The sequence below is a fragment of the Methanobrevibacter sp. genome (genome assembly GCF_017410345.1).
In the GTDB taxonomy this organism is placed as follows: domain Archaea; phylum Methanobacteriota; class Methanobacteria; order Methanobacteriales; family Methanobacteriaceae; genus Methanobrevibacter.
Genome location: NZ_JAFQQZ010000041.1, coordinates 1 through 57671 on the forward strand (window position 1 = coordinate 1; position 57671 = coordinate 57671).

Below are 57671 nucleotides of genomic sequence, written 5' to 3' on the forward strand. Positions count from 1 at the left end.
AAAAAATAAAAAAAGAGAAATAAGAAGATTTATAATTCAGCTAAATCTTCTTTGGATAGGATGTTTGCGTTTCCATTTTGGAGTGCTTTCAATCCATCCTCATAGTTTTCTATCTTGACAACAACAATGGCCTCATCGGTCTTGGAGCTGACGAATGCATAAAGGTATTCCACATTGATGCTTTCCTTCTCTAAGATTTCAAGCATTGTGTTGAGTCCATTTGGTTCGTCCTTTACCCCTACAACGATTACATCGGTTTCCTTGACTGTGAACTTCTCTTCCCTCAATGCATTTATTGCTGTTTCATTGTCGGAAACTATCAATCTTAAGATTCCATATTTTGAACTGTCTGCAATGGAAAGGGCTCTGATGTTAACCCCTGCCTGTGACATTGCATTAACAGCCTTTTTCAGTTTTCCCTCTTTGTTTTCAAGAAATACGGAAAGTTGTTTTACACTCATAATATCATCTCGTAATATCATCAATCAATATTTAATCAACTTTAAATCAATATTAATCATTGTTCATCTAATCAAAGTTCCTCTCATCAATTACCCTAATGGCCTTTCCCTCACTTCTTGGCAAGGATTCAGGTTCCACTAATGTTACATCCACACTGATTCCTATTGCACTTTGGATTTTTCTGGCAATCATTCTTTCAAATTCCTCAATCTTCTTCATTTCGTCAGAGAAGACTTCAGGTGAAGTTTCCACTTTCACTTCGATTTCATCAAGAGTGTGAGGTCTTGAAACATGAATTTGATAGTTTGCTGTCAATCCTTCAATTTGCAAGATGGCTGCTTCAATTTGAGATGGGTAAACCATAACTCCTTTGATCTTAAGCATGTCATCGCTTCTTCCAGTGATTCTATCCATTCTTACGGTAGTTCTGCCGCAAGGACATTCATCTCTTCTAAGTGTGGTTATGTCCTTGGTTCTGAATCTTATGACAGGCATTCCCTCTCTTGTGAGGTTGGTCAAGACCAATTCTCCTTTCTGTCCGTCTTCAAGGATTTCTCCGGTTTCAGAGTTGATGATTTCCGGATAGAAATGGTCTTCCTGAATATGCAAACCGGTTTGATATTTGCATTCTGCAGACACTCCCGGTCCCATGAGTTCAGTCAATCCATAAATGTTATGTGCGGTGATTCCGAGCTTTTCCTCAAGTGAGTTTCTCATTTCTTCAGTCCACATTTCAGCTCCGAAGATTCCTCCCCTTAGGCTGATGTCATCTGCTTTGTATCCTTCCTTTTCAAGGGATTCCGCCAAGTACATTGCATATGATGGTGTGCATGTCAATATGTCGCTTTGGAAATCTTCCATGATCTTCAATTGCCTTGCTGTATTTCCTGCTGACATTGGTATGACAGTCGCTCCCATGGTCTTTGCGCCGTGGTCTATACCGAATCCTCCAGTGAATAATCCGTATCCGTAAGAGTTTTGGATCTTGGAGTTCTTATCTCCTCCAGCCATTGCAATGGCTCTTGCAGTACATTCTCCCCAAATGTCAATGTCCTTCTGTGTGTATCCGGACACTACGGGGGTTCCAGTGGTACCGGAGGTACTGTGGATTTCAATTATTTCATCTTCAGGCACTGCAAATAATCCAAATGGATAGGCTTCTCTCAAATCCGCTTTGGTTGTAAATGGGATTTTGCTAATGTCATCAAGGGTTTTCAAATCATCTGGATGGAATCCAGCATCATCGAATTTCTTCTTGTAGAATGGCACGTTTTCATAAACTCTCTTCACTTGCTTTTGGAGTAAGGCAAGTTGCATCTCTTCCTTCTCTTGCCTTCCCATACATTCTGCATTTTCATTCCAAATCATATAATTTCTCCATGATTTTCAATATGTCTTTTGAGTAATTGTAATCATAATCTTATAATTGTTTCATAAAGTTATAATTTTATAACATTATTTAATTTATTTCTAATCATTAATAAACATAATAGTTTAAAAGTTCTTTTTAATGTCTAAAATGCATATTTTTTATTCATTTCTGCATAATTTAGTTTTTATTTTTTAAATAATTCCATTTGATTAATTATTTAACCTTATTAAGACTTAATTAAGTTTTTTAAGATATTTTTAAGAATTCCAAAAAAATTTATATATAATATTAATTAAAAATTAATGTGTAAAATTGTTTTTATTTATATTTTACTATATTTTATAATATTTTTAATTAAATTTTACCAATTTTATTTAAAAAATTTTTAAAATTAATTAATATTGTAATATTTATTCATTACTTGATTTTTTTAAATTTAAACTTTTATTTAGAGGTCTTTAAATGGATTATTTTTTATTAGGAATTGTTTTTATTGTTTACTTCCTTATGGTAGGGTATGTCGGATACCTTGCTTGGAAAAGAACCAATTCTTCCGAAGACTTTATGGTTGCAGGTAGGCAGACTCACCCATACATCATGGCATTGAGTTATGGGGCTACCTTTATCTCTACAGCAGCTATTGTAGGTTTTGGAGGAGTGGCAGGTAAATATGGTATGGGTATACTATGGCTTGCATTCCTGAATATTCTCATAGGTATATTCATTGCATTCGTATTCTTCGGTAAAAGAACTCGTAGAATGGGTAAGAACCTTGGTTCTCTCACATTCCCAGAGTTTTTAGGCCGTAGATTCAATAGTAAATTCATACAGTACTTCAGTGGAATTTTAATCTTCTGTGCCATGCCTATTTACGCAGCGGTAGTGCTCATCGGTGCAGCAAGATTTATGGAATCTTCCTTAATGCTTGATTTCAATGTGGCTCTTTTGGTTCTAGCAATCGTAATCTGCGGATACGTATTGTTCGGTGGATTGAAAGGGGTTATGTATACCGATGCATTGCAGGGAAGTATCATGTTTATCGGAATGTTGATCTTGCTCGTATTCATTTACTGGGTATTAGGTGGAGTTACTGAAGCAAACACTGCACTTACCAATATGGCTCACCTTTATCCTGCAGATGCCATTGCAGAGGGAGGTACCGGTTGGACAAGCTTCCCAAGATTTGGAAGCCCATTCTGGTGGTCTCTTGTAACCACAACCATCATGGGAGTAGGTATCGGTGCTTTGGCTCAACCGCAATTGGCTGTAAGATTCATGACTGTAAAATCTGACAAGGAATTGCACAGATCCCTTTTAATCGGTGCGGTATTCATCTTTGTCATGACCGGTAGTGCTTATGTTGTAGGTTCCTTATGTAACGTTTACTTCTATCAGAACTTCGGACAGATAGCCATTGACTATGTTGGAGGAAACATGGACTCAATCATTCCAACATTCATCTCAACTGCACTTCCTGAATGGTTTGTATATATCTTCCTGCTTTCATTGCTTGCAGCGGCCATGTCTACCTTGTCTTCCCAGTACCATACTCAGGGTACTGCTCTTGGACACGATATTGTGGACGCACTTAAGAACAAGGGAGACAGTGACGGATACAGTGATTTGGAAATCAAGACCAAATCAATCAAGGAGACTAAAATCGGATTCATTTCAGTTAGCCAATTAGGTATTCTGATTGCAGTTGTATTATCATTGGTAATCGGATTGTCCTTGCCTGGAAGCATTGTTGCATTAGGTACTTCATTGTTTATGGGATTATGTGCGGCAGCATTCCTTCCTGTTTACTGTGCAGCATTATTCTGGAAACGCGCTACAAAAGAGGGAGCCATTGCAGGACTTTTATCAGGTACTTTCACAAGCCTGTTCCTCCTTGTATTCGTATTCAAGAAGACTGCAACAGGTCTTGGTATCTGCAAGTTCATATTTGGAGTAGATATGCTTATCAATACAATGCCATGGTACACCATTGATGTGATGATATTTGCCATTCCGGTTTCTGTAATATTCACTGTTGTTGTAAGCTTGCTTACACAGCCAATGGAAAAGGAGATTCTTGACAGATCCTTCAAAGGTCTTGACAGCGGAGCCAAATAGGTGATATCATGATGGTTTTAGGAATAGAGGATCCATGGATTTGGAGTGTTTACATTCTTATGGTTGCAATCACTCTTGTTTGCGTCATTTATGGTGCAGTCAATTGGAATAAGGGAGATTAATTCTCTTTTATTTTATTTTTTCTTTTTTTTATCTATTTTTTATATTTTTCATATCTTTTTTTAAATTCATTATTTCATTATTTTCAGTATTTTTCTATTTTTTACAAAAATTTTATTAATCGTTTAAAATAAAAAGAATATTAATTAAAAAATAAAAAACTTTTATTAATTTAATTTACTTATCAAACTTATTTGGAGAACTATTTATGAGAATTGTAAAAGAATTGGTCGGTAAAGAAGTATTGGGCAATGATGTAATGAGTATGGGAAAAGTTGTTGATGTGGATATTGACTTGGAAGACAATAACATTGAATCAATCATAGTCTCTAAGGGAGGAATTCAGGAAACCTTGAACATCAGCAACAGTGAATTGGTCATTCCTTTTGACATGATTAGCAAGATTGGAGATAAGATCATTCTAAAGGATGTTTTTGATGAGGACTTTGCTCAAATGGAAGAGGAAATCGAAGACTTGAAGAGTCAATTATAATTCTGTTTTTACATAGTGTGAGTTCAATGGTTACTAAAGAGTATTTGATTGAAATATTAAAGGAAAACAAGGTTTTTGAAGAAGGTGAGTTCACCCTTGCTTCAGGAAAGAAAAGCAATTATTATGTCAATATGAAGAGGGCAATCACCGAACCTGAAATATTGTCCACCATAGCTAAACTGATCAATGAGAAAATCGATGATGACATTGATAAGATTGCAGGTCCGGCTTTAGGTGCCGTTCCTATAGCGACCGCCGTTTCACTTGAATCCAAAAAACCTCTTTTAATGATTAGAAAAGAGAAAAAGGGGTACGGAACTTCAAAATTGATTGAAGGGGATTTGAATGAAGGTGACAATGTAATTCTTGTTGAGGATGTTACCACCACTGGAGGTTCACTCTTAAAGGCAATAAATGCAATAGTTGATAATCATGGAATAGTTAAAAAAGCATTTGTTGTTGTGGACAGGGAAGAAGGTGCAATGGAGACCTTTGCAAATGAAGGAATTGTGCTTGAACCATTAATTTCCGTAAGCGAATTTTTTGAATAATTGATTTTATTTTTTAATTCATTTTTTATTCTATTTTTCACCCTATTTTTCCCATATTTTTTATTTATTTTTAATTATTTTCTATTTTTTTATTTTAATTTTTTAAAGTCTTCATTGGAATTAATTCAATTAAGTTTATATTTTAAAATTTACAGATATATTGATAGAAACTTATTCTATTTAGGTGTCAATATGAAAAAAATTAATTGTGCATTTATTATTGCATCATTGATTATTCTTTTGATTGCCATTGGAAGTGTTTATGCAGTATCTGAAAATGCTGTGATTTCTGATGGTGATGATTTGGATAATGAGGATGGAGATGAAATAGAAGTTGATGATGAAGGCGATTCCGAGGATGATGGGGAAGATGATAATCTAGATGAAGATGATGATGAGGATCTAGACGATGAAGATGACTCTGATGACTCTGATGACTCTGAGGATGATGAGGAAATGGATGAAGATGAAAGTTATGATGGTGAATTTGATGGAGAAGCATCCCCATTATCTGCAGGCGCTAGCTTAGATAGTGCAAAAGGTATGAGCATGAATGTGGAATCCGGTTTGGATAATGGTTCTCAAGATGATGTAAATTCAAATCATCAAGCTGGAAATCCTATCGCTATCTTATTATTGTCTTTATTGTCTTTAATTGTAATTCCATTAAGAAATAGATAATCTATTTCTTAATTTTTATTTTTCTTTTTTTACTTATTTTTAAAATTTATCAAATAATCTTATTTTTATTTGAGTACTAAAAAATTAATTGAAAAACTTATTTTCTTGCATGCTTTTTCAAGTGTCCCAATTCATCGATTATTATTCCGAGACCTGTTTTCACTGCATTTGGAGATCCGGGCATTGCAAATATCATGGTTTTTCTATAGATTCCAGCAGTAGCTCTTGACAAGAGGGATCCTGCTCCCAATTCCTCATATGAGATTGCTCTGAATATTTCTCCAAATCCTTTGATTTCCTTTTCAAAGAGAGGTTCGATTGTTTCAATGGTGATGTCTCTTGATTCAAGGCCTGTTCCCCCGGTTGTAATGATCACTTCCACTCCATTGTCAATCATTTCTTCAATTGTTTTTTTAAGGGTGTCAATTTCATCAGGGATAATTGCGTAGGCGTCCACATCATATTTTTAGCTAATTCCTCTTTCAGATATTGTCCTGACAAGTCCTTTTCCTGTCCTTCTGCATCATTGGAAAATCTGTCGCTAAGGGTGATGACTCCACAGGATACTTTTATCGGTGCTTTCTTTTTATGCAATTCCATAGTTTCGCTTTTCATAGGATTACCTTCATCTTTTATTTTAATTTTTTTATTTATCCATTTTTTTTAAAATATGGTTTATAAGCTTTTTAATATTTTTATTGTTTATATTAAATAAATTTTTTAGATTTTCTTCATTTTTTTTTTATTCGTTTTCATATTCATTTTTTCGATTATTACTAAGATTAATATCATTAAGTTTATTTATATAAAGTATAAATATATTTATCATGAATGATTTATATTATGTCTTAGATGCTTCAGCATTTATTAATGGCTTTGAACCTAAAAGCCAATATAACTTTACAGTGTCTGAAATAACCGCTGAAGTGAAGGACTTGAAGTCTAAGATATTATTGGATCAGGCTATTGAAGAAGGAAAGATTATAATAAAGGAGCCAAGTGATGAATCCATAAAGGAATTGAATGAAACAATCTCAAAATCCGGAGATGATTTGCGATTGTCCGAAGCGGATAAGAAACTCTTGGCTTTGGCTTTAGACTTAAGAAGTGAAAATGAGAACATTAAGGTCTTGACCGATGACTATTCAATGCAGAATGTCTTGAAGATCATTGAAATTCCCTATGACAGCATAATAACTGAAGGAATAAAGGGAGTCTATAATTGGGTTAAGACATGTGAAGGATGCAAGAAGGAGTTCGATGCTGACTATCCTTTTGACGATTGTGAAATATGCGGGTCTAAAGTGTTTAAAAGAAGAATAAAAACATATTAATAAATCTTTAAAAGAAAAATAAAAGTATAAACTATTATTCTTATTCTATAACTATAAAACTCTATTTGGTGTGAATATGGAAATTGGTGTAGTTGTACATGGTCCGGGAATTGTTGATTCCGGTTGGGCTAAGAAGATCATTGACATTTTATCTAATTTCGGTAATGTCCGTTGCCGTTTGGGAGGAACAATGGGCAGGACTGCGGTCATTGATGCCGGTTTGGAGGATGTTATTGACATATCATTGAAATTGTTGCCTAGCCAGTCATTGGAACTTTTCAATAGGGAACATGCTGATGTTATTTTCCTATTGAATTATGGAAAATCCCCTGAAACTGGACGTGTTTTTGGATATAAGGTGTTCACTCACTACTTTAAGCAGATTTCCAATGAGGATTTCCTGGCTACAAATCATAAGCCATTGTATGAATCAAGCATTCCTGTAATTCAAATAGAAAGGCCTGGAGAAGAGGATGGCTCAATCATAAGCTGGAATGTGGTCTTGAATCAGCAATTGGCCAAAAGCAAGAAAAGCAAAAGGGCTATGTTAGGTTTAGGCAAAAAGAACATGCTCGAATCACTTTCATTTAATTTTGAGGAATTGTTCGATGGATTGAAGGAGGCTTTGGACCTGATTGAAGTCACACCTGAAGAGGTCGTTTCAGACTATCTTTCAAATCATCAGGAAGATGAGGATGAAAGGGAGATTGAGAGGATATTGGAAACCTATGAGGACTATGAAACCAGCCATTACACCTACCGTAAGATCCATGGGGTAAGCCCTGATGAAAATATCTTTGTAAATGGCATAGTCATCGGATATTCCAATTCGGATTCCATAGTATTGGTTGCCCGTGATGGGCTGATTGTGGACATTCTCAATGGAACCGTAAAATATCATGGATTGGAAAAACTAGGTCCTGTCGACTTGGAAAGGGTGATTGTAAAGACAGGTTTGCTTAGAAAATCAGAGGATGTGAACCCTCGTGTATTGTCCCATAATGAGATTTCTGTAGCGGACACTGAAAGAAATCTCTATTCTGGTGAGATTTCAGATGACGAGTATTCATTTAAGGTGGCTTATGTTGATCATGCGGCCTATGACATCTTCAAGTTCAAGGACTTTGACTTGGTTGTCACAATCGGTGATGACACTTCCTTGGTTGCTTCCGACATATTGTATAGATTCAATATTCCAATCATCGGTATCACTGATGGAGACTTGGATAAGGTTGTTGAAAGCGGATTTGTAAATGAAAGGTCAACATTCATTGAAGTCTCTTCAGGATTTGATGACATTGTCGGCCAATACATCCATGAAGAGATATTCTCATTAAAGGACATTTTAGAGATTCCATACGATGAGGATGCCAACTCTGTGGAAGAATTCAAGAACGCCATCTTCAAGGTATTCCAAGTTCATGTGATTGAAAAGGTGAAAGAGATCGTTCCAAGCTTTACCCAAAAGGATTGCAATTATGATGTTATTGCTTCCTATCACGAGGTTGTTGATGATAATCCTGAATTGGTTGAGAATTTGGATGAGTTCATTGATGGATTCGAATATGATGATTATGAAGAGGAAGAGGAAGTCTATTTGGATGATGTTTACGATGCCCCTCTTGAAGAGGTCTATGTGGAAGATGATGTAGAAGAGATTTCTGATGCTCAGCTTGAAGAGATTATAGTGGAGCATGGATCCAGCGAATATGATGAAGTTTATTTTGACGATGAGATTTATTCTGATGAAGAGGTCTATCCTGATGAAGAGGATGCCATTTATTACGATGAAGTTCCATATGAAGAGGCGATTGATGAGCCTCTAGTTGAGGAGATTTATGTAGAGCATGATTCAGATGATTCTCCAGTTGAAGAGATTTTTGTAGAACATAGTCCGGAAGAGGAAGTCATCTATGATGATGTTCCTGTTGAAGAGGTCTATCTCGATGAGGATTTGAATGATGTGGCTTCTGAGGAGCTTGTTGCCGATGATGATGTCGCTTCTGAAGAGTCTGCTGAAGAGATATCAGATGAAGATGACGGATGGGCTGAATATATTGAAGAGGAATTTGGAGAATCAGCAGGGGATTCAGAGGATTCAGAAGAACAGGATTAATTTTATCATATTATTTTTTAATCAAAAAGTTTCACAATTATATTTATTTCTAGGAGAAATATTGTTTAAATTATTTTTTTTATTTATACAAGGTGTAATAATGGATTTTAATGAACTTGTAAAATCACTTCAGGAATTTGTAGGAGTCAGCAGAAAGAATTCCATTGAAAAGGTTACAAAGACTTTAGGTGAGGTCTATAATATATCTGGCGAGGTCCTTCTTGATTTTGGAGATGACGCTTCAGCCATTGACATTGGAAACAATCAGGTTATATTGCTTGCTGCCGATGGGATTTGGGGTCAATTGATGAGTGTGAATCCTTATTGGGCAGGCTATTGTTCAGTGCTTGTGAATGTTAACGATATAGCTGCAATGGGAGGAAAGCCAATAGCCATGGTAAATACAATGTCCATTTTTGATGATGAAATCTATGATGATCTCCTTCAGGGAATTGTCGACGGCTGTAAGAAGTTCAATGTTCCTATGGTTGGGGGACACCTTCACCCTGATTCCGAGTTCAATTCATTGGATGTGGCCATTGCAGGTATTGCCAAAAAGGATTCATTGATTACATCTGCAGGTGCAAATGTTGGAGACAAGGTTCTTGTAGCTATTGATACCGATGGCAGGCAACATCCTCAATTTGCTTTAAATTGGGATACAACCTATGAAAAGGACGATAAATTGGTCCAGGATCAGATAAAGGTCATGCAGGAAATTGCAGAGGCGCATCTTCCAACAGCTGGAAAGGATATCAGCAATCCTGGAACTCTTGGTACTTTAGAGATGCTCCTTGAGGCATCTGGTGTTGGGGCTTGTGTTAATCTTGAATCAATTCCAAGAAATCCTGATGTTGAATGGGAGGATTGGCTTAGGGCTTATCCTGGTGCTGCCTTTGTCTTGACAGCAAAGGAAGAGAACTGTCAGGAAATCATAGACACCTTAAGCCCATATTCATTTGAAGTTGCTGTTGTCGGTGATGTAATCGAAGAAAAAGTGCTTTATTTGGAATATGGTGAAGAGAAAGCGGTTTTATTTAGCCAAGAAAAAAATCCTGTTTTAAAGAGGAATGATTAGATTTTTTATTTTTTTAATCATTTTTCCATTATTTTCTACAAATTTTTCAATTTCATTCATTTCACTTTTTCTTAACTAAATTAATATTCTAATTAAAAACTCTTTATTTACTTTTTAGATTACTATTTGCTCTCTATTTTTGTTTTATCCGATTCAAAGTTCTTTAAAATTTTTAATTTTTCAATTTTTTTACTTTGTTCTATTCATATAAAACAATTTATTACTATATTTTCTATTTTTATTGAAAAATTTTATCATATTGTCTTATATTTTTTATTAAAAATTATTCATTTTCCAATTTATTAAAACTTAAACATTATTTATTATTTTTTAGTTTTATTTGCTATAACTTGGTTAATTGATGTAATTTCGTACATTTTTTTGAATAAATAACACTATTTTATATAATATGATTTTCTTAAATAATTATGTAGATTAGATTTTTTTATTTATCTAATTTATAATATATTATAAATTAAAAATATTTGGTGTAAATATGAATAAAAAAATAGGAATTATATTAGGAGTTGTATTCTTAACCTTCTTATTAATCGGAGCATCCAGCGCAGGATGGTTTGATTTCTTAGGTGATGAAGCATCTGCTGATAACGATGACAGCACTTTAGTTGTTGGTTTCGATGCAGAATTCCCTCCATATGGTTACAAAGACGATAACGGGGAATATGTTGGATTTGACTTAGACTTAGCACAAGAGGTTTGTGACAGAAACAACTGGACTTTAGTGAAACAGCCAATAGACTGGGACGCTAAGGACAGTGAATTAGACTCTGGTTCTATCGACTGTATTTGGAACGGATTTACCATCAACGGTAGAGAAGACGACTACACCTGGTCTGAACCTTACATTGACAACAAACAAGTAATTGTTGTAAAAACTGATTCCGGTATCGACGATTTAGATGACTTAGAAGGTAAAATCGTAGAAACCCAAAAAGACTCCTCAGCTTTAGCAGCTCTTGAAGGAGATCAAAAACCATTAGCAGACACCTTTGATTCATTAACTCAAATTGCTGACTATAACACCGCATTCATGGACTTAGAATCCGGTGCATGTGACGCAGTTGCAATCGATATTGGTGTAGCTCAATACCAAATCAGCCAAAAAGGCAGTGACCAATACAAAATATTAGATGAGGAAATTTCCTCTGAACAATATGGTGTAGGTTTCAAAAAAGGTAATGATGAGTTAAAAGACCAAATCCAAGCTACTTTAGACGAAATGTTTGAAGACGGAACCGTTGAAGAAATCGCTAAAAAATACGATGAATTTGGTGTTCCAGGTTCTCTTATTCAAAAATAAGTGATATATTCTTAGTTTATGCATAATTTATTATGTATAAACTTTTTTTTTATTCTTTAACTAATTTTTAAATTTAAATAAATTATTTGAATCATTTAATTTTAAAAAACATTATTTAAATAATTTATTTAAATTTATTTAATTAAAATATTCCATATTTAGAGTTATCTAATTAAAAATATGCAATATTTAGATTTATTTAATTAAATTAAGTTTTTATTTTCATTTTGGAGAATTTTAAATGTTATTAAGTAAAGTTATTGAAGAATTGATGTGGGGTATGGGCACTTCAATTGAAATCTTCTTGCTTACATTGCTCTTTTCCATTCCTTTAGGGCTTGCAGTGGCCGCAGGAAGAATGAGCAGCTTCAAGCCATTGCAATGGTTCATGAAGGCTTATATTTCAATCATGAGAGGTACTCCATTGATGCTGCAATTGATTGTGGTGTTCTTTGGACCATACTATATTTTCGGGATGACCCTTTCAAGGGATTTCAGGATGATTGCAGTTATCATCGCATTCACCATCAACTATGCCGCTTACTTTGCAGAGATTTTCCGTGGAGGAATCGAATCCATTCCAAACGGCCAGTATGAGGCTGCACAGGTCTTAGGCTATAATAGAATAGAGACATTCTTCATAATTATCTTGCCTCAAGTGGTAAAGATAGTGCTTCCTTCCATTACCAATGAGGTAATCACTCTTGTTAAGGACACTTCACTTTCATTTGTGCTCGCAATTCCGGAAATGTTTACTGTTGCAAAGCAGATTGCAGCAGCTGAAGCATCCATTTCAGCATTGCTGATTGCAGGTGCCTTCTATTATGTATTCAATGCGCTGGTTGCAATTCTTATGGAACGCTTTGAAAAGAGGTTGGATTATTACGATACATAGGAGAGATATCGAAAAATTTTAATCAAGAGATGATACTATGAGTTTATTGGAAGTTAAGAATCTTAAGAAAAGTTTTGGCGACAATGTTGTCTTGAAGGATATCTCTTTTAATGTTGAAAAGGGTGAAGTCTTGTCCATCATCGGCCCATCAGGATCCGGTAAATCCACATTGCTTAGATGCATCACTGATTTGGAGACTGAAGACAGCGGAATAATCAATTTTGATGGAACATTCGGTTTGGTGTTCCAGAACTTCAATCTCTTCCCTCACCATTCTGTAATGAAGAACATTGCAAATGCCCCTATAAGAGTTCAAAAGAGGGATAAGGAAGAGGTTTACGCTCATGCAAGGGACTTGCTCAAGAAGATGGGATTGGAGGATAAGGAAGATGCCTATCCTTCCGAATTGTCTGGTGGACAGCAGCAAAGGGTATCCATTGCAAGGGCATTATGCATGAACCCTGACATTCTGTTCTTTGACGAACCTACCTCTGCACTTGACCCTGAGCTTACCGGTGAAATCCTGCAGGTAATCAAGGATTTGGCTGCAGAGCATATGACAATGGTGATTGTAACCCACGAGATGAATTTCGCTAGAAATGTGTCTGATACCATTATCTTTATGGATGGTGGAGTCATTGTAGAGCAAGGATCCCCTGAAGAGGTGTTCTCATCAGACAACCAAAGAATGAAAGAGTTCTTAGGTAAATTCTATGAATGAATAGAATTTACTATTTTTCTATTTTTTTTTATTGATTAATCTATTTTTTTTAAACTATTTTTAAAAATATTTTTTATACTTTTTTTATTTAATTAATCTATTTTTTTAAACTATTTTTAAAAATTTATTTTTATTATTCTTAAGTCTTTTTTTATTATTCAAAATTAATTTAAAAACTATTTTATATTATTAATAATATAAATATACTTAATTTATAAAATAGGGTAATTTTTTAATTTTATATCATTCAATTACTCTTGTTTTATAATTGTATTGATAATTATTGTTTTATTAGAAAAAAGAGGCAAGCCTATGCTAATTAAAATTAATGGAGAAGATGTGGATATTCCTGAAGGTTCTACCATAAGGGATGCTATAGAGCTTTCAAACGCTCCTTATAAGAAAGGTAGTATCGTTTGTCTTATCAAGGGAGAAAGCGAGATACAAAGCAACATTCTCAAGTATAAGATAAAGACACCTAAGGGAAGTATTCTCATTGAATTGGAAGTTTCTGAAAAATCACAGCCTTTAACTGATTTCTTCAAGGAAAACTACTCTCAGTTTGTTTCCAATAATGTTCGTTGGGAAACCTCCAATGAAGTGGCTATCGGCCCTGTCAGTTCCAATTTCGAACCGTCACATGATGAGTTTGCATACTTTGACAATGAGGTTCTTATTAGCCTCTCAGGATTTTCAAATGATGCCACTCACATAATCTTTGTGAAGGATGACCACACAAATGTCTATGGTGTTCCGAAATACAGTGACCGTGGAGTCTTTGCAAGGGTTATAGGTGGAAGGAAAACATTGTTTTCACTCACTGATGATGATGAGATCCTGGCTATCGAACCTATAATAGAGCGCAGTACAGTTAGGGAAAGTACCGGCGGTTCAAACTTGGATGAGGTTTTGGAGGAAGGAAATCAATTGTTCACCTATGTTCTTTTTGAACCAAACTTCAATTCCCCTAAGTCTGTTGAACATCTGTTCTCACTCATTAGAAACGACAGGATTGAAGTCAGCTTTGAATCAAATTCCTTTGTTGGTTTCTATGAACTGACAGGTTTGACCAAGGAGAAAGAGGAGATTGCTGAACGTAAGAGAGGAACAGTCACCTTGAGAAACGATGGATTCGGTAAAGGTAGAGTTTATATTTATAGAGAAGACAGGGTTAGAGCTGAAACCCACACCAGCCTAGCTACAGTGAAGCAGGGAATGGAATTGTTTGACATTGCCAAAAAGGGAGATTTCATCACTGTAAGAAGCAGTCCTGACAGGATTATGCTGCAGATGATGACTCAAAAGGATGCAGAGGAAAAACTGCAGGCCTTAGGTGTCAAGCATATCCGGACTGGAAATGATGATGATGATGCAATCATTGTAACCCAAGAGCCTGAAAGCACTGTTGGAATCCTGGAAGCCGGTGAAGTCACTACCTTTGGTTTGGCTAGCGATGAATTGCTCAAGGTCAAATTGACCGATAAGGCTCCAAGGACCAGATGGTATCTGGAAAAGATCACTGGCCTTGCAGAAAAGCCGGTTGGAACATTGAAGGTTTACTTTGCGGTTCCGGACATGAACATGTTCATGTTCCACGGGGATACCGACGAATCCAAGGGACTTATTCCGGAAAACATTCCAACTGACAAGATGGAAGCGGGAGAGATTGGAGTGACAAACATGTCCCGTAAGAACTTAGGTCTAATTGGTATTAGAACCATTGATACCGATGAGTTCGGACCTACCGGTGAGGCATTCTCCGCTACAAACGTTGTCGGTAAGGTTGTTGAAAACATTGAAGGCTTGAACAAGCTTAAAGATGGGGACACTCTTTATATTTATGAAGTTTACGAGGAGGACGAATAGACTATTTCAAATAGTTGTTTAGGAGGAATTATTATGCCTGCAAATTTATGTATAACTCCAGATTTAGGTAAAGAGGACATGGATCCTGAAGTTTCAACAAGGATGATCATTTTAAGTTCAAAGGCAAATGTTAGTGAAAGCGAGGTTGTAAACTTCCTGCACATGCTTAACTTGCCTATCACAATCAAATGGACTTGTTATGGAGCCATGATTAGTGGTAAGGATGAATATGTGAAACAAGCTATTCGTGAACTCCGTAAATTGGACCCTTATGGAATTTTCACCAAGGAAAGAGGTTTCGCTCCAGGAGACCCAAGAAGATGCAGAGGTCACAGATATGGACCAAGGGAAGGTTTCCACCAGATGGAGAAGGAATTCAGAATTCTTGATTATGTCGGAGAGGCTTTGAAGAATCCGAAGGAAGTTGTAATCGAGAAGAAGGAACCTGTTTCCGTTGATTACTTTAAGGAAATATTGGAAGAAGAAGAAAACAAAAAAGAGGATGATAAATAATAGGAAGTTTATGGGAAAATATTTAAATTGATTAGTTTATTTATTTTATTACTAATAAAAAAACTTTCTATTTATAATTACGAGGATGATATTATGGTAAAAGTAGCTATTTATCCACCAAATTCATTGGTTTTAGCTGACTTGATTGAGAGGAAAGGTCACACTCCTTTGGCTCTTCAAAAACAGATAAGACAAAAGATCAAGGACCCGGAGATTGATTCTCCTCCAATGAACATTACAGAAGAAGACCCGATCAATGGATTGAAGTATGCGGCTATTGAAGTTCCTTCAGGGGTTCGTGGAAGAATGTCTATTATCGGACCTCTTATAGATGCTGCAGAGGCAGCAATCATAGTTGATGGCGCTCCATTCGGTTTTGGTTGCGTAGGTTGTGCAAGAACAAATGAATTATCAATTTTCTGTTTACGTAAAAAGGACATTCCTGTCTTGGAAGTCGTTTATCCTGATGATGAGGATGGAACAAGACTTATGGTAAATCAAATCATGGAATTCCTGGATTCCCTGCCTGGAGGTGGAGGAGACCTGGAAGGAGACAGTGATGTTTTAGGTGAACCAATAGCAAATAAGGGAGGAGAATAAGATGGTACAGATAGCATTGGTTTCCTGCGGTACCGAATACAGTGGTATCCAAAAGGAAATCGAAAAGGCAGCTCTTAAGTTCGGAGCGGAAATCATTCTTCCTGAAATTGATTTGGATTACATCAATGAGGCTTATGAGAAATTCGGTTTCTCCGCTCAAAGCTCAAGCTTGAAGCTTATGATAGCAAGGGCAATGTCCATTGTCGAAGGAAAGTGCAAGCCTGATGCGGTATTCATTGCAACCTGTTTCAGATGTGCGGAAGGAGCATTGGTAAGAAACGAAGTAAGACGTTTCATTCAAAACAATACCCGTATTCCAGTAGTTACCTATTCATTTACTGAAAGAACCAAAGCGGATGAGCTCTTTATCCGTATGGAAGCATTGGCAACTACCGTTACAAGAAGAAGCATTCTTGCCCGTGAAAAGCAAGAGGGTCTTACCCTTGGACTTGACTCAGGTTCAACAACAACAAAAGCGGTGCTTATGGAAAACAACAAGGTTATTGGAACCGGTTGGACCGCTACAAAGGACATCATTGCATCTGCCCAGACTGCAGCTGCAGAGGCATTTGAAGGCACCGGCTACAAATGGGAAGATGTTGACGGAATAGGAACCACCGGTTACGGCAGATTCACAATGGGTCAGGAATTCGGAGCAGAGCTTATCCAAGAGGAATTGTCTGTAAACGCAAAAGGTGCAGTATACTTGGCGGATTGCCAGAAAGGTGAAGCTACCGTATTGGATATCGGTGGTATGGACAACAAGGTAATTACCGTAAACAATGGTATTCCAGATAACTTCACTATGGGAGGTATCTGTGCAGGTGCATCCGGAAGATTCCTGGACATGACTTCCAGAAGGTTGGATGTTGACATTACAGAGCTTGGCCCACTTGCGGTGCAAGGTGACTGGAGAAAGGCTATGCTGAACTCCTACTGTATTGTATTCGGTATTCAAGACTTGGTTACCACTCTTGCTGCTGGAGGTTCAAAGGCAGATGTTGCAGCTGCTGCATGTCACTCCGTATCCGAACAGGTATACGAACAGCAATTGCAGGAAATCGACATTCGTGAACCTTTAATCCAAGTAGGTGGAACAAGTTTGATTTCTGGGCTTGTTGAAGCTGTAAGTGAAACCTTAGGTGGAATTGAAGTCATCGTACCGGAATACTCACAACATATCGGTGCTGTAGGTGCGGCATTGCTTGTATCCGGTATGGGAAATAGACATGAATAATTAATTATTGAAATTAGTTCTAATATTTATTATGAAATATTTTTTCTAATTTTCAATTTTTTTATAAATATTTTTTATAATTAATATTATTTTAATAGAGTGATTATATGTATATAGAATCAAATGACCCGGAAGGAGCAAAAGTCTACGATATGATCATCAGACAAATCCTGCAGGATTTGGTCTTGCCACCTTCCATTGATGACATGAGGGCTTATGTCAATCCAGATGAGGTTTGCTTCATCATAGCCATTAAGATGAGAAAGACTTCCAAGCACATTACCTTAAAGGAAGTGGCTAAAGTTAACTATGAAGCTGAAGATGACACCACAGTTGTCCTGATTGACAATGAGAATTATCTCCCTCATATTCTTAGAAAGCTTTGGGAAACCAATGGCCGGGAAAACGTTCATCAGCCAAGCAGATATGTCATTCACTTGCCTGGACAGCATAATGTTTCAGACTTGGTGGTGGATGATCCTCAACAGAATCTTAAAAGAAGAATCTATGATGCGATATTCAGGATAGTTCCTGAAGGATTTAAGATAATGAAGGACATTTCCCGTGATGATATAGTTTCCGTCATTGCAACTGATGAGCTCATCAAGGACGAATGGGTTGAAAAGGCTGAAGAGTATATTGTAGAATTGAATACTCCAAAGACTTGGGATTAAATCTTTTTTGATTTAATCTTATTTATTTTTTTTCAATCATTAGATTTTCATTTTTTTGGGGTTGTTTTAATTTTTTGTCCAATTTTTAATGGTTTTTTAAGAACAGTTCGGATATTTCAAAAATTTGTTCGTATGTATTAGGAACAAATAGAAAGCTTTAAATACTATACAGTTTATAACGATAGTTATAAGTTTAAGTCTAAACGAATAAAATTTGTAAATTGTAGTGGGATAATAAAATTGGAGAAAAAATTAAGTTAATTAAAATGATGAATAATTAAAATTATTTAAAATTATTTAAAATTAATTAAAATTAATTAAAATATTGTGTTGAGGTATTGCTATGACTAAAAAAGATATAACTTGTGGAGGAAGTCATAAGGGTGCAAAATTTGCACACATTACAAAAGTGCATCCATGTTATAATGAAAAGTTGCATGATAAGGTAGGTAGAGTCCATGTGCCGATTGCTCCTAAATGTAACATTGGATGTAATTTCTGTATAAGATCAATTAATACTGATGAGGACAGGCCTGGTGTTGCAGGTTCAATCATGGATGCGGACGCCGCAGTGGAACATGTATTGAAGGTAACCGAAGACAGTGCAATCACTGTAGTGGGGGTTGCAGGTCCTGGAGATTCCTTGGCTAATGAGGCTACCTTTGAATTCTTTGAAAAGATCAATGAGGTGAAGCCAGACCTAATCAAATGTATGAGTACAAACGGTCTCTTGCTTCCAAAGTATGCGAAAAGGCTTGCAGAGCTTGGTGTAAATACTGTCACTGTCACAGTCAATGCAGTGGACCCGGAGATATTAAAGGAGATCAACGGATTCATAGTCTATGAAGGCAAAGCTTATAAGGGACTTGAAGCAGCTGAAATCCTTTCCAGAAATCAATTGGAAGGAATCAGAAAGGTTTCAGAACTTGGTATTGTAGTGAAAGTCAATATTGTTCTTATCCCTGGATTGAACGATGAGCATATTGTGGAAATCGCTAAAACCGTAAAGGAATGCGGAGCAGATCTGGTGAATGTCTTGCCACTCATTCCATTGAATAAGATGGCTGACTATCCAAGACCTGGATGTGGAGAGATTGAAAAGGCACGTAGTGATGTGGAGGAATACCTTCCTGTATTCAGGGCATGCACTCAATGCAGAGCGGATGCTTATGGAATTCCTGGAAAGAAACATGAGGACCATCACTTAGGAAACGCTCCTCAGTCTCACTATTAAGTGATTATAATTTTTACTTCAAATAGGATCTTTTTCCTATTTTTCTTTTTTTAATTTATTCTTTTTGAATAGTTAAGTCTATAGTTCTTTTCTATTTTTTAATGTATTTTTTTGAATAGTTAATTTTATAGTTTTTTTCTATTTTTTTATTCTTTTATATTATTTTTCATAGTTTTTATCAATGTTTGTTTACTATTTTTCGCTATTTTTATTATTTTATTTTGTTCAGTTTTTAATTTTCATATAATTTTTTTTATAATACTAATAAACTTCTAATTTTAGTATTGCTTATTTGTTTAATAAGTTTAATAAAATAATAAACAAAATAATAAAACATTCTTAAATAATTAAATGTAGTTTAGTCTTTTGTAAAATTATTTGAAAATATTTAAATATTTCAAAATATAAATAATCAATTAAGTTTAATCTGTGCATTAAACGAAAGTTTTTCGAAACTTGATTCATTGAATTGCAATTTGATGAATAAAATTAAAAGGAGATTTAAAAATGGCTGGAACAATGAAAGCTTGGAGAATCAATGAATTAGGAAAACCTCCTGTAATGGAGGAAGTACCTATACCTGAACCTACTTTTGGAGAAATCTTAATTAAAATGAAAGGTGCAGGAATGTGCAGAACTGACCTTGAAGTTATTGATGAAGGTTTCATCACAGTCCCATTTGAAGGACCATTCACATTCGGTCACGAAAATGCAGGGGAAGTTGTAAAACTTGGACCTGGAGTGGACACTGTTGAGGTTGGACAAAACGTTATTGTAGACACATTGCATGCATGCGGTAAATGTCAATACTGTCTTTCCGGTCGTGACAACTTCTGTGAAGTTGCAAGTGCACGTGGTCTTAAGGAAGACGGAGGTATGGCAGAATATATGATTGCCGATGCAAGGGAAGTCGCACCTTTAGGTGACCTTGACCCTACAGAATATGTGGCATTGGCTGATGCAGGTCTATCCCCATATGGTGCTGTTCAAACCGCAAAGCCATTCATCCCAAACAATGGTACTGCAGTTGTTATCGGTGTAGGTGGACTCGGATTCTACTGCTGCCAATACTTGGCATTGACAACTTCCGCTCGTGTAATTGTAGTTAACAGATCAGCTGAAAAAATGGCTAAGATGGTCAACTACGGTGCTGACGAATTGGTTGTATTAGATGACAATGCGTATGACAAGATCATGGAACTCACTGACGGTAAAGGTGTAGACGCTGTATTCGACTTTGTAGGTAGAGACAACACCTTAGAGCTTGCAGCACAAATCACCAAAGGATTAGGTCTCATTTCCATTTTAGGTCTTGGTGGAGGAACACTCCCTGTAAGCTGGACCACCATTAAGCCTGGTGTAATGGTAAGATTGACTCAAGGTGGAACAATCACTGACCTTTACGAAATCATGGACTTGGCAAAGGCCGGCAAGATCAAGGTCGAAGCCCAACAATATCCATTCAGTAAGGTTCTTGACGCTCTTGACGACTTGAGAAACGGAAGAGTTGAAGGAAGAGCTGTTATCACCTTTGAAGAATTCGATGAATAAATTATAAAGGACATATTGTCCTTTTTTTACTTTTTTTTATTTTTAGTTTCTTTTTTTATTATTTTCTCATTTTTTTCAAATATTTTATAATAAGTTATTTATTTAAAAAAGACCAATATTTTATTGTATTTTAACAATTTTTATTAATAAATTCAATTATTCTTATCATGTGATTATTATGAGAACTTTAGAATGGGAAGACAATAAATTAAAGCTTATAGATCAAACCAAATTGCCGGATGAACTGACTTATGTCTATTGTAGCACTTATGAGGAAGTCATAGATGCAATCAAGACCATGGTTGTTCGTGGAGCTCCAGCTATTGGAGTTTCAGCAGCTTTCGGTATGGCGCTTGCCCAATTGGCTGGAGAGGATATGGAAAAAGTTGCAGTTGAGATGAAGAATGCAAGGCCAACTGCTGTCAATCTTATGTGGGCAGTGGATAGGGTCATGAAAGCCGACAACATGTTGAATGAGGCAATGGCAATGGCTGGTGAAGACATCAATACAAACCTTGCCATTGGCGAATATGGTGCAGAGCTTATCGATGATGGAGATACCGTTCTCACTCACTGCAATGCTGGAGCCCTTGCATGTGTGGACTATGGTACTGCATTAGGTGTTTTCCGTTCTGCCTTCAATCAGGGAAAGGATATTCAAGTGATCTGTGATGAAACCCGTCCAAGGGGACAGGGTGCAAGCTTAAGCGTATGGGAGATGCAGCAGGAAGGAATTCCTGTAAAGTTGATTCCAGATGTGGCAAGCGGGTACCTTATGTCAATCGGCAAGATTGATAAGGTTGTAATCGGTGCAGACAGGGTTGCTTATGATGGAATTGCAAATAAGATAGGTTCATTTATGGTTGCTCTTGCAGCTAAAAGATTTGACATTCCGTTCTATATAGCAGCTCCATTCAGTACCTTTGATAAGGAGATTTCCATCTATGATACAGTCATTGAAGAAAGGGACCCAAATGAAGTGATCTATTATGGCGGTGCAAGGATCTGTCCCGAAGGAACTGAAGTTATCAACCCTGCTTTTGATATTGTTCCTAAAGACTTGATTACCGGAATCATTACAGAAAAAGGAGTAATTGACTTAAACAATTTAGAAAAGGACTTTAAGGAACTTTTCTAATATTCTTTCGATAGGGTGAAGAAAATGTTAATTGATTTTAATGAACTTTCAGAAATCACAATTCCAAATATGAATGGTGGGGAAGGAAAGGTAATTGCAAAAATGGATGTGAATGATTGTGGAAGATTTATTAAAACTGTTATTCCACCTAAATCATCAATTGGACCTCATCTTCAGGAAACAAATGATGATATAAATTTCATTGTTTATGGTGAAGGGATTGCAATATGTGATGATTCTGAAGAGATTTTAAAAGCTGGAACTTGTCATGTTTGTCCAAAGGGATCCACTCATTCCATAATAAATGCTGGTGAGGAGGATTTGGTGTTTTATACTGTAGTTCCTCAAAAATAATATTTTATTTTTATTTTTCTTTTTATTATTTTTAATTTCTATTTTTAAAATTTTTTTTAATTAGATAAAATTTCTAATTGCATTATCTATTTTTCATCAGTTACTTTACAATCAATAGCTACATGCCACATTCCGGGACTTGAGGATTTAACTTTACGGGTATTGAGTATTTCAACTTTCTTATTTTGCCTCTCACAAGCTATTTGCGCTCTTTCTATACCTTGTGAAAATCCATCGGAAAATTCGTAGTAGTGGATTACTCCCCCTTCCTTGCATAATGATACTGCCAAATCTAAGAATTCCGGTGCTAATCCTGGAAGATTCATTATGAGCCTATCAAATTTTTTATCCTTCAATTCATTTAATGCAACTTCGTTGGTATTTCCACATATTGCAGTTATGTGGGCATTAGGTGCCAACTTATTTAACTTGATATTCTCATTTAAGTATTTGATCGCATACTCATTAATGTCCACTGCAGTGATGTTGACATTCTTTTCATGAGCTATTACAATTGGAAACGGACCGATTCCTGCAAACATGTCAAGTATTTCCTCTCCATCTTCACAAGCTTCCTGAACCCTTTTCCTTTCAGTTGCAAGTCTTGGAGAGAAGTAAACGTTTTTAACATCCAATTTCAATCTTGTGCCATGCTCCTTATGGATTGTGATAGGATTATCCTCTCCAGCAATAAGCTCAAGTTCTCTAACCCTTGTAACGCCTTTGACTGCACTTTTTTTCATATACACAGTTTTTCGTTTAGTGAATTGGAGAGTGGCTTGGCCTATTTCATTCTTATGAACTTCAAGATCTTCTGGAATCTCTACAATGACAATGTCTCCAATAATGTCAAAGGATTTTTTAAGCTCTTCAATTTCCTCTTCACTTAACTTGTCTTTGAGAAGTTCTGTTATGCTTCTTGGAAATCTCTTTACAGTTTCAAGGTCTTCATTGGCGTTTAAATCCATAATTTCGATTGTATAATTCTCATTTTGCTTAATGATTTCTTCCTTGCACTCTTCCATCACTTTTGAAAGCACTTCCTCATCTGTCCCTTCTTTGATGGGAATATGTCCGAAACCATTTTCGACTTTTATCTTATAGTCATAGTCAATAATCTTATGTTTTAGCACAATTTGTCTTGTTGCCTCTATATTTTGCACTGGAATTTTTATGGTTAACATAGTATCTTTAATTAAATTAGTTTTATGATTAATAATTTTATTATTTACAGTATATGATTTTAATTTAATCAACCGTTATTTTATTTAAACTGATAGTTTTTTCCAAGCTGATTTTTACTATTAATTCTTTGTCTTAATTGATTTTTTCTCTTTTAATAAATATTTAATTTTTATTATTTTTAATATTATCTTAATTTTTTTATTTTTTATTATTTCTTACCATCCATCATTATTTCACCCTCACTTTTTAATTATTTTTCATGATTTAATTTTTATTAGTTCAATTAAGTTCATGATCTTTTTTGTTCATTTTTTGTTTTTTTTCCAAAATATTTATATATGAAAAATTATAAACTATAGTAGGAAGGAAGGTTCCTTCCGACTATGAATTGAATCAAATTCATATGGCCAAAAAAGGGTTTCCACATTCCATTTGTCAAATAAATGGATAATATACTCAAAAAAGGATGTGACAAAATGTCAGAAAAAGACAATAAATTAGACCAAATTATTAAAACAGTCGAAGAAAACGATGTAAAATTTTTGAAATTGCAACTATCAGATATTCATGGATTGCCAAAAAGCATGGCAGTTCCTCTTAAGAAAGCTGATGACATTGAAGATATAGTGAATGACGGATTGTTATTTGACGGTTCATCAATAGCAGGATTAGCTTCAATCAATGACAGTGATTTGCTTGCGAAACCAGATATTAACACTTTCTCAACAATTCCATGGAGACCTGAATCAAAAGGTACTGGTAGATTCATATGTGACGTTTTCACTACAGATGGAAAACCATACGATGGAGACCCAAGAGGAGTGCTTAAAAAAGCATTGGAAAAAGCAGAAAAAAGAGGATACCAATTTAATTTAGGGCCTGAACCAGAATTCTTCATCATAAAAGAGGATGGGGAAGGAAATTACATACCTGCAGACGAAGCTGAATACTTCGATGTTGAACCATTAGACCAAGGTACTGACATAAGAAGGGAAATCGTATTCGGTTTGGAACAATTAGGTTTCGATGTGGAAGTAAGCCACCACGAAGTGGCAGCAGGTCAACACGAAGTCGACTTCAAATATGCAGACGCTTTAAAAACAGCTGATGCTGTTATAACATTCAAGGAAGCTGTAAAAGCAGTGGTTCATAACTTAGGATTCAAGGCAACATTCATGCCAAAACCATTCTTGGGAATCAATGGTAGTGGAATGCATTGTAACCAAAGCCTATTTAAGGATGGGGAAAACATCTTTTATGATCCAAACACTGAAAACCAAATTTCACAGGAAGCATTGTACTTCATTGGAGGATTATTGAAACATGCACAAGCATTATCTGCAATCCTATCCCCAACAGTCAACTCCTATAAACGTTTGGTTCCAGGTTACGAAGCACCATGTTATGTAGCTTACGGTTTTAAAAACAGATCAACATTATTAAGAATTCCTGCATCCCGTGGATTAGGTACAAGAATCGAATGCAGATCACCTGACCCATCATGTAACCCATACTTGGCATTTGCAGTATTGCTTGAAGCAGGTCTTGACGGTTTGGACAATAAGATGGACCCTGGCGAACCAACAGAAGACAACTTGTTCGCATACTCCGAAGATGAGATTGTCCAAAAGGGAATTCAAACCTTGCCTACAAGCTTATGGGAAGCATACCATGCATTGGAGAAGGATGATGTAGTCAAGAACGCTCTTGGTGAAAAAGTCTTCAATCAATTCTATACCATCAAAAGAGCTGAATGGGATGCTTACAGAATCCAAGTGTTCGATTATGAAAGAGATCAGTATTTAGATGTTTAGAATTCTTATCAGACATGAAAGAGAAGAGTTTTGAACGTTTAGACTTTTCCCTTTAGACTATTCCTTTTTTGAATATATTGGTAGTCAAGATTAAGGTTCCTCTTTAACTTGACTGCCAATCAATTTTAAAATTATTATTTTTAGGCATATGTAATTTTAGAATTATTTTTTAAGGGCATATTGTAAAATTATTTTTTATTTTTTTTTTTTAAAAGGCATATTGTAATTTTAGAAGAATTAGTATATATTAGGCATATGTACGTGTATTCACCGATCATTTTATGGAGGTAAGAAAATGTGCGGAATAGCAGGTGTAATATACAAAGATAAAAAAACTCACCCTGTCGGGGAAGCATTGACATCAATGCTTGAATCCTTACAGCATAGAGGTCCGGATTCAGCAGGATATGCTATCTACGGCAGTCTGGATTTTCCTGAAAACTATTATCAGTTAAACATTGAAGTCAAAAGAAAAAGAGGAGCATTAGACAATTTAAAATCACTATTGAATCAAATAAGTCCAATATTCGAAGAGCAATTGATCGAGTCTGTCGGAGACTCAGATGTATATAAATGCAAAATTGCATTGGATGAGTATTCTCTTTTAAAACCTTGCATTGAGGAAATAGATGAATTGAAGAATGTAAGGGTAATCAACGGTTCACACTCATTTGAAATGATTAAGGACACTGGAAAGGTTAAGGACATTGCGGAACGGTTTGATGTCCCAAGCAGAATGGGAACACATGGAATAGGCCATACCCGTTTTGCAACAGAAAGTGGCGTTGACCGTTATCATGCACACCCATATCAAAGCTACATCATACCGGATATCACTGTAGTGCACAATGGCCAGATCACCAATTACTGGAAAATCAGAGACCCATTGGAAAGAAAAGGACACACTTTCGAATCATTCAATGACACAGAGTGCATTGTCCATTACATGGCTGACAAGCTTGACCAAGGATATAAGTTGGAAGAGGCTTTGGAACAGGCAGTAATCGATTTGGACGGTCCATTTTCAATATTGGTCGGAACACCTAACGGCATTGGAATTGCAAAGGACAAGCTTGGTCTCAGACCAGGGGTAATGGTTGAAACCGATGAGATCTTTGCAGTGGCTTCAGAGGAAATGGCATTGCATGACGTTACCGATTCAGACGAAATAGAACAGATAGCTCCTGGGGAAACAAGAGCTTACACCATCTGATAAGGGGGCTTTTCTTTGAATGAATATGTTATAGATGCAAATGATATGGATGAGAAGGAATTTAATCGTACCATAAAGGAACAAGCTCTCAATAATGATAAACTAATCATCAACAATCCGGATTCCAGACACAATATCTGTGCAGGACTGACTGAGGATGTGGAGATAGAGATCAACGGCTCTGCAGGATATTTTGTCGGAACAATGGTTCACGGGCCAAGGATACACATCAACGGAAATGCAGGCTGGTTTGCCGGCGACAACATGACCGATGGAGAGTTGGTCATTGAAGGTACAGCAGGTGACGGTGCAGGACAGGGAATCTATGGAGGCACAGTCATAGTGAAAGGAAACGTTGGCTCAAGAACCGGAGAGATCATGAAAGGTGGAACCGTCATAATCGGTGGAAACAGCGGATTCATGACAGGACTTCTTATGATGGGGGGCAGGCTCATAATACTTGGCGATGTAACCGAGGATGTCGGCGAATCTATCATGAGAGGAACAATATATGTTCTTGGTAATGTGAAAAGCTTGGGGAAAAATGCCATAATGAAGGAAATCACAGCTGAAGATAAGGATGAGCTTAAGGAAATCCTAGAGGAATATGGCTTCGAACTAAGCGACGAGGATTATGGAAATTTCAAAAAAATAGTTAACATGCAATAGGAGCTGAAAGAATGAGTGAAAATAGGATAGCTTTTGTTGGAACACCATGCCAGATCATGGCTGCATCCAAACTACAAGACTATGCAGATAGCCCTATTGATGTTAAACTGGGCTTATTCTGTATGGAGAATTTTTCATATAAGTACTTTGTCAATCTCTTGAAAGAGTATGACTTGAAAATGGAGGACATTGAAAAATTCCAAATTGAGAAAGGGTTCGTATTCTTGCTGTTGAAAACCAAGCAAACAGTGAAGATACCTCTCTCTGTAGCTAAAAGGATAATTAGAAAAAACTGTAACATATGTGTTGAACTGACATCTGAGACCTCTGACATTTCAATAGGTTCCATAGGATCTGAAGATGGATGGTCAACATTGATAATCAGAACTGAAAAAGGTGAGGAAATAGTCAATGGAGCAATAGAACAGAAATTCATTGAAGCCAAAGAGTTCAATGAAGCACAATTTGATTTGCTGAACAAGATTGCTGAAAGCAAAATAAGCAAAAATCTTGAGAGAATTGAAGAAAGGGAATTCCTGGCTAGGCCTGTATTATACCAAAGGGAAAAGGCAGACGATGCAATCGACAAGGACATTTCACAGTCCAATTTCTCAGATTTGAAGTCAAATGTCATTGATGTCGGATCATGTGTGCTCTGTGGGGCATGTGAATATGTCTGTCCTGACAATCTGATAACAATTGACGATACAAAACCAAGAATGAAAGGGGAATGCCCAGAAGACTGCCATGCATGCTTTGCAGTCTGTCCAAGAACCTTCATACATGAGGACTTGAGAAATGACAATTCAAAACCTATCGGCGATTTCATTAAAGTCCTGACAGTCAGATCCCTTAAGCACACCCAAGGTCAGGACGGTTCAATTGTAACAACAATGCTTGACTATCTCTTGACCAATGATATAGTGACAGATGTGCTTGTTGTAGATAAGAAGGATGAGTTGGCTTGGAAACCTTATGCAAAGCTAACAAAAGCAATTGATGAGGTTGTAAGGTCCGGAGGAACAAAATATTCTGTCTGTCCGGTATTTAAGCCATTAATCAATTTGAAAGAGGGGGCAGAATAAATGTCATTCACTGTTGAAAGAAAATTGGAGATATGCAAGCAGAGCAATGATAGGCCTGGCTGCTGCTGGTACTTATGTGACAATCCACACAAATCCTCATGTAAGAACTGTTACAGCTGCTATTCAAACTGTCCTCATGGCGTATATGAAGTGATCAATGACGAACCATTGCCTATACATCAGGAAAACTGTGTAGGGTGCAAGATCTGTGAAGAGATGTGTCCGACACATGCGATATATGTAAGGCCTCTCGTTGATGAGGGAAGAGGAGTCTGGTCAAATTCAACAATGGTTGAAATCAAACGTAAAAGCCAAACCGGAGCATATAAGGTCAGAGGTTGCGGACTCACCAGAAGAATCCCAACATTCGATGACTTAAGCATATTGCCTGCACAGGTATCAAGGCCTCCAATAGACTCATATAGGGAAACATGCAAGACTTCCGTAGTCCTTGGAGACAGGTTTGCGGAAAATCCGATTGAAATTGACACTCCAATCATGATTGGTGCAATGTCCTTCGGTGCTTTAAGCAAGGAAGCAAAGATAGCATTGGCTATTGGAAGCAGCAAGGTAGGCACAATCACCAATACCGGTGAAGGGGGAATGCTTCCTGAGGAAAGGCATTATGCCGACAAATTGATTGCCCAGTATGCATCAGGCCGTTTCGGTGTTTCAGCAAGCTATTTGAACAATGCGGAAGCTGTAGAGATAAAGATAGGTCAAGGTGCGAAATCCGGTATGGGAGGACATTTGCTTTCCCATAAGGTTACTGCAGAAGTTGCCAGGGTTAGAAACATTCCGGAAGGAACCTCCGCATTAAGCCCTGCAAGACATATGGATATTGTCGGGCCTGAGGATTTAGGAATGAAGATCAATCAGTTAAGGGAAATCACCGACTGGAAAATACCAATCATCGTTAAATTCGCATCAGGTAGGGTTGAGCAGGATGTCAAGATCGCTGCAAAGGCTGGTGCGGACATTATTGTAGTCGATGGTATGCAAGGTGGAACAGGTGCAGGGCCTGAGGTAGTCACAGAACATGCAGGTATTCCTACAATCGAGGCAATCGTAAAGGCTGATGATGCCCTTAAGGACATTAACTTAAGAAGTGAAGTGAGCCTTGTGGCTGCTGGAGGAATAAGGTCTGGAGCTGATGTGGCTAAGGCAATAGCTTTAGGTGCAGATGCTGTATATATCGCTACCTCTGCATTGATTTCAATAGGATGCAAGGTCTGCCAATCCTGTTCTGAAGGAATCTGCCCTAAAGGAATTGCTACACAGGATAGGGCACTTAGAAGAAGATTGGACCCTATAAGAAAAGGTCAGCAAGTTGCAAACTATATAGAGGCAATGACTCAGGAAGTGACATCACTGACCCAACAGGCCGGTAACACTGACATTGAAAATCTTGAACGTCAAGACTTGGTTGCATTGACTATGGAAGCTTCACAATTGACAGGAGTTCCAATGGTTAGAGGATAATTTAATTTTAAAAAGATTAGGAGATATTATTATGGCTGCATTCGAAAGAATCAAATCAGGGATTCCTGGGCTTGATGAAGCTTTGGACAATATTCGTTTAGGGGATAATGTAGTATGGAATGTAACAAATCTAAATGAATTTTCTTACTTTGTGGATCCTTATGTAAAGCAGGCAAAAGAGGATGGCCGGAACTTGATATACATTCGCTTCTCTTATCATCCGCCATTGGTGGAAATGACAGATGAGGATTTCAGGCTGCTTGAGATTGAAGAGAACAATCCCGACAGCGAATTCGCTATGATAGAGCGTGATGGGATTAAGATATATAAGGTAAATCCATACAATCAATTTGAAACATTCACTTTGGAAGTTCGCAGAATCATCGAAAAGGAAGGCTTTGATGCTTTCTATGTCTTTGACTGCTTAAGCGACCTTCAGGCCGTTTGGTCAACAGACTTGATGATGGGTAATTTCTTTAGGGTGACATGTCCGTTTCTATTCAAGCTTGACACCGTCGCTTATTTCCCTATTATCCGCGGAAGGCATTCCTATGATGCAATCGCTAAGATTCGTGAAACAACACAGCTCTTCCTGAATGTATACTCAAACAGTCCTGAGGAAGTTTATGTTTCTCCTCTTAAGGTATGGAACAGGTATTCCCAAACCATGTTCCTAGGACATAAGTTCAATCCTAATACCGGTTTTGTCAAGGTCTTGCAGGATGGACAGGAGGTCAGCAAATACTATAAGACCATCAATGATTCAAACAAACATCATAACGAGCAGATCCTGGACAGCTGGGAAAGATATATGCTTCAGGTAAGAATGAAGTATGCCGATGGGGAGAATATCGATGATGAATGCGATAAGATCTGTGAGCTGATGATGACAAAAGATGAGAGGATGCTTTCCAAAATCAAGGAATACTTCACTTTTGAGGACTACATCACAATCTATGACCGCCGTGTTGGAAGTGGATTGGTAGGAGGTAAGACCTGTGGTATGCTTCTATCAAGAAAGATAATCGAAAAGGATCGTCCGGATATATATAATAACTTTGAACCTGACGATTCGTTTTACATAGGTTCAGACCTCTTCTACACTTATATTGTTTCAAATGACCTATGGGATCTTCGTGTAAAGCAAAGAACTCCTGAAGGCTATTATAAATACGGCAAGGAATTGGAGGAAGCTCTCAAGAATGGTACCTTTTCAGATGAGATTAGAAAGGCCTTCATCAACATATTGGACTATTTCGGACAGAATCCTATTATCGTCAGGTCAAGCAGTTTCCTTGAGGACGGATACGGCAATGCGTTTGCAGGAAAGTATGAATCAGTCTTTTGCGTAAACAGAGGCAGTCTTGAAGAGCGATTGGCTGCTTTTGAAGAGGCGGTAAAGATAGTATATTCCAGTACCATGAACATTTCAGCTTTGGAATATAGGAAAATAAACGGCTTGGACGATACCGATGAGCAGATGGCCCTTTTGGTTCAAAGGGTTTCAGGTTCCTATTACGGAGACTATTTCTTCCCGACCGCTGCAGGAGTAGGTTTTTCATACAGCCCATATTCTCCACTCCCTGATATGGACAACAGCAAGGGAATGCTAAGGCTTGTAATGGGTCTTGGTACAAAGGCTGTTGACAGGACAAAAAAGGATTATCCAAGAATCATCAACCTTGACAAGCCTGAAGTGACAATGGCGAAGGACATTAAGGAAAAGCATAGGTATTCCCAGCATTACCTCGATGTGATTGACTTGAAGAACATAAGTTTGCATGATGTTCCAGTTGATGAAGGTTTGGGCATAATCCCAAGGTATGCTAAAAAGGTCCTTGTTGAACATGACCGTGAGGCAGAGAGAATGTTCCGTGACCGGGGACAACGTCGTGAGATAGTCTTTGTCAATTGTGAGGGGCTTGTGAAGAATCAGGAATTCATTGACGAGATGAAGGAAATCCTGAAAACATTGGAGAATGCATATGATTATCCTGTAGACATTGAATATACAGTCAATGTTGGAGAGGACAATTCATTCAATGTGAACCTATTGCAATGCAGACCACTTCAAGTTTCAGTAAACAATGAAGCAATTGAGATGCCTGAGGATAAGGATGTCTTCTTCCATATCAAGGAATCTTCCATGGGAATGTCACGTAAGAGCAAGATAGACACAATCTGTTATGTCGATCCTCATAAGTATTATGAATATCCTTATGCCCAAAAAAGTTCAATACCTAGGGTGATTAGCGATATAAATGCCTATTGCAAGGATAATGGCAAGACTGCAATTCTTATAGTTCCTGGAAGAATCGGAACTTCTTCCCCTGAGTTAGGGATTCCTGTAGTCTTTGCAGACATCAGCCATTTCTCTGCAATTATTGAGGAATCATACAGTGAAGTTGGCTATATGCCTGAACTGTCCTTTGGAAGCCATATGTTCCAGGACTTGGTGGAAGCTGACATTTACTATGGTGCATTGTTTGAAAACGAGAAAAAGCTGGAATTCAATAGGGATAGGGTCTATGATTATCCTAATATCCTGAAGGACATAAATCCTAACTTAAGCGATGAGATTTATGGCATGATACAGGTCATCGACTTTGATGAGGATAAGGCAGAATTCTATCATGACATGAACAAGGACGAGACATTGTGCATTTTCAAATAATCAAATCAAATTCATATGGAAAACATTAATTGTTTTCGGGCAGGCGGGCGGGACATATGCCTTTTTATTTGCAATAGTTCTTTTTCACGAAAAAAGATTTTTCAAATAAAACAAAACATAGGACAATGTGATCAATGACCCTGTTTGAGTTTTTGAGTTTATCTTGAATGGGGTTGTTTTTCACATTTCTTTTAATTCTTCTTTGCTTTCTTTTTTTAACATTAATTTTATATTCATTGAATTTTAGACTAATTAATATATATCTTTTAATCTTTTTATTTTATAAATTCTTAAGATGATTGAATAATATGAACATTTTTGGAAGTTTTTTTGACATTCTAAGTGATAAGACAGCAAATGAAAGAGGATACTTCTTTACAAATAGGCTTTTATGGGCTTTGTTCATCCCCCTTTTCATCGAACAGTCACTGGAATTCTGTGTAGGTCTTGCCGACTCTATGATGGTTGCATCCCTTGGTGAGGTTGCAATTTCTGGTGTTTCATTGGTTGATTTTCTGGTTCAGCTGCTCATATTCAGCTTTTCGGCTTTGGCTACAGGGGGAGCTGTCATTTCCGGACAGTATTTGGGAAACAAGGAGCCAAATAAGGCCTGTGACGCTTCCGATCAATTGGTTTGGTTTACAACAATATTGGCAATTCTAATGACAGTCTTTGTCTTGTTTGCAAAATCCTTTTTAATCAATATCCTATTCGGCCAGATAGATCAGGATGTTTTCGACACTGCAAACATTTATTTGAGCTATATGGCAATCTCCATTCCATTCATCGCATTGTTCAACTGCGGGGCAGCAATATTCAGGACAATGGGCAACGCCAAGGTTCCGATGCTGATAATGTTTGTTTGTGATGTCTTGAACATTATCGGAAATGCAATCCTTCTTTTTGTCTTTGGATTTGGAGTTGAAGGTGTGGCCATTCCAACCGTCATTGCGAGGGCATTGGCTGCAATTGTTATGACAGGCTTTGTGCTTCAGGAAAAGTATGAGATACATATCCATAGGACATTAAGGCATAAGTTTGACTGGTCCTTGCTTAGGAAGGTCTTGGATGTGGGGATTCCATATGGAATTGAAAATGGGCTTTTCCAATTGGGCAGAGTATTGATCTTAAGTTTGGTTTCCACATTCGGAACAATGGCAATCGCTGCAAACTCCGTCGGATATGCGATTGGAGTGTTTTCAGTCCTTCCGGGATTTGCAATAAACCTGGGATTGACTGCAGTCATTTCACGCTGTGTTGGAAGCAATGACTATGAACAGGCCAAATTCTATAATAAGAAAATACTGCTAAATGTCTTCCTGGCCCATTTGGGAATCAATCTGATCATATTCGCATTATTGCCATTCATATTGCAGATATATGATCTGTCCCCAACAACTGCTTCCATGGCTTCTGAAATGATAATTTGGCATGGAATCTTTGCAGTTCTGATTTGGCCGATTGCATTTACACTGCCAACCACATTCAGAGGGGCAGGTGATGCCAAATGGCCTATGGTCGTTAGCTTGTCTGTTATGTTCATCTGCAGGATCGGATTGTCTTATGTCATTGCTGACTTCCTGGGAGTTGGAGTCTTCGGCACATGGATTGCAATGTTCATAGACTGGTATGTAAGGGCAGGATTCTATATTTACAGGTACTTCAGCGGCAAGTGGATGGAATATAGGGCTGTCGGCAATGGGGCTTACTAATAGTTTCATCGTATACGAATTTTCGCTAACCTTTAAATATAACTTATGTATAAAATATTATTAGCTGTTTATAAAACAGCTACGCTTTTTTTTTTAAAATAAAGTGGTGATGTATGGTGTAAAAAGGGTTGCTTTTTAACGTGATGAGCAGGTTTATGGTGGGCCTGTGTTATTAAGCGCCCTTTTTTTTATTAATCTATTTTTATTTCTTATTTGAAAATTACAATTCATTATGGTTTATTTAAGTGATTTTATGTTTTATTTGGTTGGATTAGGATTATTTGATGAGAAGGACATATCCCTAAAAGGAGTGGAAGCATTAAGGAAAGTTGATAAGGTCTATGCCGAGTTTTTCACTTCACGCCTGTTTGGTTCCAATTTTGAAGCTATTGAGGATACCATTGGAAAGGAAATCATTGTTCTTGACAGGACTCAAGTTGAAGAGGAATCTGTTTTTCTAGAGGAAGCGAAGGATATGGATGTTGCACTGATCACCGGGGGAGACCCTTTGATTGCAACCACCCATTCTGATTTCCTTGTTGAATGTGCAAGAAAGGGAATTGATTTTGAAGTGATTCACGGATCATCAATATTGTCTTCAGCACCAGCCATTTCAGGCCTTCAGGCATATAAGTTCGGTAAGGTAACAACCATTCCATTTCCGGATTTGGAGTATAATTATTTCCCTAAATCTCCTTACATGGCGATTGAAGAGAACCTGAAGATGGATATGCATACATTGGTCCTTTTGGATATTCAAGCCCATAAGGACAAATACATGACCATAAATGAGGGATTGGAAAATCTGATGACCATTAAGGAAAATCTTGATTATGAGGGGCTCATTGATGAGGATAGCTTGGCCATTGGAATCGCAAGGGTAGGATCAAAGGACAATCTTGTAAAGGCGGGATATATCAGGGATCTCATTGATTTCGATTTTGGTGGACCTCTCCATTGCATTGTAATTCCTTCCAAATTGCATATTGTTGAAGCTGAATATTTGGTGGAAGTTGCTGGAGCCCCTAAAGAGATATTGGATGATGTCTGATCTTATTAAATTTTTTTTATTGATTTATTTTTTTAATTAATATTATCTTTTTTTTTTAAAAAAATAGTAAATTTGCTGTTTTATTAAGTTTGTATAAATTTTTTAAAAATAGTAAAAAATAGGTTTTAATCGTTGTAAAAATTTTTAAAAAAATGGAAAAAGAGAAAAAAATAGGAAAGAACATAGTAGTTAGTTGTTAGCTTCTAATCTTTTAAAAAATTTTTAAAATTTATTTTTACAATATAAATCATAAAAATTCCGTTTTACTATGTTCTTCTAATGAATTATATTATAAAAAAATTTTATAATACTCTTCATTTCCCAATGGATGTTAATCCTATACATATTTTTATTTTTTTAATTAATAAATATTTCCATATTTTACGAATGAAAATGAGTTATTTTTTAGAACTCTCTAATTTTTAAAAAATATTCATTCTTTTATAAAAATATTATATTATTGTTTAAGAAATTAAAAAAATAATTATTAATTGTATTATAGAGATAATTTCTTAACTTATTTATGTTTAAAAAAATAGTTCTAAAATAAGAGGATATTTTTCATTGCCTTTTTTAAAAATTAATAAGTATTTATAGTATTTAGGTAATTTGTAATAAGGTATTTATACAGGAGTATAAATATCAAGTTTTAAGGTAATTTATATAGGACTTTTTTATAAAAGACAATAATTCAAATATCCTCTTATGTTAATATTATTGATTAATAAATTATTTTTATTGGAGATTATAAATTTATTAAATCATTGATATGTAATTATATACACATCGTATTATATTATGTTGTGAGAGTTTATAAATGTTTCGTTTTATTTTTTAGAGAAATGCTTTTTTGATATGAATATTAGTTTAGTTCAATAATGGTTTGATGAAAAAATAAAAATTATTAAAAAAGATTTTCTCAAAGCTTTAAAGTAAAAAAAGATTATTTTCTTCTCTTATTGGCATTCAATTCATATCTTTTCGGACTGCCAACATCCTCATGAGCCTGATTTAGAATGTAAAGGAAAACCCTCTTGTTGAGATTGTATTTTTTGGAAAACTTCTTATAAAGAGCGTATTTGCTTCTTCTATTTCCAAAATAGTCTATCTTTTCCAAGTACTCCTTTTTGATTTCCTCAATTGGACTTAGATCTTCTGGATTGTTTTGGCTCATAATTTAATTCCTTGTTTTATTTTAAAAATTAGATAAATTGATTTCTACTATTTAATATGTTTATAAATTATTTAAAATTTTCTTAAATTGTAATAATTCTTCCGATTTAATGAATAAGTGTATAATTTATACTAAATGTTTATATTGGATTAAATTAAATATTTAATATGTTGTATGAAATATCTTATTTTTTAAAAATCTCTTTTTAAATTTAATATTTCATTAACTTATAAAATATTTTAATCTGTTATATTTTTATGATTAAGGATTGATTAAATGGATTTAAATTTTGACTTTACAGAAAAAAGGGTAATACTCACAGTATTCTTCTGTATGGCCTTCACCATTGCAAACTTAATTACAGTTAAGATTATCAACATCAATTTCTTAGGTATGGAAACTCCTGCTGGAGTATTGATCTATCCTTTGGTATATATCTTAACCAACGTAATTGCTGATGTATACGGTGAAAGGGTTGCACAAAGAACCCTTATATTAGGTATTGCTGCTGACGTATTATTCGTATTTATGACTACTTTAATATTATTCTTGCCATCCCCAGACTTCTTTACTGGTGATGCAGCATTATCCTTTGTATTTACCCAAACCCCAAGAATTCTTGTAGCTTCATACATCAGTTACTTGATCGGTAACTTGGTAAATGCAAGATTGACTACAATTGTAAACGCAGGCAAGGCTTACTCCTCTGGAATAAACCTCTTGGTTCTTGCTTTCAGTGAATTCATTGATAACTTCGTATTCATTGGACTCGCATTTATTGGTGTTTATTCTGTTGTAGATATCTTAATAATGATTATCACTCACTGGATATTAAGTTTGATTTGGACTGCAATCGCTCAGCCATTCACTACCATGACTGTAAGATGGGCTGAAAAAGGCAAACCAGTTGAAGCTTAATTGTAAGTTCCTTTTATGTAGTGATGTATAATATTAATTAGTTTTTAAAAATTAAAAATCAAAATAAGTTTTAAGATCAAATGTGAATTCAAAATTGGATTTCACATTTTGATATTTCTTTTTTTTTTAAGTGTCTTTTTTGTGATGCCCTATTCTATTTTTGACTATTTTTAACCGGATTATTTTTTTTATGAAATTTAATTTACTATTTTTTTTAAATAATTGCCATCTTTCCGGCATTTGTAAGATAATATTTTTCGTACTGTTTTGTCTGTCCCACCAAGCCGTCTTCCATCAGGCTGTTTATGTGCTTATATACCATAGCTCTTGAGATTCCAACATTCTTTCCAATCAGAATTGCGGTCTGTTCTGACTCTGCAAGGGTTTTGAGGATTTCCAATTTGGTTTTGGATAGGTTTATGCTCAATCTTGGCATTTGTATGGCCTGGTCATTGAAGCAGTAGTAGATGTAATCTACCCCTTCCTTGTTTGCAACAAAATTCAGAATTGATCCTATGAAGTTTCCATCACTTGCCACATAGATTTCGTTTCCATCTTTGGACCTTCTTATGATGTCAGTCAATTGCTTTGCTGCCTCAATCGCATTTGTAGTGCTTATCTTGATGTTTTCCTTGGTCATATACTGGTCAAGCAGGCTGGTTTCATTATAGTTCATATATACGGAGATCAATTTGTCTATCCTGTTTTTCATGGCAATGTCCAGAAGTTCCTTTCCCTTTAGATTAGATATTAGTATTTTCATATGATTTCCTCATTTTTTAAAAATTTTAAGTTTTACTAGCGTTCAAGATTTAAGAATTATGTTTGTATTATTGTTTAGGATATTTTAATTTTTATTATAATTTTGTTCAATTTTAGTTGGCACTTTCTTTTCCGACCGATGCCCTTTCATTAAATTTCAATGATCTATTCTATCATTGAAAAAGTTTTTATAAATATTTTAAACAATGTCTATTATTATCTATAATTTTTAAATATTTTTTAAAAATATTTATCTGAACTTCACATTGTTTAAAATCTATAAACTAATATTTGGATTAGATCATGAATAGTTTTAGAATTTTTTCATTTCTCAAAATATCTTTGGCACTGAAAATATTAGCTTTTTTCTTAATAATTTGCCTATATTTTTTATTATTATGGCTGATTATTATTAAACTTTTTGTTTTTGTCTACCTTTAACATTGACTTGTCTATATTTGAATTATTGCTTATTTTCTTTTTTTAAGCATTTTTTGACAATTTTTATTTTTTTCTTAAAGATTTTCCTAGGTTAACTCTTATTTGTCTACCTTTAATATTGAATTGTAAATAAAAAATTTCTAAAAATAGGTACCTTTATATTGAATATTATTCAATTTATATTTAGACATCAAAAATCGGAAAAGGTTTGCCACTATCATTGTGACTTAGGTTTTTTGATAGCTTGCTATTGGATCTAAATTATGATGGTAGTGAAATCTTATCTGAAAATGTCTTAAGATATTATTTAAATTTTTTAAATAATGTTCTTTTTGCTAATAATTAATTTAACTAATATTTACTTATCTTGGTTGGAAATAGCTGAAAATAGTTAAATGTCTTTTGTAGTTAAGTATAGTTAGTTGAAATATAGTTGAATTTTGTATTGGCTATTTTTAATCAATAATAATTAATTATTAGTTTAATTAATTATTTTTCAAATTTAAAAATATCTTAATTTATTTTTTTTAATTAATTTATGGAGAATAAATTATGTCCTATGTTGATGAAGTAATTGACTTAATTGTTAAAGAAAACCCTGATGAACCTGAGTTTCATCAAGCTGTAAAAGAAGTATTAGAATCTTTAAGAGTCGTAATCGAAGAAAACGAAGAACAATACAGAAAAGATGCACTTTTAGAAAGATTAGTCAACCCAGAAAGACAAATCAAATTCAGAGTCCCTTGGGTAGACGACAACGGACAAGTACAAGTTAACACCGGTTACAGAGTACAGTTCAACAGTGCAATCGGACCTTACAAAGGCGGACTTCGTTTCCACCCTTCCGTAAACATCGGTATTATCAAGTTCTTAGGATTCGAACAAATCTTCAAAAACTCCTTGACCGGCCTTCCAATTGGTGGAGGTAAAGGTGGATCCAACTTTGACCCTAAAGGAAAATCCGACAGAGAAATCATGAAATTCTGTCAAAGCTTCATGACCGAACTCTGCAAATACATTGGTGCTGACACTGACGTTCCTGCTGGAGACATCGGTGTAGGTGGTAGAGAAATCGGTTACTTATTCGGCCAATACAAAAGAATCCAAGGTTTATACGAAGGAGTTCTCACCGGTAAAGGCTTGACCTTCGGTGGATCTTTAGCAAGAACTGAAGCAACTGGATATGGTTTATTATACTTCGCTAATGCAATGTTAAAAGCAAACGGCGAAACCTTAGAAGGCAAAACCGTAATCATGTCTGGTGCAGGTAACGTAGCAATCTACGCAATTGAAAAAGCTATTCAATTAGGTGCAAAACCTGTAACCTGTTCCGATTCAACCGGTTGGATCTACGACCCAGAAGGAATCGATGTTGAATTGTTAAAGGAAATCAAGGAAGTAAGACGTGAAAGATTAACCGCTTATGCTGATGCAAGACCATCTGCTGAATACCACGAAGGAAAAGGCGTATGGACCGTTAAAGCTGATGTTGCATTCCCATGTGCTACCCAAAACGAATTGGATCTTGATGATGCTAAAACCTTAGTTGAAAACGGTGTCATTGCAGTAGCTGAAGGTGCAAACATGCCAACCACCTTAGAAGCAACCAATTACTTGATTGAAAATGGTATTCTCTTCTCACCAGGTAAAGCTTCCAATGCAGGTGGAGTAGCTACTTCCGCTTTAGAAATGTCTCAAAACTCTCAAAGATTATCTTGGACCTTTGAAGAAGTTGACACAAGACTCCAAACCATTATGGAAGACATCTTTGCTAATGTTGATGCAGCAGCTAAAGAATACGGATTTGAGAAAAACTACGTAGTTGGAGCTAACATTGCAGGATTCTTGAAAGTAGTTGACGCAATGAACGCTCAAGGAATCGTCTAGATTCCTTAATTTTTTCTTTTTTTTTAAACTTTTCTATTTTTTCTATTTTTTTCTTATAATTATTTTTTCTATTTTTCTAGTTTTCCAATTTAAGATTAATTTAATATATGTCTTTAAATAAACTTTTATTCATGTTAGAACTCAATGAATTATTGGATATATTCAATGCTGGCGATACATTGGTAATGGATGAAGAGGCATTAGAAGCATGTAACCATTACAGCATTGAAGCTCAAAAGATAACGACTGAATTAAATTACACTTATCATGATTTCGATGAAAGAAGGGAATTGTTCTCTAAACTAATCGGTCAGGAACTTGATGAGGAATTCAGGGTTTTCACTCCATTTTTCACTGATTTCGGAAAGAACATTCATCTTGGAAAAAATGTTTTCATAAATGCAGGATGCAAGTTCCAGGATCAGGGAGGAATCCATATTGGAGATGATGTATTGATTGGCCACAATGTTGTAATGGCTACATTGAATCATGATGAGAATCCGGAAAAAAGGGCCAATCTGATTGCAGCTCCAATAAATATTGGGGATAAGGTTTGGATTGGTTCCAATGCAACAATCTTGCCTGGAGTCACAATAGGTGATGGTGCAATCATTGCTGCTGGGGCAGTTGTTACAAAAGATGTTGGGGAAAAATCAATCGTTGCTGGCGTCCCGGCCAGATTTATTAGAAAAGTTAATACCGAGGAATAATTAGAAGGTGATAATTTGGTAACTTTCCAATCAATAGAAGAGGCAAGAGAGTTTTTTGATGGAGATAGATTTGCAGCAAAATTGGGGATTCAATTGGATGAGCTTGGAGAGGATTATTGCATTTGCAGTGTGGAGATCAAGGATGATTTCAGAAACGGTTTCGGCGCTGTGATGGGTGGAGCAATATTCACTCTAGGTGATTTTGCCTTTGCAGTCATGTCCAACCAACTCCACAAGCTGACAGTAGGTCTTCAAGTGAGCATAAACTATTTGAGTGGAGCAAAAGGGGAAAAGCTCATAGCAAAGGCCACAGTCCGCAAAGACGGAAGGACAACCTCTGTAATAAATGTTGACATTACAGACGATACAGGCAGGGATGTCGCACAGTTTGTCGGTACAGGATATAAGATGCAATGATTTTTCTAATCATTTTTCAAATAATCTAAAAATTTTTTAATTATTTTATAATAAATTAAAAAATTATATAATCAATTAAGTTAAAACTATAATTAACTATTATTAATTTTTTTAAAAAATTTAATATTTTTTATTAAAACTTATGCTGGTGATTGAATGGCAAAAGATCAAAGAAGTAGTTTAAATCCATTTACAGGTAAAAGTCATTTTGATATTGTAAACGATGATAAGTTCTTACAGGATTCCTATAATCAATATTATGCCATGGTCCAAAAGGCCCAGGTATTGGATAATGCTCCTGAAGGACAAGTGGTTAGGGCTGTTGCTGTAAGATTGATCAAGGCAGTTGAAGCCTATCTGACAAAAATTGACAGAATGGATTACATTAAGGATTATTATGACTGGGATGTGCATTTATTGGCTGATAAGACTGTAAATGCATTTTGTATGCCTGGTGGAAAGATAGTTATGTTTTCAGGTATTCTCTCAATAGCTAACACTGAAGAGAGAATAGCTTTCATCTTAGGACACGAAATGGCTCATGCATTGCTTGACCATTCAAGAACCCGTGCGAGCATTGAAAGCGCAAAGAACACTGTTGCAACCGCCACTTATTTCGGAAGTTTCCTTCTCGATATCTTTGGTATGGGAGCAGTGGGAGACATTACAAGAGCATCCATCAATGCTGCAAACATCGGATCTGATTTCCTGTTCGTTAAGCCATTCGGCAGAAATCAGGAATTGGAAGCAGACAGATTAGGTATGCTTATCATTCATTGGGCAGGCTATGACATCAATCAGATTCCCGCATTCTGGGAAAGCATGAGTCAGAAAGGAGGAAACAATTTTGAATTCTTCTCAACTCACCCATCCGATGAAAAAAGGATTGCAAACATGAAGGCATTGATTGCTGAAATCAACAGCGATAAGGATTTCACTAGCGGTCCTGTAATTGGCGATCCTACAGTCACTGACAAGACAAACAATTGGTCAAAACAAGCTCCACAAGCCCCTAAAGCCAATGCTTGCCCTAAATGTGGTGCTGCAATCGCTCCAGAGGATAATTTCTGTACTGGCTGTGGATACAAGCTTAAATGATCTTAATTATTAATTTACTTTTTTTCTTTTTTTTAAAATGATTAAGTTTGGATTTCAATCCAAATCCTTAATCAAAATCTTCTTTTATTCTTATTCAAAATTCTTAATCAAACAATTCCTTTATCAAATACTTGCTTTTCTCTTCACAGTTCATGTTCTGTATCTTATAATAATTCAGGAATCCCTCTTGGATATCATATACAAAGAACATCTTCCCATTCAATATTCCAATATCCATTCCCTTGAAGAAGACGTATTTCAAATAGAAATCAATCAGTTCCTTTGCTTCAAATTCCCCTTCCAGATTTGCAAAGAGATCTGATACGAACATGTCATGTGCAGTGAATGTATCGAATCTATAGTAATTCTGACATGCTCGCTCCGCATTGTTAAGATTGACTTCCAGAATATTAAACAGCTTTTCAAACAGGTCATCATTTATGGTGGAGTATTTTTTCTTCAATTCTCCATTGATTTTTTCCTCTTCCAAAAATTCGATTATTCCCTCATTTTCAATCCTTTCCTTATACTCCATTATCTCTTCATTGATTGTGTAGTAGGAATCCCTGATCTGTTCACAGCTTACATTGATTCCATCAACCTTTCTCTTTTCCTCATACTTCTTGTTTCTGTAGTTCAACTGTCTTGGGCTGCTTTCCCTGGTTGATTTTCTTATCTTTATCGGTGGAATTGTCTTTTTGAAGAAATCCATCTTAAAGCTGTATTCAGTGTAATAGTCATAATGCCTTTCCATATATTCGTCATAATATTTCTTATCCTTTAAGCAGTTGTTCAGTTTGATGATTTTTCCGACTATGATTCCAAACAGTATTCCTTCCTTGAATATCTCATCGTAGGCTTCCTTTATCTTTTCTTGAAGCTCGTCATGCTCATATCTGATTATGTCATTGGATTCCAATAGTATCTCAAGGTCAATGTTCACGTCAATAAGATAATTGTGTATGTTGTCTTCAACTCCCATGCCCTTCAATACAGGTTCTGTTATTTCCAAATGCTTTTCATAAAGCTCATAGATTTCATTGATCAAATAGCTCATCCTTTCACCTCTCATTTTTTAAGCAATAACTGCAGTTTTGTATTTCTTGAAGATGTACTCGCTGTGTTCCTTTTGGATGTACATCATTGTTTCGGTTTCAGATAGATTTCCTAATAGCTCATAAGGCAAGGCATCATTTTGAATGTCTTCAATGACCAGTCTCAAGCCTGTTCTGATTCCTATCTCCAATCCCATGTCTATCATGAATTCAAAATAGTCTTCGATTATCCTTTTGACCTTATATTTTCCGGTCTTTTCCTTGAAGAATCTGGATTTGATCAAAGGCTTCAGATTTTCCCCGTCTATTTTGATTCTCTTGTTGCAGGCGAATCTTGCCTTCTTCCTGTCTATTTGAAATTCATCCAAAAACTGTTCAAATAGAAGCTTCTTCAATTCCTTGTGGTTGTTGTCAATCACTTTTGATATGTAGGATACTGCAGAAATCTCAACCTCAAGTTGGCTTGGCTCATCATTTCTTGACACTATTAGCCTTTCTGTTCCATCTTCATCAATCTTTTCACAGTCAGATTTTGACTCGTCAAATGGGGGGAAGAATTCATTGTATTCCTTCAGATCAATATCAAGCATTTCCCTTTTGCTTATTGGAAATTCCAAGATCTTCTTTATCATATGGGTCTTTCCAAAACCGATTCCCAATAGGATTCCTTCCTTGATGATTTTTTCATAGAACTGATCTAATTGCTTAAATGAGTCCATCTCTTCATTCAAGAGATTCACGCTGTCCAAGATCACTATCAAATCGTTATTTATATTGGGATACAGGAGACATTTGACATCAATGCCGTAGTGTTTTGTCATAAGAAGAATATTTTCCTTTTCCTGTTTTTTATACTCTTCGAAAATCTCATCAATCATATATTTCACCTTAATTCTGTTTAATATTCTTTATTTTTCTATTTATCTTCATTATATAAATTATTATCGATTATAAAAAGTTTTTAGAATATTATAACGAAATTAAAGCAATTTTACAACTTTATTTTAATATTGATGTCATTTCGTAATTTTTCAAGAAAAATGAAAACTGATAAAGTCTTTTTTATAATGCTTTATTTTGAAAAATAGGGTTTGAAAATGGTTTTAGGAGAAAATTTTTTAAAAAAAGAGAATTTGAAAAAATTGAATTTTTTTATAATTTTAATGAAAATTAGAAAATAATATGATGTGATGTTGATGAGGAAGATTCTATTTTCAAATAAAACAATTTAATTTAAAATAATGGGTTTTATTATCAATTAAATCATTACTTTGACAAATAACTATTAAAAATATTAAACGGATTTTTAATTAAATTAATGAATTTTTTCTATGATTTTCACTTTTGTGATATTATGTTTTTATCATAGATTTTTTGAAAACATTCATTCCCTATGCAATCCACAGCCAATGCATTTCTGAATAGGATTTCCATACTCATCAACCTGATTGCAGTCAGCTTCCACTTGAAGCTGGTCTGGCCTCGGATTCTTTTCCTGAACTATGATTGAAAATGAGGAATAGCTTTGCTTGTCAATCACTGGTGAGATTCCTCTGAAGATGCATTCAAAATCTCCAGTTCCTGCAATGTTGAATTGGATGTCCTCTCCCAAGTTGAATTCCTCAAAGTACTGTACTGTTTTGCTTGACTCTTCAACAGGGACAATGATATTGATTATCATGGACTGGTCCTTTTCGTATATCTTCACTCCATTTAAGTTAATGGATAGCTCTTTTACTCTTGGTCGCTTAATGTTTCCGTATTGCTTTTTGAATATTACATAGTTGCTTTCTTCCATATTATCACATCTTGATAGTTATTTATATAAATTTTAATCAATATATAGTTATAAGGAATTAAACTAAAAAAGAATTAAAAACAGTTAATTAATTCAAGTTTTAAAGTATTTTAAGCTATTTTAAGAATTAATTTCAGATATTCAAAGCATTAAAGAATTTGTGATAAAATGAGTGAAAATAATTTAAGCTATGATGGAGTGGATGCAATATTGGGAGATCCGAAGAAGGCATTATGGAAAATGTCCATTCCACTTATCATTTCATTGTTCATCACAAGTCTTTATAGTGTAATCGATGCCATTTGGGTCTCTGGTTTAGGTGCAGATGCTCTTGCAGGTGTCGGTTTTGTAAGCCCTATTTTCATTGCCCTTATGGGAATCGGAAATGGATTGGGAGCAGGTTCCGCTTCTGCATTGTCAAAGTATATTGGTGAGAACAATAAGGAAAAGGCGGATAACGGTGCAATACACACTATTTTTATCACAGTCATTGTTTCCATAATAACCACAATCCTATTGCTGATATTCCTAAAGGACATTCTCCTTGGAATGGGTGCGGGAAGCACAATCGATTATGCAATGGATTATGGGGTGATTATGGTCATCGGTTCCATTCTTGTTATACTGTCAAATGCATTATACGGAGTCCTTAGAGGTGAAGGTGATGCAAACAGGACAATGTATGCAATGCTATTCTCTTCAATATTCAACATGATATTGGATCCTATCTTAATCTATGGCCTAGATTTGGGAGTTAGGGGAGCAGCCATTGCAACATTGATATCATTGCTGCTTGTGAATGCCATTCTGTTTCATTGGTTCTATCTGAAGAAGGATACTTATCTAAAGCCATTTTTATCCAATTATAAGTTTGATAAGGGCATCACTATAGACATTATAAAGGTAGGTTTTCCTGCAAGTCTGGAACTCGTTAACAATGCATTGTTTGCAGCATTGTTCTCCCTTCTTCTTGTTGTTGTGGCAAATACCGATGCCGTTGCGGTCTATTCAACCGGATGGAGAGTTGTGACAATAGCGACAACCCCAATACTTGCAATCGCTACAGCATTGATTTCTGTTGTAGGGGCAAATTATGGTGCAAGGAAGTATGAAGAGATTCTGGTGGCTCATAGGTATTCCATGAAGATAGCTATTATTTTTGGATTCATAGCTGCCATAGTGGTCTATGCATTTGCTCCACAGATAGTTTCAGTATTTGCATATACTGGTACAAGCACAAGATTAAGCCCGCAATTGATTGCATTCCTATCTGTAATTGTCATATATTTCCCAACAATGGGCTATGGATGCACATCCACCTTTGTTTTCCAGGGAACAGGAAATGGAATCACCGCAATGTTCCAGACAATCTTGAGGGAAACAATATTCACTTTAGGATTTGCCATTCTTCTAGCAATTGTCTTAGGCTATGAAGAATATGGTGCTTGGTGGGGAATAATCCTTGGTGAGATAGTGGTGAATACAATAACAATGGTATGGGCAGATTGGCATATTAAAAAGTTGATTAAATTAGATAAAATGATTAAAAAATAAAAAAAGTAAGGTGCTTAATACTCATTTTAGAATTATTTTAATAATTTATATATTGTCTTTTCAAGATTTTCATTAAATGGAATATATCTCTCTTCAATTTCTGGGGATAGATATTCACTTAATTCATTTTCTGGAACCAGATAATAATTTCCGTTCTGTTCTATAGTCATTTCCAAATGGCTTCTATTGAATCTTGCAAGATTTACATTTTCGTGAGATTCCACTAAATTGTCAAATGGGAAACGTATTATTATTGGGGTGTTGAATCCTATTCCAAATTCTAATAGTAGCAATTTTCCATTAACAGCCTTTTCTTTAAAATTTAGGTAATTATTCTTTTGCTTGTGCCATTCATCATCTTCTACAAAGAAGCTGTCTTTTCTAAGATTCAGATCCATCTCCTCTCCACAAACTGGACAAATAGGCACAAGTTCACTAGGCACTTTCAAATCTTTATCTGTTTTTTCAATCATTTCCAAGATCAATTCCTCATCATCATATAATTTGTTATGGCAGGCTTTGGAGCATTGCATTTTAGAATAGGATCCTTGTGTCCTAAAGAATCTTCCTTCATCAAATCCTGATTTCAAGAACTGATCATCGACATTTGTTGTAATTACAAAATAATCTTTATCCTTAACAAGATTGAATAATTTTTTATAAAGTTCTGTTCCTTCCATTCCCACGTTGTTTGTAAAAACATGCTTTGCATAATATGCCCATTTTTCTTCAGAGTTTCCATATGGATAGAACATTGGGGAATACATGTCTTGGAATCCATATTTTTCTATGAATTCCGGAAAGTTCTTTCTAAATCTTTCCCCTCCATATTCAAGTCCTGCAGATGCGGATAATCCTGCCCCTGCTCCGATTATTATGTAATCTGCATCATTTATGAGTTCCTTTAACTTTTCAACCCTTTCATCATAATCATTTTTTTCAATTTTTCCCATTCTTTTACTCCTTTTTAAAAACTAATGTGATTCTAATAAATTTTTCCTATATATTTCTGTAGCATTATTTGAAAATGTATTGAAAATAACCTTTTCAATGCTTGTATCCTTATTGTTTTTCAAATAATCTCTCACAGTTTTTATTGCTAATCTTGAAGCCAAATCCTTTGGGAAATTAAACACTCCTGTTGATATGGAACAAAATGCTATGGATTTCAACCCTTCTTTATCTGCCAGTTCCAAACAGGATCTATAGCAGTTTTCAAGTTCTTCAATTTCCTCTTCATTTGGCTCTTGGCCATATGGTATGGCAGGGCCTACGGTATGTATGACATATTTGGAAGGAAGATTATAGGCTGATGTAATTTTTGCATTTCCATTTGGCTCTTCATGGCCTTGCTTTGTCATGATTTCATAGCAATCCATTCTTAATTGGAATCCTGCAGCGGAATGAATCTGATTGTCAATGCAATTGTGCAGAGGAATGAAGCATCCTAACATCTGGCTGTTTGCTGCATTTACAATCGCATCTACTTGAAGGCAGGTAATGTCCCCTTGCCAATATGCAATTTTAGAATCTATTCCATTAGCTTTATTCATTGTTTCGATATCTTCTGCTGAAACCAAATTTTTGCTTTCAGTCTCTTCAGTGAGGATTCTATCTTGAATTTCATAATATTTATCACTTAATCGGACAGGGATTTGCACATTCATTAAGGCTCTTAGCAATCTTCTCTTATCTTCATACTTATCAGGAATTTCATAATCTTCCTCATAACTGCCATTCACAGACATCAATTCTTTTATTATAATGTCAATTTTCTTGTTCTTATCAAATTCATCCATATTTTACCTCCTTTTTAATTTTTTCTTACAATTTAATATTGTTCGCCATATATAAATCTTTTTTGTAACTTTTATGTAACCTCAAGCATATTTTTAATGCATGAACGGTTCTTCCAATTATCTTCATCTTTTTTCTATTTAAAATACTTAATTTAATTAATTATTGCTTATTTCTTCTTTAATAGAAAAACCTTTATAATTTTACTAATAAATCATAAAATAAAGAGTTCACATCTTATTTAATAATTTTATGGGGTTGTTTTAATGGAATTCAATATTGTAAAGGAACTGAATGGGCAATTTGATCCTATTGTACTGATTAAAACAGATGAAAAGCCGGAGAATGCATTGATGCCTAAAGCAGGAAGAGGAGGCTGTGTAATGTCTTTGGTTGGACAGGCCATTGCAAAGAGGAAATAACCGCATTTGGCCGTGAAAACATCACTTGCGGAGGAGTGTCTGCAGGATTCGGTTGGGGAACCGGCTTTAAGACAGATAAGGATAGGGAGTTTCAGGCAACATTTTTATCTTTAGGTATTGAGTCTGCTAAGGATGAGGAATATTTCCTAGAGCGATTGAGCTATTTGCCGGAACCTACTCAAAAGATGTTTATGAAAGGTGAAAGGATCTTTTCAGATTTTGATACAGCATATGAAAACATTAAGAACAGGCCATTATATGATGAAGGGCACTATGTTGTCTTCAAGCCAATTGAGTTTCTTGAAGAGGATGAAGTTCCTGACTCAGTTGTTTTCACACTGAACACCATGGAATTGTCTGCAGTTCTTCAATTGAACGGTTCATTCAGGGCTGAAAGTGCCCATATCATGACCCCTCAAGCTTCCGCATGTCAAGCTATTGGTGCATTCACCTTTGAGCAAAAGGATAGTGAAAATCCTGTTCCTGTCTTAAGCCCACTTGACTTTGCAGCAAGGGCTCATATGAGGAGGCTGATTCCAGATGAATACATGAACCTGTCCATGCCTTGGAATCTGTTCTTAAGATTAGATGAATTAAGTAAAAATAGCGTTTTTCAAACCCATTTTTGGGAAGATTTCGGAAATAAATAATTAAAAAGTGAAAAATAATCAGTGAAAAAAATAATGAAAATAAATAAGTTTAACTTATTTATATTTCATATACTTTTGGAGGTTCTCCTGAAAAGTCGGCAATGGTTGCTTTGCCTTCTGAAATGGTAAATACTTCAAAGATTGGATTGTCTCCGCTTTCATATAATGCTTTCACTAAATCATTTGCATCAATGACTTTTTGCTTGATTTCCAAATCATCGACAAATTCAACTTTTCCTGCAATTCTAATCCATTGGAATTCAGGAGTTGCTGCAGTCATTTCAAAGTTAGGGTTTGCTTCCAATTCCTTGTACATTGGTTTTTGATTGCTTGTACAGAAATAAGGTTTGTTGTCTTCAGCAAAGTAGAAAAGGATAGGCCTTACTTTTGCATTTCCGTCAAGTCCGAGAGTTGCCAAGTATTGTTGTGGGTTTTCAGTCAAGAATTTGATTACTTCTTCCATTTTTTCATCTCCATAAATTATTTTAAATCTATATTTTTTCTTTATTTCAAACGTTTTGTGTTTAACGTTAATTATAGATTATTTTAGGATTAATATAAAGGTTTTGTAACCAAAAAGTAACAAAATTAGCTTTAATCACCTTTTAGTAACTTATATGTGCTTAGTTACTTTTTGGTAACTAAAATTTTATAAATATTATTAAATAAAATACTTTTATTAGAAGAGGTGATTTGATGGTTATATTGGATGGCAGCATTTGTCCAGTGGATCAGTCCTTGAAATTATTTAGCAAAAAATGGCACATTCAGATTATTAGGGATTTATTCTTTGGAAAAAAGAGATTTAAAGAGTTTAAAGAGGATAAGCCTGATTTAAGCAATAAAGTTTTAACAGACTGCTTAAAGGATTTGGAATCCAATGGCCTAATAGGAAAAAAGACTTTTGAAGACAATTCTAAAGTAACTGAATACTATTTGACAGATGAAGGAAAAAGAATGAATAGAATTATTTATGAATTAGCTATGTTCACTTTAGAAAAAGATGATTCCCCATCAGACAATAAACGTGATGAGATTATAAATTTATTCAAGACCACTTTAAATATTGATAATTAAAAATATTTATAGATAAGAATAAGTATTAGATTAAGTTTTAAAATAAGTTTTAAAAAAATTAATAGTTTTATAAAAAAAGAAAAAAAGAAAGTAAGTTAATTTAGCTTAATTGACTTACTTTAATCAATGATTCGATTGGGACTCCATCCACTTCTTCGAGTCCTGACTTATCGATCAATACAGTCACTACAACCGGATTTCCACCATGGTCCTTGACTACCTTGATTACATCCTTGATTGTGTCACCGCTGGTAGTTACGTCATCTACAATGACTATTTTTTTGCCTTCCACAGTACCGAAGTTGCTGCTTATAGCTCCTTCATCGCTGTTAGCTGCATTGGTTCTGTGTTTCTTAGGGTGGAAAATGGATATGCAAGTGGTTGTTCCAGTCAATTCCTCAATCACATCAGCCATCATGGTTGCAAATGGAATTCCGCTGGTTGCGATTCCCACTACAAGGTCGATGTCCCCATGCTTCAATGCAATGTCACTTAAGGCTGCTGAAACATATCTAAGTCTGGTTGCGCTTCCCCCTAAGCTGTTCCAGTTGATTGCAATGTCAACAGGAGCTTCTGCTGCAGGTGATTCCCTTTGTAAGGTCAACCATTGTGCTGTATCCATTGATACATTAAGCTCATCAGCTATTTCCCCAGTGGTAAATCCATGGTTTCTAAGTTCTTGAGCTCTGTTAATAAGTTCTTGGTTCATAATTTTTCCTCACTTATGATTATAAATTAATTTTATTTTTTTCTTTAATGATTGGATATCTTTGATTTAAATGCGGATTGATATTTTTATCTAAAGTTGATTGGACTGTGTTCCTTAGATGATTTGTTTGCTGCAAGAACCATCTTTAGGGCCTTAAGTCCGTCTTCACCGGTGATTTCCGGTTCCTCATCAGCTTCAATCTTGCATAGGAATGAGTTCAATTCTTCACTTAATGGCTCTACAGGTTTGATTTGAATGTCTTGTGCAAACTTACCATAGACTTCAATGCTTTGGTCGATGTAGTCGATGGTGATTATTCCATCGGTACCTGTAATTTCAATTTGTCTACGTTTGTAAGGAGTCAACCAGTTTACTTCCAAGATACCTGTAATGTCTTCATCAAAGCTTACCATGATTTCCGCATGGTCTTCAAAGTCTGATTGATCCAATATGCTGCTCATGGTAGCGTAGACCTGTTTGACCGGTGCTTCAATAAGGAAGTTCATTACATCCAAATCGTGAATTGCAAGGTCAATGGCCACTCCCACATCCTTAATTCTTGGGGGGAAAGGACCTACCCTTTTAGCTGAAATGGTTACCAAGTCACCGATCACTTCGTTTTCAATAAGCTCTTTAGCCTTTTGCACTGCAGGATTGAACCTTTCCACATGTCCGGTTGCAAGCTTTACGCCTGCTTCCTTTGCAGCATTGATCATCTCTTCCGCTTCTTCAGCAGTGAATGCGATTGGCTTTTCAACTAAAACATGCTTTCCATGTTTTATTGCTTCCATAACGACTTCGTGGTGGAAGGTTGTTGGCACACATACGCTTACAGCTTCAATTTCAGGGTCTTTCAATAAGTCTTCAATTTCAGAGTAGCCTTTTGTCTTGTATTTCTTTACAACTTTGTCTAAGGTTGGTTTTACTACATCCGCCACCGCTACGAGGTTGGCGTTTTCCAATTTCGAATATACACGTGCATGGTTATATCCCATTGCACCTACACCTATAACTCCAACATTTATAGTTCTCAAAGATATTCCTCCAATTAATCAGATATATTTTTGTGGTTTATGACTTATAAATATTATTAAAATTTTATATTTTTTTATATAATTTTTTCTTAATAATTATATTATTAGCTCTTAAATTGGATTAAATTTAAAATAAGGGATAATTAGTGACTAATGTTCTTAAAATACTGTAAAAAATAGGATAAATTAATTTTTAAGAATTTTTAAACTGTTTTTAAATTTTGATAAATTTTTGATTTCATGAAAATTCAAGTTTTTTCATGAAATGCATTTATCAGTTAAAAAAAATTTTAAAAAAGCAAATATTTTCAAAGAAGAAATCAGCTATTTTAGCTATTCTTAAAGGAATTCAAGCATGTTATGGCCGATTTTCCTTCCCATATCTTCAGCTTCCCTAATGCTTCCGCTGATTTTATCCTTATATAGGATCTCCCCATTCTTATCAAGCAATATGGAATTAAGCTCCAGCTGATTGTTCTTTATTCCAGCTATTGCTCCAATAGGCCATTGGCAGCCAACTCCTATCTCTTCAAGTATGGTCTTTTCAGCCAAGACCTCCTGGAATGAGAAATAGTGGTTCAATTTGGCGATTGTTTCCTTGAATTCACTGTCTTTTCTTGTAATTACTGCCAAAGCCCCTTGGCCTGCCGCAGGCATTATGTAATCTGTTGGAAATTTGGTTTTTATGTATTTCTGCAGGCCTAATCTGTTCAAGCCGGCCTCTGCCATGATTGTCGCATCCACTTCTCCATCCATGACCTTCTTGATTCTTGTTTCCACATTTCCTCTGATTGGCTTCAGTTCGAAGTCCTTGTCATGGAGCTTGCAGAATGCTTCCCTTCTTAAGCTGCTTGTTCCAAGTGTTGAGCCTTCCTCAAGCTCGCTCCAGCTGTAGTTTGAAATGAGCACTTCATTTGGACTTTCCCTTGGAGGAACTGCAACAATCTCAAGATCTTCGTTCAATTCGGTTGGCACATCCTTTAGGCTGTGCACTGCAAAGTCCACTTCCTCTTCAAGAAGTGCATTGTCAAGTTCCCTTGTAAAAAGTCCTTTGGAATCCATATTATATAACTGGGAGTTTGTTATCTTGTCTCCCTTGGTCTTTATAATATTCTTTTCCACTTCTTCTCCAGTGATATTGTATAGACAGCTTCTGATGTAGTCTGTCTGTACAAGTGCAAGTTTGCTTCCTCTAGTTCCAACAATCATTTAATTCGCCTTGGCTTTTTATTGAAAAATTTGTGAATTTATAAAAATGAATTTAATGGATTAAATCATTTCCTTTAATCTTTAACATATTAATTTTGTTAATTATTCTTAATAAAATTATTTAAATTTTTAATATTTTTATTCTTTCTCTTATTTTAATTATTATTTTAACGTTTTGACACTTGTGAATAATTTGATCTGTAAATGAATAGAATGTTCTTTTTATCTTTTTTTGCAATTTTTTGAGCTTCTTCATAATCTTCAAAAAACTCTATTTCATACTTATTCTCATTATTCTCTTCATTCAATGAATTTATCTTATCATACAGGCTCTTTCCCACTTCATCAGTTAAGATCAGATTAGTGTTTGGATTTTCAATCAGATATTCATCTAAGAATTGGGACAGTTTATCTTCATCTATCTCTTCACATGTGATTCCATACTTTCCACCAATGATGATATAATAATCGTCAATGTCCTTGATCATGTTTATTGAGCTTTCAATGGCTTTTGTATTGATGCCAGGATTGATTTCCTCAATGATTATCAAGTCATTTTCAGAATCGATTTGTTTCACATTTGTTCGCCCATCGATTCCTTTAAAGTTTGATAAAGCATTCTGAATTGTTTCTCCATCGATGCCTAATGCTAGAGCAGTTGTGAGAGATACTAAAACGTTTAGCACATGATGAGGTCCAGGAGCAAAGCAATGCACTATCAATTTACCATTTATTAATTTTTTATCAATTTTCTTCAAGTCATGATAAACAATTTTGATAGTGGTCTTGTCAATGTCATAATCAATTGATTCACAGTAGACATTTGCATCATGGTCATTTAGTGAAAAGCTATTGATTTTATCTTCATATCCTACCTTTTCCTCTTCATAAAATTCATTCAATGTTTCATGTTCAATGACTACCAATGGGGATTTAAATACTTGCCTTTTGGCTTCTCTTGCATCTGACTGTCCTTTTGCAATGGAATAGTTTTCAACCAGATTGGTCAGAATTCCAATGTCTCCCAAGTCACAGATTCCCAATGAATTTTCAAATATGGCAACATCGTAATTCAAGTCCTTATATGGATTATCATTAAACTCTTCTTGAATGTCACTCTCTTCAATTCTTTCCTCCAAATCCAAATTCTTATCGCAAATCGGAAATGTGCTGCATTTTGGATGTGCTATCTTCTTAGCTAGTTGAATGGTGCTTATGATATTTGCAGGAGTTATGCTGATGTTCTTCTGCAAGATAAGCTTCTGCTCGTTATCATCGCTTTTTCTAAATAGATAGGCACCTAGACTTGATAATAGCAATGTGTTCCTATTGTTTTGTGAGAATATTTCTTTCAAGAGGAATGCTGTGCTTGTCTTTCCTTTTACACCAGTTATTTCAATGGTTTTTATGTTCTGCTTTTCTGTTTCCTCTTTCCAGTCTGATAAAACGAGTTCTGTAGCTTCATGATGGTTGATAATGTCATATTGATTTAGAATAACTTGATTATTTGAATCAATAGAATCGGCTATTTCAATCAATAATTCATTCATATTTAATGAAGAGTGAATAGGATTGATAATCAAGTCTTTTTCATCATCTTTCTTTTCAATCTTATCTATTGAATTTAATCTGAGCTGATTTCTAAATGAATCCAAGTCTTTTATTACATTAACGTTATAAGTGTCTAAAAGACTTTCATCCTCTTCCTTCAATGTATTGTACAAGTCATATGCAAATACATTTTCATAGTTTTCTGATTTGGCAAGTTCAGAGGATATCTTGACTCCCCCATGTGTCAAATCAACTAAAAAGACATTCATTGCTTTCACTCTTGATAATAATTGAATTGTTAAAAAATAGAATTGCTGTTTATAAATAAAAATGATAATTAGAAAACATTTAAGAGTAATTATAATACTCTGTTAATGCTGTCTAATCCTCCTTCGTTAAGCTTATCCTTAACTTTCTTATAGAAGTATTTCTTATTGATTCTCATGAAGTAAACATCTTTCTCTGATTTCTTGATTACGAGCTCTTCCATATAGTTCACTTCTTTCTGGATTTGCCCATCCATTACGAAAATTGCCTTCTTACCTCTTTTAAGGAGTTTGATTCGGATTTCACTTCCATCAGATACTACAAATGGCCTGACTCCCAATTTGTATGGACAGATAGGAACTATGATGAATGCCCCTACTTTAGGGTCTACAATAGGCCCTCCTGCAGACATTGAATAGGCGGTTGAACCACTTGGTGTGGAAATGATCAATCCGTCCGCCCTCAATTCCTCTACAACCTCTCCATCAACTGAGATTTCGTAATGGAGCATCTTAGCAGGCCTTGCAGTCATGATTACAACTTCATTCAATGCACGGAAGGTTTGGTTCTCATGGGAGATGATGATTTGTGTTCTTTTCTCTTTGGACCATTCTCCTTCCAGGATTGCATCAAGGGCTTCAAAGGTGTTTTCCACTTCGATTTCTGTAAGGAATCCTACAGTACCCATATTGATTCCGAAGATTGGAATCTCTTTGGTCAATTGGTTTTGAGTCCTGAGAAGGGTTCCGTCTCCTCCAAGAATGATTGCCATGTCTGTTCTAAGTTCGTTAAGCTCCTTTGCATAGTCCCGGAAGTTGTAATTGAAGTTCAGGCTTTCGATATGCTTTGCAATCTCTGGAGTTTCGTTAACTGTCTTTGCAATGATTTTGTGAAGTTCAGGGTCTTCTTTTATTTCCTCTAGCTTTTCTGCAAGAGAAGATTCTATGACTGTTTCCATATTCCTCTGAAGCAATGTTTCAAAGATCTTAAGTGAGAACAATACTGACTTATATTCGTCAACTCTACTTACTATTGCAACGCTTTGAATCTTTTCCAGTTCGTCATTGTTTATGATCTTGATGATTTGATTGTGCAAGTCTGGATTTCCTGCACTTACAACAACTGCCTTTTCATAGATGCTTAGTCTGCTGTTTAGCTTTTCACCGTATTTGTCGGTTACGATTGCTCCGGCTTCCTCTACGATAAGCTTTGAAGCGGCTATGTCGATGATTCTACTTCCTCTCAAATCAAGGAATGCATCATATTTTCCGCTTGCGACATAGGCAAGCTCCAATACTACAGAACCTAATACTCTCATCCTTCTTGCAGTATCCACCAATTTGGAAACTGAAAGGGTCTTGCTTTTGGTGAATCCTCCAAGGCTTATTTTTGTCAGATCTGTTTCACTGCTTGGAGTCATTGGCTCTCCATTTCTTTTAGCGCCGTTTCCTTTGATTGCTTCGTAGAAGTTTCCGTTTGCATAATTCTTTACAAAACCAAGCTGAACGTCATCCAATGTTGCTTCCCTTCCTTCAGGCACATTGGCAACAGCAATTGACATTCCGTATGCAGGAATGTTCTTTATTGCATTGCTTGTTCCATCAAGGGGATCAATCAGGAATATGAATCTAGGCTTTTCCTGCTCCTCTCTTTCCTTTTTGCTTTTTGGCTCGTTGTTAAGGAGCTCTTCACTTAGGCTGATTGATTCCTGCTTTCCTTTTCCAAGCTTAAGCTCTCCTATTTCTTCGCTGATTAGATAAGACTCAAATTCAGCATCCTTAAGGAGCTTGATTACTTCCTCTTCTGCAATGATGTCGATATAGGATGTAG

At 35.5% G+C, this 57671-nt stretch carries 52 protein-coding genes and 2 pseudogenes (1 of these 54 running past the window's edge); 37 read left to right on the plus strand and 17 right to left on the minus strand.

Annotated elements, in window-relative coordinates; all coding sequences use genetic code 11:
• Nucleotides 1-29: 29 nt before the first annotated feature.
• Nucleotides 30-461 (minus strand): acetolactate synthase, encoded by a 432-nt coding sequence (locus tag IJE13_RS04975; protein WP_292777800.1) that lies wholly within the window; start codon nucleotides 459-461, stop codon nucleotides 30-32.
• Nucleotides 462-528: 67 nt separating this feature from the next.
• Complete coding sequence (locus IJE13_RS04980) at nucleotides 529-1830, minus strand: phenylacetate--CoA ligase (protein WP_292777804.1); 1302 nt, start codon at nucleotides 1828-1830, stop codon at nucleotides 529-531.
• Nucleotides 1831-2296: 466 nt separating this feature from the next.
• On the opposite strand from IJE13_RS04980, the gene IJE13_RS04985 reads away from it, so the two are divergent.
• The 5 genes from IJE13_RS04985 (at nucleotide 2297) to IJE13_RS05000 (ending at nucleotide 5794) form a co-directional block, all read left to right on the plus strand.
• A complete protein-coding gene (locus IJE13_RS04985; protein ID WP_292777806.1) occupies nucleotides 2297-3949 on the plus strand; it encodes a sodium:solute symporter family protein in 1653 nt (550 codons plus the stop codon).
• Between the two features lie 8 nt (nucleotides 3950-3957).
• Nucleotides 3958-4071: a symporter small accessory protein gene (locus tag IJE13_RS08720; RefSeq protein ID WP_366514850.1), complete on the plus strand. Its 114-nt coding sequence runs from the start codon at nucleotides 3958-3960 to the stop codon at nucleotides 4069-4071.
• 206 nt (nucleotides 4072-4277) lie between these two features.
• Nucleotides 4278-4562: a PRC-barrel domain-containing protein gene (locus IJE13_RS04990; RefSeq protein ID WP_292777809.1), complete on the plus strand. Its 285-nt coding sequence runs from the start codon at nucleotides 4278-4280 to the stop codon at nucleotides 4560-4562.
• A 26-nt stretch (nucleotides 4563-4588) separates the two neighbouring features.
• Complete coding sequence (gene pyrE, locus IJE13_RS04995; RefSeq protein ID WP_292777812.1) at nucleotides 4589-5113, plus strand: orotate phosphoribosyltransferase; 525 nt, start codon at nucleotides 4589-4591, stop codon at nucleotides 5111-5113.
• A gap of 192 nt (nucleotides 5114-5305) precedes the next feature.
• Entirely contained in the window at nucleotides 5306-5794 is a 489-nt protein-coding gene (locus IJE13_RS05000) for a hypothetical protein (RefSeq protein ID WP_292777814.1), read from the plus strand.
• A 97-nt stretch (nucleotides 5795-5891) separates the two neighbouring features.
• Here IJE13_RS05000 and IJE13_RS05005 read toward each other — a convergent pair.
• Nucleotides 5892-6409 (minus strand): annotated as a pseudogene (locus tag IJE13_RS05005) (MogA/MoaB family molybdenum cofactor biosynthesis protein).
• Nucleotides 6410-6621: 212 nt separating this feature from the next.
• Between IJE13_RS05005 and IJE13_RS05010 the strand changes: the two are divergent.
• The 15 genes and pseudogenes from IJE13_RS05010 (at nucleotide 6622) to IJE13_RS05080 (ending at nucleotide 22426) form a co-directional block, all read left to right on the plus strand.
• Nucleotides 6622-7128, plus strand: coding sequence for a ribonuclease VapC (locus IJE13_RS05010; protein ID WP_292777816.1), 507 nt, complete (start codon nucleotides 6622-6624; stop codon nucleotides 7126-7128).
• 76 nt (nucleotides 7129-7204) lie between these two features.
• A pseudogene (locus IJE13_RS05015) lies at nucleotides 7205-8515 on the plus strand (DUF2117 domain-containing protein); the annotation flags it as partial.
• Nucleotides 8516-9344: 829 nt separating this feature from the next.
• Nucleotides 9345-10322 carry a methanogenesis marker 2 protein gene (locus IJE13_RS05020; protein WP_292777818.1) on the plus strand — a complete coding sequence of 326 codons (978 nt, stop codon included), beginning with the start codon at nucleotides 9345-9347 and terminating at the stop codon, nucleotides 10320-10322.
• 496 nt (nucleotides 10323-10818) lie between these two features.
• The gene (locus tag IJE13_RS05025; protein WP_292777820.1) at nucleotides 10819-11643 is read left to right on the plus strand and encodes an amino acid ABC transporter substrate-binding protein; all 825 of its coding nucleotides are present in this window, start codon (nucleotides 10819-10821) and stop codon (nucleotides 11641-11643) included.
• Between the two features lie 241 nt (nucleotides 11644-11884).
• Nucleotides 11885-12538: an amino acid ABC transporter permease gene (locus IJE13_RS05030; protein ID WP_292777822.1), complete on the plus strand. Its 654-nt coding sequence runs from the start codon at nucleotides 11885-11887 to the stop codon at nucleotides 12536-12538.
• A gap of 37 nt (nucleotides 12539-12575) precedes the next feature.
• Nucleotides 12576-13259 carry an amino acid ABC transporter ATP-binding protein gene (locus IJE13_RS05035; RefSeq protein ID WP_292777825.1) on the plus strand — a complete coding sequence of 228 codons (684 nt, stop codon included), beginning with the start codon at nucleotides 12576-12578 and terminating at the stop codon, nucleotides 13257-13259.
• 312 nt (nucleotides 13260-13571) lie between these two features.
• The gene (locus IJE13_RS05040; protein ID WP_292777828.1) at nucleotides 13572-15125 is read left to right on the plus strand and encodes a methanogenesis marker 3 protein; all 1554 of its coding nucleotides are present in this window, start codon (nucleotides 13572-13574) and stop codon (nucleotides 15123-15125) included.
• A gap of 33 nt (nucleotides 15126-15158) precedes the next feature.
• On the plus strand, nucleotides 15159-15638 hold the full coding sequence (locus IJE13_RS05045) for a methanogenesis marker 6 protein (RefSeq protein ID WP_292777830.1): 480 nt from the start codon (nucleotides 15159-15161) through the stop codon (nucleotides 15636-15638).
• Nucleotides 15639-15731: 93 nt separating this feature from the next.
• Nucleotides 15732-16238, plus strand: coding sequence for a methanogenesis marker 5 protein (locus IJE13_RS05050; protein ID WP_292777832.1), 507 nt, complete (start codon nucleotides 15732-15734; stop codon nucleotides 16236-16238).
• Between the two features lies 1 nt (nucleotide 16239).
• Nucleotides 16240-17475, plus strand: a complete 1236-nt coding sequence (locus IJE13_RS05055) for a methanogenesis marker 15 protein (RefSeq protein WP_292777834.1) — start codon at nucleotides 16240-16242, stop codon at nucleotides 17473-17475.
• Between the two features lie 107 nt (nucleotides 17476-17582).
• On the plus strand, nucleotides 17583-18149 hold the full coding sequence (locus IJE13_RS05060; RefSeq protein WP_292777836.1) for a methanogenesis marker 17 protein: 567 nt from the start codon (nucleotides 17583-17585) through the stop codon (nucleotides 18147-18149).
• Nucleotides 18150-18492: 343 nt separating this feature from the next.
• Entirely contained in the window at nucleotides 18493-19383 is an 891-nt protein-coding gene (locus IJE13_RS05065) for a radical SAM protein (RefSeq protein WP_292777838.1), read from the plus strand.
• A gap of 507 nt (nucleotides 19384-19890) precedes the next feature.
• Complete coding sequence (locus IJE13_RS05070) at nucleotides 19891-20934, plus strand: NAD(P)-dependent alcohol dehydrogenase (protein WP_292777840.1); 1044 nt, start codon at nucleotides 19891-19893, stop codon at nucleotides 20932-20934.
• A gap of 178 nt (nucleotides 20935-21112) precedes the next feature.
• Nucleotides 21113-22072 (plus strand): S-methyl-5-thioribose-1-phosphate isomerase, encoded by a 960-nt coding sequence (mtnA, locus tag IJE13_RS05075; RefSeq protein WP_292777842.1) that lies wholly within the window; start codon nucleotides 21113-21115, stop codon nucleotides 22070-22072.
• Nucleotides 22073-22096: 24 nt separating this feature from the next.
• Nucleotides 22097-22426, plus strand: a complete 330-nt coding sequence (locus IJE13_RS05080) for a cupin domain-containing protein (protein ID WP_292777844.1) — start codon at nucleotides 22097-22099, stop codon at nucleotides 22424-22426.
• A gap of 86 nt (nucleotides 22427-22512) precedes the next feature.
• On the opposite strand, the gene IJE13_RS05085 is transcribed toward IJE13_RS05080, so the two are convergent.
• Nucleotides 22513-23610 carry a class I SAM-dependent methyltransferase family protein gene (locus IJE13_RS05085; RefSeq protein ID WP_292777847.1) on the minus strand — a complete coding sequence of 366 codons (1098 nt, stop codon included), beginning with the start codon at nucleotides 23608-23610 and terminating at the stop codon, nucleotides 22513-22515.
• A 477-nt stretch (nucleotides 23611-24087) separates the two neighbouring features.
• On the opposite strand from IJE13_RS05085, the gene glnA reads away from it, so the two are divergent.
• From glnA to dph5, 8 genes are all read left to right on the plus strand, one after another.
• Entirely contained in the window at nucleotides 24088-25425 is a 1338-nt protein-coding gene (gene glnA, locus IJE13_RS05090) for a type I glutamate--ammonia ligase (protein WP_292777849.1), read from the plus strand.
• 295 nt (nucleotides 25426-25720) lie between these two features.
• Nucleotides 25721-26638 (plus strand): glutamine amidotransferase, encoded by a 918-nt coding sequence (locus IJE13_RS05095; RefSeq protein WP_292777852.1) that lies wholly within the window; start codon nucleotides 25721-25723, stop codon nucleotides 26636-26638.
• Nucleotides 26639-26683: 45 nt separating this feature from the next.
• A complete protein-coding gene (locus IJE13_RS05100) occupies nucleotides 26684-27307 on the plus strand; it encodes a GXGXG domain-containing protein (protein WP_292777935.1) in 624 nt (207 codons plus the stop codon).
• Between the two features lie 11 nt (nucleotides 27308-27318).
• Nucleotides 27319-28392 carry a Coenzyme F420 hydrogenase/dehydrogenase, beta subunit C-terminal domain gene (locus IJE13_RS05105; protein ID WP_292777854.1) on the plus strand — a complete coding sequence of 358 codons (1074 nt, stop codon included), beginning with the start codon at nucleotides 27319-27321 and terminating at the stop codon, nucleotides 28390-28392.
• A complete protein-coding gene (locus IJE13_RS05110) occupies nucleotides 28393-29874 on the plus strand; it encodes a glutamate synthase-related protein (RefSeq protein ID WP_292777857.1) in 1482 nt (493 codons plus the stop codon). It abuts the gene before it with no gap.
• A 31-nt stretch (nucleotides 29875-29905) separates the two neighbouring features.
• On the plus strand, nucleotides 29906-32548 hold the full coding sequence (locus IJE13_RS05115; protein WP_292777859.1) for a PEP/pyruvate-binding domain-containing protein: 2643 nt from the start codon (nucleotides 29906-29908) through the stop codon (nucleotides 32546-32548).
• A 308-nt stretch (nucleotides 32549-32856) separates the two neighbouring features.
• Entirely contained in the window at nucleotides 32857-34260 is a 1404-nt protein-coding gene (locus IJE13_RS05120; protein WP_292777860.1) for an MATE family efflux transporter, read from the plus strand.
• A 253-nt stretch (nucleotides 34261-34513) separates the two neighbouring features.
• Nucleotides 34514-35311, plus strand: a complete 798-nt coding sequence (gene dph5, locus IJE13_RS05125; RefSeq protein WP_292777863.1) for a diphthine synthase — start codon at nucleotides 34514-34516, stop codon at nucleotides 35309-35311.
• A 943-nt stretch (nucleotides 35312-36254) separates the two neighbouring features.
• On the opposite strand, the gene IJE13_RS05130 is transcribed toward dph5, so the two are convergent.
• The gene (locus IJE13_RS05130; protein ID WP_292777865.1) at nucleotides 36255-36485 is read right to left on the minus strand and encodes a hypothetical protein; all 231 of its coding nucleotides are present in this window, start codon (nucleotides 36483-36485) and stop codon (nucleotides 36255-36257) included.
• A gap of 276 nt (nucleotides 36486-36761) precedes the next feature.
• Here IJE13_RS05130 and IJE13_RS05135 point away from each other — a divergent pair, with 276 nt between their 5' ends.
• Nucleotides 36762-37403: a queuosine precursor transporter gene (locus IJE13_RS05135; RefSeq protein WP_292777869.1), complete on the plus strand. Its 642-nt coding sequence runs from the start codon at nucleotides 36762-36764 to the stop codon at nucleotides 37401-37403.
• A gap of 214 nt (nucleotides 37404-37617) precedes the next feature.
• On the opposite strand, the gene IJE13_RS05140 is transcribed toward IJE13_RS05135, so the two are convergent.
• Nucleotides 37618-38166 carry a helix-turn-helix domain-containing protein gene (locus IJE13_RS05140; RefSeq protein WP_292777871.1) on the minus strand — a complete coding sequence of 183 codons (549 nt, stop codon included), beginning with the start codon at nucleotides 38164-38166 and terminating at the stop codon, nucleotides 37618-37620.
• Nucleotides 38167-39158: 992 nt separating this feature from the next.
• Here IJE13_RS05140 and gdhA point away from each other — a divergent pair.
• The 4 genes from gdhA to IJE13_RS05160 all read left to right on the plus strand — a co-directional run bounded on the left by gdhA (nucleotide 39159) and on the right by IJE13_RS05160 (nucleotide 42718).
• Nucleotides 39159-40493, plus strand: a complete 1335-nt coding sequence (gdhA, locus tag IJE13_RS05145; RefSeq protein WP_292777873.1) for an NADP-specific glutamate dehydrogenase — start codon at nucleotides 39159-39161, stop codon at nucleotides 40491-40493.
• 131 nt (nucleotides 40494-40624) lie between these two features.
• Nucleotides 40625-41203 (plus strand): sugar O-acetyltransferase, encoded by a 579-nt coding sequence (locus IJE13_RS05150; RefSeq protein ID WP_292777876.1) that lies wholly within the window; start codon nucleotides 40625-40627, stop codon nucleotides 41201-41203.
• Between the two features lie 15 nt (nucleotides 41204-41218).
• Nucleotides 41219-41620: a PaaI family thioesterase gene (locus IJE13_RS05155; RefSeq protein WP_292777878.1), complete on the plus strand. Its 402-nt coding sequence runs from the start codon at nucleotides 41219-41221 to the stop codon at nucleotides 41618-41620.
• A gap of 156 nt (nucleotides 41621-41776) precedes the next feature.
• A complete protein-coding gene (locus IJE13_RS05160) occupies nucleotides 41777-42718 on the plus strand; it encodes a M48 family metalloprotease (protein ID WP_292777880.1) in 942 nt (313 codons plus the stop codon).
• 103 nt (nucleotides 42719-42821) lie between these two features.
• On the opposite strand, the gene IJE13_RS05165 is transcribed toward IJE13_RS05160, so the two are convergent.
• The 3 genes from IJE13_RS05165 to IJE13_RS05175 all read right to left on the minus strand — a co-directional run bounded on the left by IJE13_RS05165 (nucleotide 42822) and on the right by IJE13_RS05175 (nucleotide 45571).
• Complete coding sequence (locus IJE13_RS05165) at nucleotides 42822-43775, minus strand: hypothetical protein (protein ID WP_292777883.1); 954 nt, start codon at nucleotides 43773-43775, stop codon at nucleotides 42822-42824.
• A gap of 18 nt (nucleotides 43776-43793) precedes the next feature.
• A complete protein-coding gene (locus IJE13_RS05170) occupies nucleotides 43794-44651 on the minus strand; it encodes a hypothetical protein (RefSeq protein WP_292777885.1) in 858 nt (285 codons plus the stop codon).
• Between the two features lie 506 nt (nucleotides 44652-45157).
• Entirely contained in the window at nucleotides 45158-45571 is a 414-nt protein-coding gene (locus IJE13_RS05175; protein WP_292777887.1) for a hypothetical protein, read from the minus strand.
• A gap of 168 nt (nucleotides 45572-45739) precedes the next feature.
• On the opposite strand from IJE13_RS05175, the gene IJE13_RS05180 reads away from it, so the two are divergent.
• A complete protein-coding gene (locus tag IJE13_RS05180) occupies nucleotides 45740-47125 on the plus strand; it encodes an MATE family efflux transporter (RefSeq protein WP_292777891.1) in 1386 nt (461 codons plus the stop codon).
• Between the two features lie 32 nt (nucleotides 47126-47157).
• Here the strand turns inward: IJE13_RS05180 and IJE13_RS05185 are convergent, their stop codons facing one another.
• Nucleotides 47158-48078 (minus strand): hypothetical protein, encoded by a 921-nt coding sequence (locus IJE13_RS05185; protein WP_292777895.1) that lies wholly within the window; start codon nucleotides 48076-48078, stop codon nucleotides 47158-47160.
• Nucleotides 48079-48099: 21 nt separating this feature from the next.
• The gene (locus IJE13_RS05190) at nucleotides 48100-48924 is read right to left on the minus strand and encodes a protein-ADP-ribose hydrolase (protein WP_292777898.1); all 825 of its coding nucleotides are present in this window, start codon (nucleotides 48922-48924) and stop codon (nucleotides 48100-48102) included.
• Nucleotides 48925-49188: 264 nt separating this feature from the next.
• Here IJE13_RS05190 and IJE13_RS05195 point away from each other — a divergent pair, with 264 nt between their 5' ends.
• Entirely contained in the window at nucleotides 49189-49344 is a 156-nt protein-coding gene (locus tag IJE13_RS05195; RefSeq protein WP_292777902.1) for a hypothetical protein, read from the plus strand.
• On the plus strand, nucleotides 49341-49994 hold the full coding sequence (locus IJE13_RS05200; RefSeq protein WP_292777937.1) for a DUF169 domain-containing protein: 654 nt from the start codon (nucleotides 49341-49343) through the stop codon (nucleotides 49992-49994). The genes IJE13_RS05195 and IJE13_RS05200 overlap by 4 nt, the downstream gene beginning before the upstream one ends.
• A 58-nt stretch (nucleotides 49995-50052) precedes the next feature.
• On the opposite strand, the gene IJE13_RS05205 is transcribed toward IJE13_RS05200, so the two are convergent.
• A complete protein-coding gene (locus tag IJE13_RS05205) occupies nucleotides 50053-50457 on the minus strand; it encodes a pyridoxamine 5'-phosphate oxidase family protein (RefSeq protein WP_292777907.1) in 405 nt (134 codons plus the stop codon).
• A gap of 233 nt (nucleotides 50458-50690) precedes the next feature.
• On the opposite strand from IJE13_RS05205, the gene IJE13_RS05210 reads away from it, so the two are divergent.
• Complete coding sequence (locus IJE13_RS05210) at nucleotides 50691-51071, plus strand: helix-turn-helix domain-containing protein (RefSeq protein WP_292777912.1); 381 nt, start codon at nucleotides 50691-50693, stop codon at nucleotides 51069-51071.
• A gap of 100 nt (nucleotides 51072-51171) precedes the next feature.
• Here the strand turns inward: IJE13_RS05210 and IJE13_RS05215 are convergent, their stop codons facing one another.
• The 5 genes from IJE13_RS05215 to IJE13_RS05235 form a co-directional block, all read right to left on the minus strand.
• Complete coding sequence (locus IJE13_RS05215) at nucleotides 51172-51780, minus strand: orotate phosphoribosyltransferase-like protein (RefSeq protein WP_292777916.1); 609 nt, start codon at nucleotides 51778-51780, stop codon at nucleotides 51172-51174.
• 86 nt (nucleotides 51781-51866) lie between these two features.
• The gene (locus tag IJE13_RS05220) at nucleotides 51867-52814 is read right to left on the minus strand and encodes a Gfo/Idh/MocA family oxidoreductase (RefSeq protein ID WP_292777921.1); all 948 of its coding nucleotides are present in this window, start codon (nucleotides 52812-52814) and stop codon (nucleotides 51867-51869) included.
• Between the two features lie 339 nt (nucleotides 52815-53153).
• Entirely contained in the window at nucleotides 53154-54023 is an 870-nt protein-coding gene (gene hemC / locus IJE13_RS05225; protein ID WP_292777925.1) for a hydroxymethylbilane synthase, read from the minus strand.
• Between the two features lie 167 nt (nucleotides 54024-54190).
• On the minus strand, nucleotides 54191-55843 hold the full coding sequence (cfbE, locus tag IJE13_RS05230) for a coenzyme F430 synthase (protein WP_292777927.1): 1653 nt from the start codon (nucleotides 55841-55843) through the stop codon (nucleotides 54191-54193).
• Nucleotides 55844-55932: 89 nt separating this feature from the next.
• Nucleotides 55933-57671 carry the 3' portion of a bifunctional NADP phosphatase/NAD kinase gene (locus IJE13_RS05235; RefSeq protein ID WP_292777929.1) on the minus strand. Its footprint extends 133 nt past the window's final position, so only the last 1739 of its 1872 coding nucleotides appear in the window; its start codon lies beyond the right edge, outside the window — the gene reads right to left on this strand; its stop codon occupies nucleotides 55933-55935.

Coding starts and splice junctions, on each gene's coding strand:
- IJE13_RS04975 (WP_292777800.1), bottom strand. CDS start 461: ATGAGTGTAAAACAACTTTCCGTATTTCTTGAAAACAAAGAGGGAAAA.
- IJE13_RS04980 (WP_292777804.1), bottom strand. CDS start 1,830: ATGATTTGGAATGAAAATGCAGAATGTATGGGAAGGCAAGAGAAGGAA.
- IJE13_RS04985 (WP_292777806.1), top strand. CDS start 2,297: ATGGATTATTTTTTATTAGGAATTGTTTTTATTGTTTACTTCCTTATG.
- IJE13_RS08720 (WP_366514850.1), top strand. CDS start 3,958: ATGATGGTTTTAGGAATAGAGGATCCATGGATTTGGAGTGTTTACATT.
- IJE13_RS04990 (WP_292777809.1), top strand. CDS start 4,278: ATGAGAATTGTAAAAGAATTGGTCGGTAAAGAAGTATTGGGCAATGAT.
- pyrE (WP_292777812.1), top strand. CDS start 4,589: ATGGTTACTAAAGAGTATTTGATTGAAATATTAAAGGAAAACAAGGTT.
- IJE13_RS05000 (WP_292777814.1), top strand. CDS start 5,306: ATGAAAAAAATTAATTGTGCATTTATTATTGCATCATTGATTATTCTT.
- IJE13_RS05010 (WP_292777816.1), top strand. CDS start 6,622: ATGAATGATTTATATTATGTCTTAGATGCTTCAGCATTTATTAATGGC.
- IJE13_RS05020 (WP_292777818.1), top strand. CDS start 9,345: ATGGATTTTAATGAACTTGTAAAATCACTTCAGGAATTTGTAGGAGTC.
- IJE13_RS05025 (WP_292777820.1), top strand. CDS start 10,819: ATGAATAAAAAAATAGGAATTATATTAGGAGTTGTATTCTTAACCTTC.
- IJE13_RS05030 (WP_292777822.1), top strand. CDS start 11,885: ATGTTATTAAGTAAAGTTATTGAAGAATTGATGTGGGGTATGGGCACT.
- IJE13_RS05035 (WP_292777825.1), top strand. CDS start 12,576: ATGAGTTTATTGGAAGTTAAGAATCTTAAGAAAAGTTTTGGCGACAAT.
- IJE13_RS05040 (WP_292777828.1), top strand. CDS start 13,572: ATGCTAATTAAAATTAATGGAGAAGATGTGGATATTCCTGAAGGTTCT.
- IJE13_RS05045 (WP_292777830.1), top strand. CDS start 15,159: ATGCCTGCAAATTTATGTATAACTCCAGATTTAGGTAAAGAGGACATG.
- IJE13_RS05050 (WP_292777832.1), top strand. CDS start 15,732: ATGGTAAAAGTAGCTATTTATCCACCAAATTCATTGGTTTTAGCTGAC.
- IJE13_RS05055 (WP_292777834.1), top strand. CDS start 16,240: ATGGTACAGATAGCATTGGTTTCCTGCGGTACCGAATACAGTGGTATC.
- IJE13_RS05060 (WP_292777836.1), top strand. CDS start 17,583: ATGTATATAGAATCAAATGACCCGGAAGGAGCAAAAGTCTACGATATG.
- IJE13_RS05065 (WP_292777838.1), top strand. CDS start 18,493: ATGACTAAAAAAGATATAACTTGTGGAGGAAGTCATAAGGGTGCAAAA.
- IJE13_RS05070 (WP_292777840.1), top strand. CDS start 19,891: ATGGCTGGAACAATGAAAGCTTGGAGAATCAATGAATTAGGAAAACCT.
- mtnA (WP_292777842.1), top strand. CDS start 21,113: ATGAGAACTTTAGAATGGGAAGACAATAAATTAAAGCTTATAGATCAA.
- IJE13_RS05080 (WP_292777844.1), top strand. CDS start 22,097: ATGTTAATTGATTTTAATGAACTTTCAGAAATCACAATTCCAAATATG.
- IJE13_RS05085 (WP_292777847.1), bottom strand. CDS start 23,610: ATGTTAACCATAAAAATTCCAGTGCAAAATATAGAGGCAACAAGACAA.
- glnA (WP_292777849.1), top strand. CDS start 24,088: ATGTCAGAAAAAGACAATAAATTAGACCAAATTATTAAAACAGTCGAA.
- IJE13_RS05095 (WP_292777852.1), top strand. CDS start 25,721: ATGTGCGGAATAGCAGGTGTAATATACAAAGATAAAAAAACTCACCCT.
- IJE13_RS05100 (WP_292777935.1), top strand. CDS start 26,684: ATGGATGAGAAGGAATTTAATCGTACCATAAAGGAACAAGCTCTCAAT.
- IJE13_RS05105 (WP_292777854.1), top strand. CDS start 27,319: ATGAGTGAAAATAGGATAGCTTTTGTTGGAACACCATGCCAGATCATG.
- IJE13_RS05110 (WP_292777857.1), top strand. CDS start 28,393: ATGTCATTCACTGTTGAAAGAAAATTGGAGATATGCAAGCAGAGCAAT.
- IJE13_RS05115 (WP_292777859.1), top strand. CDS start 29,906: ATGGCTGCATTCGAAAGAATCAAATCAGGGATTCCTGGGCTTGATGAA.
- IJE13_RS05120 (WP_292777860.1), top strand. CDS start 32,857: ATGAACATTTTTGGAAGTTTTTTTGACATTCTAAGTGATAAGACAGCA.
- dph5 (WP_292777863.1), top strand. CDS start 34,514: ATGTTTTATTTGGTTGGATTAGGATTATTTGATGAGAAGGACATATCC.
- IJE13_RS05130 (WP_292777865.1), bottom strand. CDS start 36,485: ATGAGCCAAAACAATCCAGAAGATCTAAGTCCAATTGAGGAAATCAAA.
- IJE13_RS05135 (WP_292777869.1), top strand. CDS start 36,762: ATGGATTTAAATTTTGACTTTACAGAAAAAAGGGTAATACTCACAGTA.
- IJE13_RS05140 (WP_292777871.1), bottom strand. CDS start 38,166: ATGAAAATACTAATATCTAATCTAAAGGGAAAGGAACTTCTGGACATT.
- gdhA (WP_292777873.1), top strand. CDS start 39,159: ATGTCCTATGTTGATGAAGTAATTGACTTAATTGTTAAAGAAAACCCT.
- IJE13_RS05150 (WP_292777876.1), top strand. CDS start 40,625: ATGTTAGAACTCAATGAATTATTGGATATATTCAATGCTGGCGATACA.
- IJE13_RS05160 (WP_292777880.1), top strand. CDS start 41,777: ATGGCAAAAGATCAAAGAAGTAGTTTAAATCCATTTACAGGTAAAAGT.
- IJE13_RS05165 (WP_292777883.1), bottom strand. CDS start 43,775: ATGAGCTATTTGATCAATGAAATCTATGAGCTTTATGAAAAGCATTTG.
- IJE13_RS05170 (WP_292777885.1), bottom strand. CDS start 44,651: ATGATTGATGAGATTTTCGAAGAGTATAAAAAACAGGAAAAGGAAAAT.
- IJE13_RS05175 (WP_292777887.1), bottom strand. CDS start 45,571: ATGGAAGAAAGCAACTATGTAATATTCAAAAAGCAATACGGAAACATT.
- IJE13_RS05180 (WP_292777891.1), top strand. CDS start 45,740: ATGAGTGAAAATAATTTAAGCTATGATGGAGTGGATGCAATATTGGGA.
- IJE13_RS05185 (WP_292777895.1), bottom strand. CDS start 48,078: ATGGGAAAAATTGAAAAAAATGATTATGATGAAAGGGTTGAAAAGTTA.
- IJE13_RS05190 (WP_292777898.1), bottom strand. CDS start 48,924: ATGGATGAATTTGATAAGAACAAGAAAATTGACATTATAATAAAAGAA.
- IJE13_RS05195 (WP_292777902.1), top strand. CDS start 49,189: ATGGAATTCAATATTGTAAAGGAACTGAATGGGCAATTTGATCCTATT.
- IJE13_RS05205 (WP_292777907.1), bottom strand. CDS start 50,457: ATGGAAGAAGTAATCAAATTCTTGACTGAAAACCCACAACAATACTTG.
- IJE13_RS05210 (WP_292777912.1), top strand. CDS start 50,691: ATGGTTATATTGGATGGCAGCATTTGTCCAGTGGATCAGTCCTTGAAA.
- IJE13_RS05215 (WP_292777916.1), bottom strand. CDS start 51,780: ATGAACCAAGAACTTATTAACAGAGCTCAAGAACTTAGAAACCATGGA.
- hemC (WP_292777925.1), bottom strand. CDS start 54,023: ATGATTGTTGGAACTAGAGGAAGCAAACTTGCACTTGTACAGACAGAC.
- cfbE (WP_292777927.1), bottom strand. CDS start 55,843: ATGAATGTCTTTTTAGTTGATTTGACACATGGGGGAGTCAAGATATCC.